At 34.0% G+C, this 57,671-nt stretch carries 47 protein-coding genes and 2 tRNA genes (1 of these 49 running past the window's edge); 34 read left to right on the top strand and 15 right to left on the bottom strand.

All coding sequences use genetic code 11. The features are described 5' to 3' along the window. Both ltaA and ACF3N8_RS10795 read right to left on the bottom strand, forming a co-directional pair. Positions 1–111: the beginning of a lipoteichoic acid biosynthesis MFS flippase LtaA gene (ltaA, locus tag ACF3N8_RS10800; protein WP_009383559.1), read on the bottom strand. Its footprint begins 1,098 nt before the window's first position; the window shows 111 of its 1,209 coding nt (coding positions 1–111); it begins with the start codon at positions 109–111; the stop codon falls past the left edge of the window. Then, positions 89–1,264, bottom strand: coding sequence for a diglucosyl diacylglycerol synthase (locus ACF3N8_RS10795; protein ID WP_009383561.1), 1,176 nt, complete (start codon positions 1,262–1,264; stop codon positions 89–91). Before ACF3N8_RS10795 ends, ltaA begins: the two co-directional genes overlap by 23 nt. Positions 1,265–1,616: 352 nt before the next feature. Between ACF3N8_RS10795 and ACF3N8_RS10790 the strand changes: the two genes are divergently transcribed. The 7 genes from ACF3N8_RS10790 to ACF3N8_RS10760 all read left to right on the top strand — a co-directional run bounded on the left by ACF3N8_RS10790 (position 1,617) and on the right by ACF3N8_RS10760 (position 11,273). Continuing rightward, positions 1,617–3,101, top strand: a complete 1,485-nt coding sequence (locus ACF3N8_RS10790) for a UDP-N-acetylmuramoyl-L-alanyl-D-glutamate--L-lysine ligase (RefSeq protein WP_009383564.1) — start codon at positions 1,617–1,619, stop codon at positions 3,099–3,101. Beyond that, positions 3,091–3,330: a YueH family protein gene (locus ACF3N8_RS10785; protein ID WP_009383566.1), complete on the top strand. Its 240-nt coding sequence runs from the start codon at positions 3,091–3,093 to the stop codon at positions 3,328–3,330. The genes ACF3N8_RS10790 and ACF3N8_RS10785 overlap by 11 nt, the downstream gene beginning before the upstream one ends. Positions 3,331–3,375: 45 nt before the next feature. After that, positions 3,376–4,938: a peptide chain release factor 3 gene (locus ACF3N8_RS10780; protein WP_009383568.1), complete on the top strand. Its 1,563-nt coding sequence runs from the start codon at positions 3,376–3,378 to the stop codon at positions 4,936–4,938. Between the two features lie 268 nt (positions 4,939–5,206). Continuing rightward, positions 5,207–6,019: a TerC family protein gene (locus ACF3N8_RS10775; RefSeq protein ID WP_009383570.1), complete on the top strand. Its 813-nt coding sequence runs from the start codon at positions 5,207–5,209 to the stop codon at positions 6,017–6,019. Between the two features lie 601 nt (positions 6,020–6,620). Then, positions 6,621–8,201 (top strand): S1C family serine protease, encoded by a 1,581-nt coding sequence (locus ACF3N8_RS10770; RefSeq protein ID WP_009383571.1) that lies wholly within the window; start codon positions 6,621–6,623, stop codon positions 8,199–8,201. Between the two features lie 45 nt (positions 8,202–8,246). Further along, a complete protein-coding gene (locus tag ACF3N8_RS10765; RefSeq protein ID WP_193765456.1) occupies positions 8,247–9,575 on the top strand; it encodes a TrkH family potassium uptake protein in 1,329 nt (442 codons plus the stop codon). A gap of 219 nt (positions 9,576–9,794) precedes the next feature. Continuing rightward, on the top strand, positions 9,795–11,273 hold the full coding sequence (locus ACF3N8_RS10760) for a bifunctional UDP-sugar hydrolase/5'-nucleotidase (RefSeq protein WP_017176617.1): 1,479 nt from the start codon (positions 9,795–9,797) through the stop codon (positions 11,271–11,273). A 364-nt stretch (positions 11,274–11,637) separates the two neighbouring features. On the opposite strand, the gene ACF3N8_RS10755 is transcribed toward ACF3N8_RS10760, so the two are convergent. Both ACF3N8_RS10755 and ACF3N8_RS10750 read right to left on the bottom strand, forming a co-directional pair. Beyond that, positions 11,638–12,243, bottom strand: a complete 606-nt coding sequence (locus ACF3N8_RS10755; protein ID WP_009383574.1) for a type II CAAX prenyl endopeptidase Rce1 family protein — start codon at positions 12,241–12,243, stop codon at positions 11,638–11,640. A gap of 4 nt (positions 12,244–12,247) precedes the next feature. Beyond that, positions 12,248–12,433 (bottom strand): YkvS family protein, encoded by a 186-nt coding sequence (locus tag ACF3N8_RS10750; protein ID WP_009383575.1) that lies wholly within the window; start codon positions 12,431–12,433, stop codon positions 12,248–12,250. Between the two features lie 191 nt (positions 12,434–12,624). Here ACF3N8_RS10750 and ACF3N8_RS10745 point away from each other — a divergent pair, with 191 nt between their 5' ends. After that, positions 12,625–13,611 carry a lipoate--protein ligase gene (locus ACF3N8_RS10745; RefSeq protein ID WP_009383576.1) on the top strand — a complete coding sequence of 329 codons (987 nt, stop codon included), beginning with the start codon at positions 12,625–12,627 and terminating at the stop codon, positions 13,609–13,611. A 70-nt stretch (positions 13,612–13,681) separates the two neighbouring features. On the opposite strand, the gene ACF3N8_RS10740 is transcribed toward ACF3N8_RS10745, so the two are convergent. Further along, positions 13,682–13,900 (bottom strand): IDEAL domain-containing protein, encoded by a 219-nt coding sequence (locus ACF3N8_RS10740; RefSeq protein WP_009383577.1) that lies wholly within the window; start codon positions 13,898–13,900, stop codon positions 13,682–13,684. Between the two features lie 218 nt (positions 13,901–14,118). On the opposite strand from ACF3N8_RS10740, the gene ACF3N8_RS10735 reads away from it, so the two are divergent. From ACF3N8_RS10735 to ACF3N8_RS10725, 3 genes are all read left to right on the top strand, one after another. After that, positions 14,119–14,673: a competence protein ComK gene (locus ACF3N8_RS10735; RefSeq protein ID WP_009383578.1), complete on the top strand. Its 555-nt coding sequence runs from the start codon at positions 14,119–14,121 to the stop codon at positions 14,671–14,673. Positions 14,674–14,820: 147 nt separating this feature from the next. Then, positions 14,821–14,895, top strand: a tRNA-Asn gene (locus tag ACF3N8_RS10730). Between the two features lies 1 nt (position 14,896). Then, positions 14,897–14,985, top strand: a tRNA-Ser gene (locus ACF3N8_RS10725). Positions 14,986–15,144: 159 nt separating this feature from the next. On the opposite strand, the gene ACF3N8_RS10720 is transcribed toward ACF3N8_RS10725, so the two are convergent. Continuing rightward, positions 15,145–16,479, bottom strand: a complete 1,335-nt coding sequence (locus tag ACF3N8_RS10720) for an IS1182 family transposase (protein WP_103370597.1) — start codon at positions 16,477–16,479, stop codon at positions 15,145–15,147. A gap of 168 nt (positions 16,480–16,647) precedes the next feature. On the opposite strand from ACF3N8_RS10720, the gene ACF3N8_RS10715 reads away from it, so the two are divergent. Further along, positions 16,648–18,633 carry an acyltransferase gene (locus tag ACF3N8_RS10715; RefSeq protein ID WP_327078782.1) on the top strand — a complete coding sequence of 662 codons (1,986 nt, stop codon included), beginning with the start codon at positions 16,648–16,650 and terminating at the stop codon, positions 18,631–18,633. A gap of 42 nt (positions 18,634–18,675) precedes the next feature. Here the strand turns inward: ACF3N8_RS10715 and ACF3N8_RS10710 are convergent, their stop codons facing one another. Next, positions 18,676–18,879, bottom strand: coding sequence for a TM2 domain-containing protein (locus tag ACF3N8_RS10710; protein ID WP_009383737.1), 204 nt, complete (start codon positions 18,877–18,879; stop codon positions 18,676–18,678). A gap of 220 nt (positions 18,880–19,099) precedes the next feature. Between ACF3N8_RS10710 and ACF3N8_RS10705 the strand changes: the two genes are divergently transcribed. After that, positions 19,100–19,750 carry an ATP-binding cassette domain-containing protein gene (locus ACF3N8_RS10705; protein ID WP_009383736.1) on the top strand — a complete coding sequence of 217 codons (651 nt, stop codon included), beginning with the start codon at positions 19,100–19,102 and terminating at the stop codon, positions 19,748–19,750. Beyond that, positions 19,747–20,508 (top strand): ABC transporter permease, encoded by a 762-nt coding sequence (locus ACF3N8_RS10700; RefSeq protein ID WP_009383735.1) that lies wholly within the window; start codon positions 19,747–19,749, stop codon positions 20,506–20,508. The genes ACF3N8_RS10705 and ACF3N8_RS10700 overlap by 4 nt, the downstream gene beginning before the upstream one ends. A gap of 82 nt (positions 20,509–20,590) precedes the next feature. On the opposite strand, the gene ACF3N8_RS10695 is transcribed toward ACF3N8_RS10700, so the two are convergent. Further along, positions 20,591–21,529, bottom strand: coding sequence for a 1,4-dihydroxy-2-naphthoate polyprenyltransferase (locus ACF3N8_RS10695; RefSeq protein ID WP_009383734.1), 939 nt, complete (start codon positions 21,527–21,529; stop codon positions 20,591–20,593). A gap of 172 nt (positions 21,530–21,701) precedes the next feature. On the opposite strand from ACF3N8_RS10695, the gene ACF3N8_RS10690 reads away from it, so the two are divergent. Genes ACF3N8_RS10690 through menB form a run of 4 tightly spaced genes read left to right on the top strand, consistent with a single transcriptional unit; the run spans position 21,702 to position 26,322 of the window. Beyond that, positions 21,702–23,054 (top strand): isochorismate synthase, encoded by a 1,353-nt coding sequence (locus ACF3N8_RS10690; RefSeq protein WP_037556757.1) that lies wholly within the window; start codon positions 21,702–21,704, stop codon positions 23,052–23,054. Beyond that, the gene (menD, locus tag ACF3N8_RS10685; protein WP_009383731.1) at positions 23,047–24,720 is read left to right on the top strand and encodes a 2-succinyl-5-enolpyruvyl-6-hydroxy-3-cyclohexene-1-carboxylic-acid synthase; all 1,674 of its coding nucleotides are present in this window, start codon (positions 23,047–23,049) and stop codon (positions 24,718–24,720) included. The genes ACF3N8_RS10690 and menD overlap by 8 nt, the downstream gene beginning before the upstream one ends. Further along, entirely contained in the window at positions 24,707–25,507 is an 801-nt protein-coding gene (gene menH / locus ACF3N8_RS10680) for a 2-succinyl-6-hydroxy-2,4-cyclohexadiene-1-carboxylate synthase (protein ID WP_009383728.1), read from the top strand. Before menD ends, menH begins: the two co-directional genes overlap by 14 nt. Then, the gene (gene menB, locus ACF3N8_RS10675) at positions 25,504–26,322 is read left to right on the top strand and encodes a 1,4-dihydroxy-2-naphthoyl-CoA synthase (RefSeq protein ID WP_009383726.1); all 819 of its coding nucleotides are present in this window, start codon (positions 25,504–25,506) and stop codon (positions 26,320–26,322) included. The genes menH and menB overlap by 4 nt, the downstream gene beginning before the upstream one ends. A 217-nt stretch (positions 26,323–26,539) precedes the next feature. Here menB and ACF3N8_RS10670 read toward each other — a convergent pair whose 3' ends face one another. Together ACF3N8_RS10670 and ACF3N8_RS10665 are read right to left on the bottom strand one after the other, a co-directional pair. After that, positions 26,540–27,700, bottom strand: a complete 1,161-nt coding sequence (locus ACF3N8_RS10670) for an aminotransferase class I/II-fold pyridoxal phosphate-dependent enzyme (protein WP_009383725.1) — start codon at positions 27,698–27,700, stop codon at positions 26,540–26,542. An 89-nt stretch (positions 27,701–27,789) separates the two neighbouring features. Continuing rightward, on the bottom strand, positions 27,790–28,797 hold the full coding sequence (locus tag ACF3N8_RS10665; RefSeq protein ID WP_009383724.1) for an acyltransferase family protein: 1,008 nt from the start codon (positions 28,795–28,797) through the stop codon (positions 27,790–27,792). Between the two features lie 152 nt (positions 28,798–28,949). Between ACF3N8_RS10665 and ACF3N8_RS10660 the strand changes: the two genes are divergently transcribed. Then, on the top strand, positions 28,950–29,360 hold the full coding sequence (locus tag ACF3N8_RS10660) for a MarR family transcriptional regulator (RefSeq protein ID WP_009383723.1): 411 nt from the start codon (positions 28,950–28,952) through the stop codon (positions 29,358–29,360). Positions 29,361–29,430: 70 nt separating this feature from the next. On the opposite strand, the gene ACF3N8_RS10655 is transcribed toward ACF3N8_RS10660, so the two are convergent. The 4 genes from ACF3N8_RS10655 to ACF3N8_RS10640 all read right to left on the bottom strand — a co-directional run bounded on the left by ACF3N8_RS10655 (position 29,431) and on the right by ACF3N8_RS10640 (position 37,439). Next, positions 29,431–34,947, bottom strand: a complete 5,517-nt coding sequence (locus tag ACF3N8_RS10655) for a glucosaminidase domain-containing protein (RefSeq protein WP_009383722.1) — start codon at positions 34,945–34,947, stop codon at positions 29,431–29,433. Positions 34,948–35,155: 208 nt separating this feature from the next. Next, complete coding sequence (locus ACF3N8_RS10650) at positions 35,156–35,575, bottom strand: GNAT family N-acetyltransferase (protein ID WP_009383721.1); 420 nt, start codon at positions 35,573–35,575, stop codon at positions 35,156–35,158. A 108-nt stretch (positions 35,576–35,683) separates the two neighbouring features. Beyond that, on the bottom strand, positions 35,684–36,154 hold the full coding sequence (locus ACF3N8_RS10645) for a DUF2538 family protein (protein ID WP_009383720.1): 471 nt from the start codon (positions 36,152–36,154) through the stop codon (positions 35,684–35,686). A 37-nt stretch (positions 36,155–36,191) separates the two neighbouring features. Next, positions 36,192–37,439 carry an LCP family protein gene (locus ACF3N8_RS10640; RefSeq protein ID WP_009383718.1) on the bottom strand — a complete coding sequence of 416 codons (1,248 nt, stop codon included), beginning with the start codon at positions 37,437–37,439 and terminating at the stop codon, positions 36,192–36,194. A gap of 349 nt (positions 37,440–37,788) precedes the next feature. On the opposite strand from ACF3N8_RS10640, the gene ACF3N8_RS10635 reads away from it, so the two are divergent. From ACF3N8_RS10635 to ACF3N8_RS10615, 5 genes are all read left to right on the top strand, one after another. Further along, positions 37,789–39,426 (top strand): phospho-sugar mutase, encoded by a 1,638-nt coding sequence (locus tag ACF3N8_RS10635; protein ID WP_392449939.1) that lies wholly within the window; start codon positions 37,789–37,791, stop codon positions 39,424–39,426. A 288-nt stretch (positions 39,427–39,714) separates the two neighbouring features. Next, positions 39,715–41,649 (top strand): hypothetical protein, encoded by a 1,935-nt coding sequence (locus ACF3N8_RS10630; RefSeq protein ID WP_392449937.1) that lies wholly within the window; start codon positions 39,715–39,717, stop codon positions 41,647–41,649. Between the two features lie 29 nt (positions 41,650–41,678). Next, on the top strand, positions 41,679–42,611 hold the full coding sequence (locus tag ACF3N8_RS10625; RefSeq protein ID WP_009383714.1) for a hypothetical protein: 933 nt from the start codon (positions 41,679–41,681) through the stop codon (positions 42,609–42,611). Next, the gene (locus tag ACF3N8_RS10620) at positions 42,611–45,211 is read left to right on the top strand and encodes a glycosyltransferase (RefSeq protein ID WP_009383713.1); all 2,601 of its coding nucleotides are present in this window, start codon (positions 42,611–42,613) and stop codon (positions 45,209–45,211) included. The genes ACF3N8_RS10625 and ACF3N8_RS10620 overlap by 1 nt, the downstream gene beginning before the upstream one ends. After that, positions 45,192–46,010, top strand: a complete 819-nt coding sequence (locus ACF3N8_RS10615) for a hypothetical protein (RefSeq protein WP_009383712.1) — start codon at positions 45,192–45,194, stop codon at positions 46,008–46,010. The genes ACF3N8_RS10620 and ACF3N8_RS10615 overlap by 20 nt, the downstream gene beginning before the upstream one ends. Before the next feature lie 41 nt (positions 46,011–46,051). On the opposite strand, the gene ACF3N8_RS10610 is transcribed toward ACF3N8_RS10615, so the two are convergent. Next, positions 46,052–47,002, bottom strand: a complete 951-nt coding sequence (locus ACF3N8_RS10610) for an accessory Sec system protein Asp2 (RefSeq protein WP_009383711.1) — start codon at positions 47,000–47,002, stop codon at positions 46,052–46,054. A gap of 322 nt (positions 47,003–47,324) precedes the next feature. On the opposite strand from ACF3N8_RS10610, the gene ACF3N8_RS10605 reads away from it, so the two are divergent. The 10 genes from ACF3N8_RS10605 to ACF3N8_RS10560 all read left to right on the top strand — a co-directional run bounded on the left by ACF3N8_RS10605 (position 47,325) and on the right by ACF3N8_RS10560 (position 57,652). After that, positions 47,325–48,479, top strand: a complete 1,155-nt coding sequence (locus ACF3N8_RS10605; protein ID WP_009383710.1) for a glycosyltransferase family 4 protein — start codon at positions 47,325–47,327, stop codon at positions 48,477–48,479. Continuing rightward, positions 48,469–48,855, top strand: coding sequence for a hypothetical protein (locus tag ACF3N8_RS10600; protein WP_009383709.1), 387 nt, complete (start codon positions 48,469–48,471; stop codon positions 48,853–48,855). The genes ACF3N8_RS10605 and ACF3N8_RS10600 overlap by 11 nt, the downstream gene beginning before the upstream one ends. Next, positions 48,855–50,525: a glycosyltransferase gene (locus tag ACF3N8_RS10595; RefSeq protein WP_009383708.1), complete on the top strand. Its 1,671-nt coding sequence runs from the start codon at positions 48,855–48,857 to the stop codon at positions 50,523–50,525. Before ACF3N8_RS10600 ends, ACF3N8_RS10595 begins: the two co-directional genes overlap by 1 nt. A gap of 212 nt (positions 50,526–50,737) precedes the next feature. Then, positions 50,738–51,997, top strand: a complete 1,260-nt coding sequence (locus ACF3N8_RS10590) for a nucleotide sugar dehydrogenase (RefSeq protein ID WP_017176613.1) — start codon at positions 50,738–50,740, stop codon at positions 51,995–51,997. Between the two features lie 26 nt (positions 51,998–52,023). Further along, complete coding sequence (locus ACF3N8_RS10585; RefSeq protein ID WP_009383704.1) at positions 52,024–52,836, top strand: ABC transporter permease; 813 nt, start codon at positions 52,024–52,026, stop codon at positions 52,834–52,836. Between the two features lie 10 nt (positions 52,837–52,846). After that, entirely contained in the window at positions 52,847–54,046 is a 1,200-nt protein-coding gene (locus ACF3N8_RS10580; RefSeq protein WP_009383701.1) for a glycosyltransferase family 4 protein, read from the top strand. 30 nt (positions 54,047–54,076) lie between these two features. Further along, positions 54,077–54,991, top strand: a complete 915-nt coding sequence (locus tag ACF3N8_RS10575) for an ABC transporter ATP-binding protein (protein ID WP_009383698.1) — start codon at positions 54,077–54,079, stop codon at positions 54,989–54,991. 12 nt (positions 54,992–55,003) lie between these two features. Beyond that, positions 55,004–56,335 carry a glycosyltransferase gene (locus ACF3N8_RS10570; protein WP_009383696.1) on the top strand — a complete coding sequence of 444 codons (1,332 nt, stop codon included), beginning with the start codon at positions 55,004–55,006 and terminating at the stop codon, positions 56,333–56,335. A gap of 100 nt (positions 56,336–56,435) precedes the next feature. Continuing rightward, entirely contained in the window at positions 56,436–57,017 is a 582-nt protein-coding gene (locus tag ACF3N8_RS10565; protein WP_009383695.1) for a PepSY domain-containing protein, read from the top strand. Between the two features lie 317 nt (positions 57,018–57,334). Next, positions 57,335–57,652, top strand: a complete 318-nt coding sequence (locus ACF3N8_RS10560) for a PTS lactose/cellobiose transporter subunit IIA (RefSeq protein WP_009383694.1) — start codon at positions 57,335–57,337, stop codon at positions 57,650–57,652. Positions 57,653–57,671: the final 19 nt, after the last annotated feature.

Here is a 57,671-nt window from a genome sequence, read left to right as displayed (position 1 = left end):
TAACACATACATACCGCGTGCTAATTCCATTAAGAACAAAATAATCAGAAGTATTACAAAATTACGATTTAAAATTTTGTTACCGGAATTACTTGAGTAAGATTTTGGCATAAAGCGGAACCTTTCCATACATTTCATCATGTTGTGATGATTTACTTAACAAAGATAATAAATCATTACATAAACGTTGCGTTGGGTAAGAGATACGATTTTCAGCCATTTTATCTGTCATTTGAGCTAATTGTTTAGGATGGTTCGTTAAGTATGTCACGATGTCAATAGCCTCTTTAGGCGTTTGAGCAATTTTGCCGTACCCTTTATCCGTGAAGTAGTACGCATTTTCAAGTTCTTGCCCTGGCGCTGGATTTAGGAAAATGAGTGGTAACTTACGTGTTAACGCTTCTGAAATCGTGATACCACCTGGTTTAGTAATCATCAGATTACTCGAAGCCATCCACTCATTCATATGCTTCGTGAAACCTAAGATTAAGACACGGTGGCAACCCGCAAATGAAGCGCGTAGAGAACGCTTAAGTTCTTTATTGTTACCGCAAATCATCACCACTTGAGAGTTTTCACTATCTCTTAGGATAGAAGTAATCATTTCATCGAAACCTTTTGATACGCCAAAAGCCCCGGCAGACATCAATACTGTCTCACGATCTGGGTCTAACTTATGGTCTTTTAACCATTGACGCGTATCAATATCTTGTTCGAACTTTTCAGAAATAGGAATACCTGTAACTTTAATGTTATCTTGCGGAATACCAACTTGATGGAATTCTTCTTTAAGTTCTTTAGTCGCTACATAATAGCGCTCAATATCTGGTGTCACCCAGTTCTTATGTAGACGATAGTCCGTAATAACCGTCGCGATAGGAATATTAATATTAAACTGTTCCATTAATACTGAAATAACTGGTGTTGGGAAAGTTAAAAGTATTAAGTCAGGCTTTTCTTTCATAAGAAGGTTTAAAAGTTTATTTAAGCCGTAGTATTTGTAGAAACAGCTATTTACCGCATCCGGACGACTATAATAAAACATTTTGTACATATTTCTGAAGTATTTAAAACTATTGATGTACCATTTTTTTAACATCGAAGTGAGTATCGGGTGAGCTTCTAAAAATAAGTCGTGTTCTATCACAGAAAGATGATCTAGATTTAATGTGTTTAATTGTTCGACAATGCTATTTGTAACTTGCAAATGTCCATTACCAAACGATCCAGTGATAATCAGAATTTTTTTGTTTTGAGTAACCATAAGAAGCCACCCTCCATGTATTTTTTATTTCAAGCTTAGTTTAACTTATTTGATATTATATTTTAAAGGGGAATTTAGAGTTATTACAAAATCATAACACAATATTAACTTTATATTAACTTTAAATTCATTAATTCTCAATACATCTTATGGCCTATGAGGAAAAGAACAAGAAGGCAAATTCGTTCCTACGTTAAGGCTTTACCCAATTTTATCGCTCATGAAAGCAATTTTAAAATATTTATGTGCCACTTTCGATAAATTGTTAAATTATTGAAGTCTCAATAGTCTTTTTTTAAAATTATAAGTAATCATGTATAATAGTTATATTGTATATAAAGGAGCGATTGAGATGAAAGCCGATACGTTATTTGAAACGATTAAAATCAAGCAAGTTGAAGGTCATTTAGATAGAGACATTACAGATATTACGACTGATTCAAGAACTGCTGAAGCGGGCAGTATTTTTGTTGCTTCTAAAGGTTATACAGTAGACAGTCACAAATTTTGCCAAGATGTGGTAGATAAAGGTTGCGAAGTTATCGTCGTAAATCGTAAACAAGAATTAAATGGAGACGTGACGCAAGTTATTGTACCGAACACGTTAAATGTAGCAAGTCATCTCATACATAAATTATACGACTACCCAAGTCATAAACTCACAACAATTGGTGTAACAGGTACAAATGGAAAAACATCAATTGCTACAATGATTCATCATATCTATAGAAAGCTTGGTCATGGCAGTGCATATTTAGGAACAAACGGCTTTCAAATTAATGAAACAAAGACGAAAGGTGAGAATACAACGCCTGAAACCGTCGTTCTAACGAAGAAGATGCAAGAAGCAGTTGATAAAGGTGCAAAAGCAATGACGTTAGAAGTTTCGAGTCACGGATTAAGCTTAGGACGTTTAAGTGGTGTCGAATTTGATGTTGCGATATTTTCAAACTTAACGCAAGATCATCTTGATTTCCATGGCACGATGGCGAACTATGGTCACGCGAAATCATTATTATTTAGCCAGCTTGGACAAGACTTATCTAAGGATAAATACGCTATATTAAATAATGATGACCCATTTTCAAAAGAACTCGCAACAGTCACTCCATTCGAGGTGTTAACATACGCGGTTGATAACGAGGCATCATTTAAAGCAACGAACATCAACGAATCACTACAAGGTGTAACGTTTGATTTCGAAACACCATTTGGTACGTACCAAGTTCAATCACCATACGTTGGACGTTTCAATATCTCAAACATTATGGCAGCTATGCTTGGTGTATGGTGTAAAGGTGCGACAATGGAAGAAATCGTTGAGGTCGTATCACAGTTAGAACCTGTTGAAGGGCGACTTGAAGTCCTAGATCCAGAATTACCAATCGACCTTATCATCGACTACGCCCACACAGCTGACGGTATGAAGAAACTCATTGAAGCTGTTAAACCATTTGTTAAAGGTAAGATGATCTTCTTAATCGGTATGGCAGGCGAGCGCGACATGACGAAGACGCCTGAAATGGGACGCGTCGCTTGTGAAGCGGATTACGTTATTTATACGCCTGATAACCCAGCTAATGACGATCCTAAGAAATTAACGTCAGAACTTGCGAAGGGTGCGACACACGATAATTATGTCGAATTTACAGACCGTGCAGAGGGTATCCGTCACGCAATTGAAGTTTCAGAACCAGGCGATACTGTGGTCCTTGCTTCAAAAGGCCGTGAACCTTATCAAATCATGCCAGGTCATGTTAAAGTGCCACATCGTGACGACTTAATCGGCTTAGAAGCTGCTTATCAGAAATATGGAGGTGGCCCTGTTGAAGATTAGACAAAGTACAAGCGAGAACTATTCAGCGCGCGTGTTCATTTATGAAAATAAAAAAGAAGGATTCTTTGTTGTATCCATTCCTGACTTATACTGGTCACTTCAAATCAATGAAGACTTATACGGTGAAGCATTAACCGAACACTTAGTGATGCATCTTTTCAATGTGGTGGATGAAGAAGAAGCTGAAGTCTTAGCATTACGAATTACGCATTGGTTACAAGAAGTATAAGTGGTATATTTATAGGATGTAGAACGAATAGATAGGAGCAATTTAATGAACTTAAAGGAAGAAGTACAATCTCGTAAAACATTTGCGATTATTTCCCACCCCGATGCCGGTAAGACGACGCTTACTGAGAAGTTACTCTTTTTCAGTGGTGCCATCCGAGAAGCAGGTACTGTAAAGGGTAAAAAAACTGGGAAATTCGCGACAAGTGATTGGATGAAAGTTGAACAAGAACGTGGTATCTCTGTAACGAGTTCCGTGATGCAATTTGATTATGACGACTATAAAATCAATATCTTAGATACACCAGGACACGAAGACTTCTCTGAAGATACGTACCGTACGCTTATGGCTGTCGATAGTGCCGTGATGGTTATCGACTGTGCGAAAGGTATCGAGCCTCAAACGTTAAAACTATTCAAAGTTTGTAAGATGCGAGGCATTCCAATCTTCACGTTTATCAACAAATTGGACCGTGTCGGTAAGGAACCGTTCGAATTACTTGATGAAATTGAAGAAACATTAAATATCGATACGTATCCAATGAACTGGCCAATCGGTATGGGTCAAAACTTCTTTGGTATCATTGACCGTAATGAAAAGACCATTGAGCCATTCCGCGATGAAGACAATATTCTACATTTAAATGAGGATTATGAATTAGAAGAAGATCATGACATTAAAGACGACACGGCTTTTGCTCAAGCGATAGAAGAACTGATGCTTGTATCTGAAGCGGGTGAAGACTTTGATGAAGAAGCGCTTCTAAAAGGTGAGCTCACGCCAGTATTCTTTGGTTCTGCGCTCGCAAACTTTGGTGTTCAAAACTTCTTAAATGCGTATGTCGATCACGCACCAATGCCGCACCCTAGACAAACGAAAGAAGAAGTTGAAGTGAGTCCTTTCGATACAGACTTCTCAGGCTTTATCTTTAAAATTCAAGCTAACATGGACCCGAAACACCGCGATAGAATCGCATTTATGCGTGTTGTCAGTGGTGCCTTTGAACGCGGTATGAACGTGACGTTACAACGTACGAAGAAGAAGCAAAAGATAACACGCTCTACATCATTTATGGCTGATGATAAAGAAACGGTTAACCAAGCCGTATCAGGCGATATCATCGGATTATACGATACAGGTAACTATCAAATCGGCGATACGTTAGTGGGATCTAATCAGAAATTTGAATTCTTAGATTTACCTCAGTTTACGCCAGAGCTTTTCATGAAGGTGTCGGCGAAGAACGTTATGAAGCAAAAGCACTTCCATAAAGGTATTGAACAGCTCGTTCAAGAAGGTGCGATTCAGTATTATAAAACACTACACACGAACCAAGTTATTCTAGGTGCAGTGGGGCAATTACAATTTGAAGTCTTCGAACATCGTATGAACAACGAATATAACGTTGATGTTGTGATGGAACCGGTTGGTAAGAAGATTGCGCGTTGGATTGAGAACGAGGAAGATGTAACGGATAAGATGAGTTCAAGTCGTTCAATTCTCGTTAAAGACCGCTATGATAACTTAGTCTTCTTATTTGAAAATGATTTTGCGACAAGATGGTTTGAAGAAAAATTCCCAGACATCAAATTATATAGTCTTCTGTAACGATCAAAATTATGTTGTGAAATCGAAATTTTTTGTTTAAATCTCGATATATGGGTATAATATAATCAACATAATTGAATACCTATGACGCGAACGTCAAGGGGGAGTAACTTGTATAGTGTACATAACCATACACTATAACGCTTTATCGTCATTACGAAGTCAAACTTCCGGTAAAGCGGACATATATTCATGTTAAGTGAGACCTTTGCTATGATTTAGCATGGGTCTCTTTAATTATGTCATCTACTTTTAAGGAGTTGGAATTATGGATCCGAGTTTACTGTTATCCTATGGTTGGGTAATACTCGTGTTAGTATTTTTAGAAGGTTTACTTGCAGCTGATAACGCTGTAGTTATGGCTGTAATGGTTAAACATTTACCGCCAACACAACGTAAGAAAGCACTGTTCTATGGTTTGATTGGTGCATTTATATTTAGATTCTTATCACTATTCGCAATCAGTATCTTAGTTAAATTCTGGTGGATTCAAGCACTTGGTGCTGCGTATCTTATCTTTATGTCTATTAAGAATCTCTATGATTTCTTTAAAGCTAAAGACCATGGTCACGACGAGCAACAAGTTGACGATGATGAATCAGAACATTACGACGCAGATGGTAACGAGAAGAAAGTCAGCAACAAAGAGTTCTGGCTTACAGTACTTAAAGTCGAATTTGCCGACATCGCATTCGCAATCGACTCTATCTTAGCTGCAATGGCTATCGCTAAAACATTACCAGAACTTGGTTTCAAACTAGGTGGTATGGACGCTGGTCAATTTGGTGTTATGTTCGTTGCAGGTATGATTGGTGTTATCTTAATGCGTTTCGCTGCATCATGGTTTGTTAATATCCTCAAGAAATATCCAGGACTTGAAGGTGCTGCCTTCGCAATCGTAGGTTGGGTCGGAATTAAGCTTGTATTACTTGTTCTCGCACACGAGCAAGTTGGCATTATTCCACACGAATTCCCACACTCTACATTATGGCAAATCATCTTCTGGGCAGTTATGCTTGGACTTGTTGCAATTGGTTGGTTCACATCAGTTGCTAAAAACAAGAAGAAATCCAATTCTTAAAGCGCTTAAAGAGGCAATGTTTAGCATTGTCTCTTTTTTTCTTTGTCAAAAGCCCTATCGTGATAGTTTCTTTAAAAGCCATTTATAATCTTCATTGAAAAGTATATGATTTACCTGAGTTCAGAAGTTCTTTTTATATGCAGTAGGTTTAGTTACATTTTAATTTCCTAAACAGCATGCTTTCCTGGGGCGTGGCTGGAGCCTGTAGTCTCTAAAGCCCAACTCAAACTTTCAGTTTGTTAGTTGGACTTACAAAGTAGCAATGCTACTTTGTACCACGCTTAAGCCCCGGCTTCCTTAGCTTGTTAATTTGCTAGCGCAAATTTCTTTGCCGGGGCCCCGCCCTCTGAGTCAGCTGTTTAAAAAAATTAAGTTATTTTAATACGATGAATTTTCTAAAGGGCTTTTCAAGAAGGGGATACTTAAATAAAAGTGCCTCTAAACAGGGCAAAAAATCATTCATAGATATCATTATAATCTTATAAAAGGGTACGCTAAAAAGAGGTGCCAATTTGTTGTGAACGATTTGTATATTAACAAGAAATTTTTATAATGATATGGCATAATAGACGTAAGGATTAATTGAATAGGAGGGTACGTGATGGATAAAAAGGATAAACAAACAATTCCTAAATCTCGATACCGCAGAAAACGTCGAGAGTTCTTTCATAATGAAGAACGTGAAGCGCGTATTAAAGAAGAGCAAGAACAACATCAAATTCAAAAACAAAAAGAACAAGCTCAAATACGAAATAATGAAGAGCGTGTGAAGGATAACTTACAAAAAGCACGCGTTGAAAAGCTTACACATGATGAACATAAAGATGGTAAACGAAAGCATAAACGTATTCACCATCGAAACGGGTTACGTAATCAAACAGCGAATTCATCTATCGTTGAAGAATATAATCGAGAGAAAGAACAACAAGTAGAAGAGACAAAAGCGCATAACAACCATCAACAAGGTTTAGACAATGAAGCACATGAAACTAAAGATCATCCAACATCTTATGATACAGATAAAAAACATCATCAAGATTTCATTGATAAAGTTTTAGACTTTATTAAGAAGCATTGGGGTAAATTATTAGTCATTGCCGCAGCATTATTAGTATTATTATTGATTTTCTCAATCTTTCAAAGCGTCAAAGATAAAGAAACGAAGCCGGATGTACAAACGTCCTTAAAAGATAACAAAAATCAAATCAGTACCAATAAACATGTCACAAAATCAATGGAAGTTGCGAATAAAGCCATTCACTCAGTCGTTACTGTAGAACAACTTGGTCAAGATAACGGAGCACCTACAGTAAGTCCTAACAATGAAATTGGTTCTGGAGTCGTCTACAAAGAAGTAGACGGCTTTTTTTATGTGCTGACAAATTCGCATGTAGTTGGTAAAGCGAAGGATGTTCAAGTACGCTATGGTAATGAGCAAGTTAAAGGTCGCGTTCTTGGGGTTGATGCGAATCAAGATTTAGCGGTTGTACGTATCGAACAAACGGATGCGTTAACGGTTATCGATGCGGATACGAAGAACCATCCTGTACTCGCTGAACCAATTCTTGTAATCGGAAATCCATTAGGTCAGGACTTCAATCGTTCTGTTTCAGAAGGTATCATTTCAGGGCTTAATCGTGACGTACCTCTTGATGTTGATAAAGATCAAACGTATGATGTCTTATTAAACGCCTTTCAAGTGGACGCGGCAGTAAACCCAGGTAACTCTGGTGGGGCAGTTGTCGACCAATCTGGTAAGCTTATCGGTATTTCCACCGTAAAGGTCACGATGCCAAATGTTGAAGGGATGTCATTCGCGATACCAATCGAGCACGCGTTAGAAGTTGCTAAGCACCTTGAGGAGGGTGAAGACGTAAAATATCCGAATACGGGTATACAATTACAGAACGTCGTAGAACTCGCACCTTCTGAAAAGGAAAAATTAAAACTGTCTAAAAATATGACACACGGCGTCATCATACGTGATGTCAAAGCAGGCGAACCCGGTGACGAAGCGGGCTTAAAAGTCAACGATGTTATTGTTAAGGTCGATGATCAACGCGTTCAAAATAGTTTGAAATATAAACAATTATTATTTGCACACAAAAATAAGAAAAAATCTGTTAAAGTATTAGTAATAAGGGAAGGTAATGAAAAAAATATTAACCTTAAATTTAAATAGGTTGAGGTGACACGCTTGCCAGTAATTAAACAATTCTTTCGAAAAATGACGCCTCAGCAAGGTATTGTATTATTCTATATATTCGCTATTATTATCGCATTTCTCATGCTGAATTTACCTTTCGTCCATAAACCTGGCGTCAAGGTAGATCCTATCGATACATTGTTTGTTGCGGTATCAGGTATTAGTGTGACCGGGCTCACCCCAGTTACGATATTAGATACATATTCAACTTTCGGCCATTTCATTATACTAATCATCTTAAACATTGGTGGTATCGGTGTTATGGCTATCGGTACGATTCTATGGGTGTTACTTGGTAAACATATCGGTATCAGAGAGCGACAACTAATCATGCTTGATAATAATCGAAATATCATGAGTGGTACAGTCAAGCTGATTATTGAAATTGTAAGAGCGATATTAATTATCGAGGCAGTAGGTGCGAGCTTATTAACATTTTATTTCTATATGGATAAGCCAGATCTTAAAGAAGCGATTATACAAGGCATCTTCGTATCTATCTCAGCGACAACAAACGGTGGTTTAGATATCACAGGAAATTCACTTGTACCATATTCGAATGATTACTTCGTTCAAACTATCGTGATGTTCTTAATCATACTCGGGTCTATTGGTTTCCCAGTACTTATGGAGATTAAAGCTTATATCAAGAACAAAGTGCCTAATTTTAGGTTCTCTCTTTTCGCAAAAGTCACGACGATAACGTATCTGATTCTGTTTGTATTAGGAACGCTCGTCATCTTGATCGTCGAACATAATCATGCCTTTAGTGGTATGTCATGGCATAAGTCATTATTCTATGCTTTATTCCAATCTACGACATCGCGTAGTGCTGGTTTACAAACGATTGATCAAAACCATTTCTCAGAAGCAACGAATATGTTTATGAGTGGTCTTATGTTTATCGGTTCTTCACCTAACTCAGTAGGTGGGGGTATTCGAACAACTACGTTCGCGATACTGATTTTATTCTTAATTAACTATCGTACGAATACAGATAACTTATCGATTAAAGTGTTTAATCGTGAAATTTACGGCACGGACGTATTACGTTCATTCGCAGTGGTAACTGTAGCGATTATCTTAACGTTCACAAGCGTATTTTTAATTATGGCAATGGAAGGTCAAGAACATGACTTAATCAAAGTATTCTTTGAAGTGATGTCGGCCTTCGGTACATGTGGTTTATCGATGGGTATCACACCTGATTTAGAGAACGGTTCTAAAGCCATTCTGATGATACTAATGCTTATCGGTCGTGTAGGCTTAATCGCATTTATTATTATGTTGAGTGGTCATAGAGAAGCAGATAAATTCCATTATCCGAAAGAACGCATTCAAATTGGTTAAGCTATTTGATGACGTTGAAGCGTCTCTTAAAGTTGATTTTAACTTTAAGAGCGCTTTTTTTTATGAGGTGAACGAGGATAAATTTTCGAAAGTCCTCGCTTGAATTAACATCTTGCCATCAACTGATCGTGCTTGGATAGGGCTTTTCAAAAAGTAAGATAGGTCTCGTGTACTTGAATCATGTGCCCATGTTAAAATGTTATGAAAGGGGGATTTGACGTGAATTTAAATGAGTATGTTAAAGTGAACGTTTTAGCGACATCGGATATACATAGTCACGTACTGAATGGGGAATTTGGTTCAAATATCTATAGAGCTGGCACTTACGTGAAAGAAGTGAGACACCACAATCGCAATGTGTTATTACTCGATAGCGGGGGTAGTTTAGCTGGTACGTTAACTGCATTCTACTATGCCATTGTGAAGCCTTATAAGAGACACCCGATGATTAAGTTGATGAACGCGCTTGAGTACGATGCAAGTGGCATTAGTGCTAAGGAATTTAAATTCGGGCTTACATATTTAAATCGTTCTGTTGCGTTATCACGCTTTCCTTGGTTGTCTGCGAATATTGAATATCGCGTAACGAAAGAACCATACTTCTCGACACCTTATACGATTAAAAATTTTGACGGCATTAAGGTCGCTATAGTTGGCTTAACGTCTGATGGTTTAATGGAGAAAGAATATGCCGAAATGGTGGAAGACGTTAAGATTGAGAAGACGATGTTTATCGCGAAGCAATGGTTACGCTATATTCATGAGAAAGAAGAACCGGATTACATGATTGTCTTGTATCACGGTGGCCTATATAAGATGCGTCGACACGACACGGAGCGCGAACGTAAGATTAACGAAGCTGAGAAGCTCATGCATCAAATAGGTGTTATCGACTTGATTATCACCGGCAATCAACACGAAACAACGATTGGTGAAGACCAAGGCACTGTTTATGTACAAGCGGGTCAGAATGCCGAACATCTTATTCACGTCGAAATCCTATTTAAGAAACGTACGAATTCAATTGAACTCGTTGAAGTAAAGCCGAAAATTGTCGATTTAAATGCGTATGAAGAGGACGAAACGTTGTTGGACCTAACGTACTTTGATCGTAAAGCGGTTCGCCACTGGTCTCAGGAATATGTCACGATGAATCATATTAACTTTAGTGTAGATGACTTTGATGCCCTGTTTAAATCGTCGCATGCATTCATTCAGCTGCTTCATAAGAGTATGCGTCGTCAATTCGACCGTAATATTACATGCGTTCACGTCGCAAACTCAAACGTGAAGGGCCTGTCAGGTAAGCTTACGAATGAGGATATTTATAATTCGTATCCACATCCTGATAAGCCGCTTGATATTACGATTAGCGGTCAGAGCATTCTAACAATGCTTGAGTATGCTGTGTCGCATATTGAAGAGAACGAGGCAGGCAAGGTTGTGCTGAATCATATGGATACGACGCTATTTCCGTTCTTCGAAGGCGTAACGTATGATGTCGACCTCGATAAACCGATGTTTAACCGCGTGACGCTGAAGAATATTAATCTGGATCATCACTACCGTATCAGTATGACGGATTATTGTTATCGTAATTACGCGCATTTATTCCAGGACCATGTGATTCATGAGCATGGCAAGAAGTCAATGCCTGAGTTAATTAAGGAAACGCTTAAGTCAGAATGCTTTATATAAGTTGAGTAGCGTCCCCCTTTTTGAAAAGCCCTATAAGATATTAACCAATTTCATTAAATAGCTTGCTTTCCTGTTTAGTCCAACTCAAACTTCAGTTTGTTAGTTGGACTTACAAAGTAGCAATGCTACTTTGTTTAATAAATGTCTAGGAGTCAGCTGTTTAGGAATTGTATTATCTATAATAATTACCTCACTGAATGAACTTTGTACCTTAATTAAAGCTTTAGATATAAAACGAAGCCCTTGCGTATGTATCATTTTAACGCAAGGACTTTTCATGAATAGAAGACATATTTGAATGCTTTAAGATTTGTTTATTTGAAATGGCTTTTCAAAAAAGAGAAAGTTTCGTGTGAATGACATACTATAATCCATGGATCATCAGGATAAGTATTACGGACACAACTTGAGCGATAACTGTTGTGATAATGCGACGTGTGTAATGATAGCTAAACGCTAACAGTAGTTGTGACACGAAGATAAATAGCACAAGCCACCATTTATCTAAATAGATGAATAATGAACTTGAAGCTATGGCTACAATGACCATAATGATCCATTTGTTTGGAATAATCTTGATAAGCTCCTTTTGAAGTACTGTGCGCATGTATAATTCATGACATGGAATCGCAAATAATAGCGTAATTAAAAGTTGCCATTTATAAATGACGCCAGTAGAAGCTAACGTTTTGATAAGTGAATTATAACTCAAATATTTCGTGATAAATGATAGTATAACTTGTAATAGAATTAACGCTATACTTGCTAGAAACCCGACGCCAATTGAAGGTAGTAGGCGTTTCGAGTTAATATCACGTTGATAGAAAATGTAACTAATACCAACGATTAACATGATGCCGGTATACAAGAACCAATATACTTTGTGTTCACCGTGCATCAACATTAATATAATATGAAAAATGATAAAACTTACGATAAACCAAATCAATGGTTTTGTGATGTGCTTCATGTAATTATCCTTCTTGTTCTACAATTTTATAACGCTTATGATTAATTACAGTTTTCTCTGGTAGCTCTAAATCATTGAAATTATCCATAATTGTTAAGTCTACTATAACTGAGTTATCATTGATCTTTTCAACACGACCTCTTAAACCATCATAAAATTCTACAATATTTCCAACTTCTGCAATCGTCATTTTGCGTCCTCCTAAAATTTATAACTAATCTATATTGTACTAAAAAAGTTCTGGTAAATAAACTATAATCCGTCTTTTTTACACCTTAAAATCAGATTTTTAAAGATTTGTCAAATGTGAATGTTTAAAATTGGCTTTTTTAAGGGATTTGAGTCATAAATAGAAGTAAGACTTATAAAGGAGTGGTCAAGATGAAATTCATCGATAACGAAAATATAACAGATCCAACGCTAAATTTAGCTATGGAAGAATACGTGCTTAAACATTTACCAAGTGACCATGACTATTTCTTGTTCTACATTAACCGACCATCAATTATAATTGGTAAGAACCAAAATACGATTGAAGAGGTTAATCAAGCATATATTAAAGAACATGGTATTGATGTTGTGCGTCGTATTTCAGGTGGCGGCGCTGTGTATCACGATTTCGGTAATCTAAATTTTAGTTTTATTACAGATGATGATGGTAACAGCTTCCATAACTTTAAGAAGTTTACAGAGCCTATTGTAACGGCATTGAATGAGCTTGGTGTAGAAGCGGAACTTACAGGTCGCAATGATATTCAAGTTGGCGATCAGAAGATATCTGGTAATGCGATGGTAAAGGTAAAGAAACGTATGTTTAGTCACGGGACTTTAATGTTAAACAGTAATCTTGATGAAGTTTCAAGAGCGTTAACTGTAAACCCAGCGAAGATTAAATCTAAGGGGATTAAGTCTGTTCGAAAACGTGTCGCGAATATTGTAGATTTTCTAGAAGAACCAATTACAATCGATGACTTCAAAGCAATCATTATCAAGACGATTTTCGGCGAGCGTGAAGTTGAGACGTATCAGCTTACGAAAGAAGATTGGGCTCAAATTGAAGCTTTAAGTAATGAAAAGTATCGTAATTGGGATTGGAATTATGGTAAGAATCCGAAATACAATTTCGAGCGTGCACATAAGTTTGAGAAGGGCTTTTTACAAGTGAAACTTGATGTACAGAAAGGTAAAATTAAACATGCGAAGATATTTGGTGACTTCTTTGGTGAACAAGATGTCAATGATCTTGAGGAAGCATTAATTGAAGTGCCACATTCATATCAAGATATTAAACAAGCATGGCAGTCTTATGATTTATACCATTACTTTGGGGATATCGATCGCGACGAGATTATTGAATTGATATCATAATAAATTAAGGTCTATTCACTTGTAAGTCGTCAGTGAATAGACCTTTTATAATTTGGAAATCGAGCATGAGTTATCCAATTTGAGTAGCCTCCAATTGCTTGTATTCATTTGTATAACGATTGAAATCTTGCTCGTTCTTTTCGACTAAAGCGTCATCGATAAGCTGACGTAATTGCTTCTTACGTACTTCCTTTAAAGATGCTTCGATGATAAGTTCAACCCCTAAATCGTTTATCGTTGTGACAAAGGTTTCTAGCGTATTATATTTAACATTGGTTTCGTGATTCATTAGCAAAAGCTCCTTTCTTTATTTATTGATATTATACAAGCGCTATATTCTAAAATCAATGAATATTCTGACATTTCGAATATTTAAGTTGTAATATAACACTAAAAGTTTCGCTTGACTTTATTTAATTTGATTATAAAATTAAATTAGAATATAAAAGGGTGTATGTGGCTGTACCTTTTTATATTCGAGTCTTTTCGAAAGGAGGGCGAATACCCATGGGCTATATTATTCGGCGTGGGGATATGGTTGTACGGCCAGTGTTTATCGGGCATATACCAAGTCATCAAACAGAAGTGATGCGCTACTCTAAGCACCATGAAATCGTTGATTCGAGAGTGAGACGTATTATTGAACGATCGTGCAAATTTTATGGTGACACATATCTAGGTCGTAAAATGCAGACGAAACGGCTCACTGAAATTTCGAACAAAACCCCAATCTTATTAACGCCATTATTTCCTACTTATTTCTTTCCTACACATTCAGACCGCTCATTTGAAAACACATGGATTAATATCCATTATCTCGAAGACATTAAGCCATTAAAAGGGGCTAAATGCAAAGTTTACTTCTCAAATTTAGAATCAATCAATGTTAATATTTCGTATCATAGCATGAGACATCAGTACATGAACTGTATCTATTACTACTATTTAATGGATAAACATGCGAGATTATTGAAGAACGATCCTGATAACTCGATTGATTACTCCAAATCACAACTCAATTTATTTGAAGCGTTGACGCATTATTCCATCTTACAATCTTAATAATATGAAGATTTAATTCAAGTTGTAAAGTTAACGGGAATTTTATCATGGAAGTGTAAATTTTCCGTTAATTTTTTTAAGAAAATCCTTGAAATATGCCATACTATTGTTATAATAATACTTGTGCTCGAAAAAATTAATAATTATTCCACAGTAGCTCAGTGGTAGAGCTATCGGCTGTTAACCGATCGGTCGTAGGTTCGAGTCCTACCTGTGGAGCCATGGAAACGTACTCAAGTTGGCTGAAGAGGCGCCCCTGCTAAGGGTGTAGGTCGCGAGAGCGGCGCGAGGGTTCGAATCCCTCCGTTTCCGTACTTCCTGATGAATCTTAATATCTTTAAAGATATTAAGATTTCAGACTGTAGACAAACTATCGTTATAGCATATAAAAAGTGTAACGGTAGTTTGTTTTTTTATGATTTTTTCGAAAATATGTATAAAATTCTTTAAAATAGAAGTCCTCACGGACTCTTATGTAAGCCACGTAGCTACTTTTTTCAAATTCATCGCAGCACAAGTAAACATCGTATCCATTGTCACCTTTCCTAAACCTCGAAAACGTGTCCATCTCATACCATGTTGCTCTTTAGCATCACCAAATCGTCTTTCTATTGTTTGGCTTCTCATTTTATATATTTTTTTAATTGAATCCATAAACCTTAAGTCTTCAACTATATCCAAATCATCTTGCCATACATGCCTTTGGATTTGTTTTTGAAACTGTTTATTTTCGGTACATTTACTCAATAATGGGCATTCACGACATGTGTCAGAACTTGACATATATAGTCTGTGTCCAGTGGGCATAGTTCTTTTGTAAGTTAAAAACTCATCATTAGGACAAATATAACTATCATAATATTCATCGTAGATGAAATCGCGATTTTTGAAGAAACCTTCTTTTCCTTTTGGCCGAGTATACGGCATCACGGGTATCATTAATTTTTCAATAAGATAGTGTGCGTTAGCTGGAGTCTTATAACCAGAATCAACTGCTACATATCTCGCCTTTAAACCTAATTTCTCCATTCTTTCTATCATAGGTTTCAATTGTGTACTATCATGGACATTTCCTGGAGTGACATGTGAATCTAAAATGAAGCCGTGTCTATCGACACATGCATGTAGCGAATAGGCAAATTGCTTTTCTCTCTCGCTCTTCACATAATAACCAGACTCTGGATCAGTTTTACTTTCTTTTATATATTTAGTTTTCACTTCCTTTTTCTTTTTTATAGGCTTTTTTCCATCGGCTTTTCTTAGAAGATTTACTTCATCATCCAATTCTTTTTGGTATGCTTTGGCTTCAATTTGAACAACTTTCTTAATATATTTATTTTTATTGGCATTGGCTTTAATATGAGTTGAATCGATAAAAATTTGCTCGGTATTAATAAGATCATTTTCAAAAGCAATTTCTAAGATGTGTTGGAAGATTTCTTCAAATACCTTATTATCATAAAATCGGCGGGTATAGTTTTTGCTAAAAGTACCGAAATGAGGGACTTTATCAAAGAATCCATAACCTAAGTACCATCGGTACGCTACATTAGTGTGAATTTCTTTTATAGTTTGTCTCATAGATTTAATACCGAATAATTTTTGAATTAGAAGGATTTTTACTAGAATTACAGGGTCTATAGAAGGTCTGCCATTATCTAAGCAGTATTTATCTTTCACTAAATCATAAACAAAGTTAAGATCTAAGACTTTTTCAACTTTACGTAACAAGTGATCATCAGGAACTAACTGAGATATTGAAATCATTTCAAATTGTTCTCTGTTATTGGAAGATTTATTTAGCATACTATCACCTCAATATCTTATTACTATTATTATACTAGAAATGGGCAAACAGGTTGTTATGTAAAATATTGAAAAATAAAAAATGCCGACAAGTCCGTAGGACTTTGTCGACAGTCTGGAATCTTAATATCTTTAAAGATATTAAGATTTTTTTATTTATGATACGATATTCTGGGAGGTATCAATATAACAGATAGAGACATACATATTGATGTTGAAAGAAAATTTAGACCAGAGATTGAAGGGGTACGAATTGTCGCAGCGATGTTGGTCGCCATTTATCACATCTGGCTCGGTCGTGTATCAGGCGGTGTAGACGTCTTCTTCGTCATATCAGGTTTCCTTATAACCACTTCTATTATTTCGAAGGTTAACAAACTAGGTTACATATCACCGTTTCAGTATTTCGGAAACCTCATGAAGCGACTACTTCCAAGCGTACTCACAATCTTATTTACAGTTACAGTAGCATCATTTTTTATTCTACCTAAATCCATCTTAGAGAAGACCACTAAAGAAATCATAGCTTCACTATTTTACTTCCAGAATTTACAACTTGCATTTTCCAACACAGATTATTTAAACAAGGAAGAAATGAAAACGCCCGTAGAACACTTTTGGGCAATGTCTATTCAAGGACAGTTTTACATAATTTGGTTTTTACTTTTCACGATAATAATCTTTATCGTTAAGAAATTAAGCATGAAGCGTGCGAGCACATTAATCAATATCGTATTACTTATTTTATTTATCGCTTCATTTAGTTTCTCAGTGTATCAAACAAGTGTGAACCAACCATTCGCATACTTTAACCCATTAGCTCGAATTTGGCAGTTCGCGCTAGGCGGCTTGTTATGTATGAACCTATCCAAGATTAAGCTACCTAAAATTATAGGTAATATTTTAGGATGGATCGGTTTAATTGGGCTCATCTTAACAGGTATCTTATTCGATGTATCAACCATGTTCCCAGGTTACATCGCACTATGGCCTATGGTATGCGCGTTATTTATCCTTATATCAGGTAACCATGCATCTAAGTTTGGCGTAGAGCGTTTATTAAGTTCAAAGCCCTTCGTTAAATTAGGTGGCATTTCGTTCGGTATCTATTTATGGCACTGGGTCATCTTAGCATTCTATAAATATAATATTGCTGAACAACCTTCAACATTGCATGGTATTTTAATTATCCTAGCGTCTATTGCGTTAAGTTTTCTTATGACTAAATTTATTGAAAAGCCACTTCGAAATAAAAACAAGTCATCTAAGAAAAAACTTATCCCAATGTTTGCGCTTAATTTATTAATCATTGGTGGCATGGTTTACTATGTGATGGTATCTATGGCAGGACCTGATGATAAATCCTTACCAAACGATACTTATACAGGAGCGTTAGCAGATGAAAAAGATTATACGGAAAAAGAACCAATTCCAAATATCGCTAACGTTAAAAAAGATAAGTCAGATGCATATGGCGACGGTGGTATGGACTTTAAAGGTAACGACGCCAAAGTAATCGAATACGGAGACACTGAAAGCCCTAAGTATAATATCTTATTAGTCGGTGGCTCTCACTCAAGTCATTGGTTAGGCGCTTTACAAGAGTTTGCGGATGATGAAGATATCAAAATCACCCACTTAGGTAAAGCAGGCGCGCAATTCTCAGCCGCACACCAATCTCCTTCAGTAAATGAATGGATGATTAATGTAAACCGATATATTAAAGCGCATAAAGATGAATTTGATTTATTATTTACAAATGCCAATGTTTCTATGGCAGGCAATGAGGGCAGTCAAGGTGTTCCTAAAGGATTTGAAAAGCAATTTAAAAAAATGCATGATTTAGATATTCTAATTTTTGCTGTACGTGACAATCCGAGATTGAAGCGTAATGCTGTAGAACAATATGAAAAGGATTCAGATTGGGAGAAAGATGTTACGCGTATTATGGGTGAAGAACAATGTAAACCGAAAGAAATTAAAGGTGTAAGTTATTATGATTACAATAAATACATCGCACCTGAAAATAAATTCCAAGCTGTACGAGGTAATATCTTCGTTTACTTTGATTCTAATCATATGACTGATTCATTTGCACGTTCACTTGGACCTGTTATAAAAGATGACGTTATAAAAGAACTCAAATCAAATTAAAAAAAGTGCGTCCACAGAAGTGGGCGCACTTTTTAGTATGCATTAAATGCGTACATTACCATATTGATCCGCAGGTGTTAACGCTACTAATACTGCACTAATTATAGCTAAGATATGAGGGATACCTGTCCATAAGAAAAGAATATAGAGGATACCTTGCATTGGGCGACCCGCATAGAACTTATGAACACCAAAGCTTCCTAAAAATAGAGCTAAAATAATATAGATGACTTTATTTACAACCATGACTGTCACCTCCTTAAGACATGTTCATATTTCTTGTATACCCTTACTGTAAAACGTTTAATTAATACTTAGGTCTTATTACTTATAAAAATGGTATAAAAAGGTATTTAACTTAAATTTTGAAGATATTCTTACAGTCTAAAGTTAATGCACGTTAATATGATAAGATTACTTGAAGTAGGGTAGTGTTATATTGAATAAATTTTGAGAGGCAGATGTTATGTTAGAACTCAAAAACGTGTCATATCAGACAGATCAACGTAAAATTCTAAAGAATATTAATTTAACCATTGAAAAAGGTAGCTCAATCGCAATCGTTGGACCTTCAGGTAGTGGTAAAAGTACATTATTACGTGCGATTTCAAATTTAATCTCAGTTACCTCAGGTGAGATTTACTTTAAAGGAAAGACATATGATCAATATCAACCTGAGAAACTAAGGCAGCACGTCAGTTATTTACCACAAGCCCCGTCCTTATTTGGAGAAACTATAAAAGATAACCTTATTTTCCCGTCGATCATTCGAAAAGAATCCTTTAATGAAGACCGCGCATATGGTTTGTTACAAAAGGTTGGTTTAGGTCGTTACGACTTATGTGACAAGGTAGCAAACTTATCAGGTGGGGAGAAACAACGTATTACAATAGCAAGACAGCTCATGTATACACCAGATGTGTTGCTTCTTGACGAATCAACAAGTGCTTTAGATGAACAGAATCAAATAAATATTGAAAAGCACATCTTCGAATTAAATCAAAAGGGCGTGGCACTCCTTTGGATTACACATGATACGAATCAAAGTCATCGTCAATTTGAAAAGCGTATCACAATCGATGCTGGCGAAATAACGCATGAGGAGGTATTAAAGTGAGTACTGCGTCATTAGCTTTAACTGCTTTACTTTTATTAATACCAATATTAGTTTCATATAAAGAAAAACTTAACATTTCTAAAGACTTAATTATTGCGAGTATTCGTGCTGTAGTACAACTACTTTTAATTGGATTAATTCTAGACTACGTTTTCAAAGTCGAAGAACCATGGTTAATCATAGTACTTACATTGGTCATCATGGTGAATGCTGCTTGGAATACGGTTAATCGAGCTTCAAGTCTTGTTAAACACGTCTTTTGGATTTCGTTAGTTTCCATGCTAGTAGGTGGTGTCTTGTCTTTAAGTTTCGTTTTAATAACAGGAGCCATTGATTTTAATGCTAATGAAGTTATTCCAGTAGCGGGTATGCTCGGAAGTAACGGCATGATCGCCATCAATTTAGCTTATCAAAATCTAGACCGTACTTTTAAAAAGGATAGAGAATTAATAGAGTCAAAATTAGCCCTCGGTGCTACGCCTTATTTATCATCTAAGCAAGTTATTCGAGAAAGCGTCAAAGTTGCGATAGTACCTACAATTGATTCAGTTAAAACATACGGATTAGTTTCAATTCCAGGAATGATGACAGGTCTGATTATCGCAGGTGTACCTCCACTTGAAGCGATTAAATTTCAGCTTATGGTAGTCTTTATTCATACTACAGCGACGATTATGTGTGCGCTATGTGCTACATATTTAAGTTATCGACAATTCTTTAATGAACGCCATCAAGTCAAGCAAGTTGAGGAAGCTTAATATTACGCTTAAAATTTCACTTCATATAAAAAAGCCAGTATCCAATCTAAACGATGGATACTGGCTTAATTCTTGTTATAAATTATGCGCCACCAAGTAGTGCACTAATATAAATACCTAGAGCATATAATAAACCAAAGAACGTATTTAACTTACCAGCTGCTGCCATAGCAGGCATCATAGTTTCTGGACGGTCGAATCTTTGGAAGCGTCTAATAACTTTGATTGGCCATGGGAAAGATAATAATACGAGTAAATAAAAGAATGAGCCACCAGGTTTAAAGATAACCGTGTAAATTACCCATAGATAAGCGACTAAATACATAAACGCCATGAGTAAAACTGATAACTTCTTACCTAGTAAAATTGGTAAAGTACGTCGTCCACTTCTTTTATCTTTTTTACGGTCTCTAATATTATTAGCCATATTGATTAGCCCAATTGTAATCACGATTGGAATACTTAACCAAATCGCATAAGTTTGTATGTTACCTGTTTGGATAAAGAAAGCAAGTAGGATAATGAACATACCCATAAATACACCTGCGAAAATTTCACCAAATGGTGTCCATGAAATAGGGAACGGTCCGCCTGTATATAAATAACCGACCGCCATACATAAGACGCCTACAGGAATAATCCAAAACGAGCTTTGACTAGCTAAATAGATACCAAGTATCGCAGCAATAATATAGAAGAGAATAGCAAGATTCATTACAAGTTTAGGTGACATGCCATCTCGCACAATAGCACCACCAATACCAACAGAGGTATGGTCATCTAACCCTTTTTTGTAATCAAAATACTCATTAAACATATTCGTAGCGGCTTGGATAAGGAGTGAAGCGATAAGCATTGCTAGGATTAGATCAAGTCTTAAATGATCTTCGCCACCAAGTAAATATAACTTGGCAATGGCAGTTCCTACCAATACAGGAACAATAGCTGCCGTAAGTGTATGTGGACGCATTAACATCCAATACTTACGTAGCTTTGAATGCTCTTTATGATAATTTGTCATATTATAATACCTCTTATTTATCGATTTACAAATTAAGTATAAGAAAATTCATATACATGGTCAATGTATATTGACTTCAGTTCAAGTAAATCAAGCAACGGCACACACAACAATGTTTAAAAATGATACAATAAATGAGTATGAGAAGATGTCTATGAAAGAAGTGAAATGTATGACTGTCGATGTCAGAGAAAGTGAAATCATCGATCAAATATATCATAATAATAAAAAGATCGTTTCTGTTGAATTGGCATTAAACAAAGCGATAGACCCAATTGCTTTATTCCAATTAACAGAGGAAGATAAGGGGAATCGATTTTATTTTCGTGAAAATGGTGGGCAATCTGCATTTTTCGGTTATCGTGTTGCTCAAACGTTTTCTAATCATATCGAAAACAAACAATCCATTTTTGAAGAGTGGTTAAAATATAAATCAAATATCAATTTAATACATTTTGAATCAGAATATCACCATTTAAAGATCTGCGGCGGATTTCAATTTTCTTCGCATCAAAAAGATGACCGTTGGCGCCGTTTTGGTTTAAACCACTTTGTATTACCAGAAGTATTAATTTCATTTGAAGAAGATCAAACTTATATCACATACACCGTTTCTAAAGAGGACTTTTCAATGGAGGATTTAAAAGCGGAAATTAAGCGTGTCTTAAATGCAGAAAAAGAGCCTCTTAAACCGATTTCAGATGTTAAACGTATTGAAGATATCTTTAAAGATGAATGGAAAGATATCGTGTCTGATGTAGTAAATGCTATGAATGAAGACGAAAAAGTAGTTCTTGCAAGACGTCGTATTGTGCGCTTTGAAGAAGATATTCCTGTTTACACTGTTATTAATCAAGCACTAGAGAATGAAAAGAATAGCTATCTATTTGTATTAGAATCAGGTGAAGATACCTTCTTATCTCAAACGCCAGAACAACTTATGCGCGTTAAAGATGGTGTGCTCAAGACTAAAGCCATCGCAGGTACAATTAAGCGTAGTTTTGATGAAGAAGAGGATCTAAAGCAAATTGAAGACTTTCTAAATGATCCTAAAAATTTACAAGAACATCAATTCGTCGTTGATAGCATACTTGAAGATACAGAGTCTTACATTGAATCTATCGATTATAATAAAGAACCGAAGTTGCTTAAAAACGATCATCTGTATCACTTATTGACTGAGTTTAAAGGACCTTTATCTACTAAAGGATACATTAGTTTAATTGATCGTTTACACCCAACACCTGCGTTAGGGGGCTTTCCTAAAGAAAAAGCGCTTGAATTTATTGAAAAACATGAATTCGGAACGAGAGGGCTCTATGGTGCACCGGTCGGTTTCATAGATGTGTATAACGATTGTGAATTTATCGTTGCAATACGTTCAATGTTAATTAAAGATGTTGGCGCATTACTATTTGCAGGTTGTGGGATTGTATACGATTCTATCCCTGAAAAGGAAATCGAAGAAACGGCATTGAAATTTATGCCTATGATGAAGGCATTAGGAGTAGAACAATATGTCTAATCACAAACAACATTTAACAGAACAAGTATTTAAATTTGTTTCTGAATTATATGCTTATGGAATGCGAGAAATCGTTGTTAGTCCTGGTTCAAGATCTACACCATTAGCGATTGCGTGTGAAATGCATCCTAATATTAAAACTTGGATTCATCCAGATGAACGTAGTGCTGCATTCTTTGCTCTAGGATTAATTAAAGGGAGTAATAGACCAGTTGCAGTGCTATGTACTTCTGGTACTGCTGCTGCGAATTATGTACCAGCAGTAGCAGAATGTGCGATTAGTCACTTACCATTGATCGTTTTAACAAGTGATCGACCGCATGAACTAAGAGGCGTTGGTGCTCCTCAAGCGATTGATCAAGTCGATATGTTTCAAAACTATGTACGCTATGCATTTGATTTCCCAATTGCCGATGGACAGCCTCAAATGATGGAAACAATTTCGTATCAACTTCAAAAAGCGAGCTGTCATTTAAAAGGTACACATATGGGGCCTATTCATTTTAATCTACCGTTTAGAGAGCCATTGACACCTGATCTCACTCAAGGTCACTTATTACTTTCTGAATCAAAAATGATTTCGAACGTTCACCAAACAGTTGATATTCGAAATATAGAGGCGTATCTGAGTCAGCCTAAAGGTCTGATTATTGTAGGTGACATTCAACATCAGGAAGCTAATGATTTATTAACATTCGCGACAATTCATGACTTACCTATATTAGCGGACCCATTATCTGAATTACGACATACTGAACATCAAAATCTCATTACTTCTTATGATTTATTGATGCGTTCAGGTTTAGACTTTGAAGCAAACTTTGTCATCAGAGTAGGGCGACCAGTCATCTCTAAAAAACTTAATCAATGGTTAAAGAAATCTCGCGCTTTTCAAATTTTAGTTCAAGAATCGGACTATCCAGACGCCTTTCCTAAAGCGCCAGATGTGACTTATGAGATAAGTATTAATGATTTCTTTAAATCTCTACATCATTTAAAAGCAACTAAACGTCCATCGTTTTTAAAACAATGGCAAGAATACAATCAACTTGCGCAAATAGAGCTTGAAGAATTTAAAGAAACTGGTAGTGATGAAGCAGCTTATGTAAGTCATTTAATCGATAAGTTGCCTGAAGGTTCCAATCTATTTGTAAGTAACAGTATGCCGATTCGAGACGTGGATACTCTGTTACTTAAGCAAAAAATAAACGTCTATGCTAACCGCGGTGCTAATGGCATCGATGGTGTTGTTTCGACTGCGTTAGGAATGGCTGTTCATAAAGACGTCACACTACTTATTGGAGATTTAGCATTTTATCATGATATGAATGGTCTACTTATGGCGAAATTGAACGACATCAATCTGAACATCGTTCTTCTTAACAACGATGGGGGCGGCATTTTTAATTATCTACCTCAACATAAAGAGGCGAATGACTACTTTGAGCGATTATTTGGCACGCCAACTGGTCTTGACTTTAAGCATACCGCTTACTTGTATGATTTTAATTATCAAGTTATGAATGAAATAGAAACTTTTAAACATTTAGACTTACCTAAGTTACATGCAAATATTATTGAAATCCAAACGAATCGAGACGAAAATCAACGTCAACACGAAGCGTTATATAAGAAAATGGGTGAGGTAATTAATGCTACATTATAATTTTTATGAATCTAAAGCTAAAACGAATCAATTACTCGTGTTACTCCACGGTTTTATAAGTGATGGTACAACTTATGAAGACGATGTAGAAAGCTTTAAAGAGAAAGTTAACGTGATGACCATAGATTTACCTGGTCACGGGGAAGATACCTCTGATTTAACTATGACTTGGGATTTCAAGATGATAACGCATGAGCTTGATCAAATATTAGAACAATATGATATGTATGACTTATATTTACACGGTTATTCGATGGGTGGACGCGTAGCAATGTACTATGCGTTACACGGCAAAGCGTTGCTCAAAGGGCTAGTTCTTGAGAGTACGTCTCCAGGCATTAAAGGGGAATCTGACCGTGAAGAACGCGTTAAGGTTGATGAAGCACGAGCGAAAGTTCTAGAAATTGCAGGACTTGAAGTTTTTGTGAATGATTGGGAGAAGTTACCGCTTTTCGCATCTCAACAAAGCTTAAATAAGGAGACGAGAGAGGCAATCCGACGTAATCGAATGAAACAAGATCCCGTTAAATTAGCAAAAGCACTGCGCGATTATGGGACAGGTTCAATGCCTAATCTGTGGAATGACATCAAAAATATCGAAGTACCTGTAAAGATTATTGTAGGTGAACTTGATGAAAAGTTTGTTTCTATAGCTGAAAAGATGGAGCAATTATTACCTCAAAGTGATGTTTCAGTAATTAAGGATGCAGGCCATACGGTTCACGTGGAAGATAAAGCCAATTTTGATACAATAGTATTAACATTTACATTAGGAGGACGACAATGACACGTCAATGGGAAACATTAAAAGAGTATGATGAAATAAAATATGAATTCTTCGAAGGTATTGCTAAAATCACGATTAATCGACCTGAGGTACGTAATGCTTTCACACCTAAAACTGTACAAGAAATGATCGATGCCTTTTCAAGAGCGCGTGATGATCAAAACGTCAGTACAATTATCTTGACTGGTGAAGGTGAAAAAGCATTCTGTTCAGGCGGAGACCAAAAAGTTCGTGGTCATGGCGGTTACGTAGGAGATGACCAAATTCCACGTCTTAACGTATTAGATCTTCAACGATTAATTCGCGTTATTCCAAAACCTGTAGTTGCGATGGTTAGTGGCTATGCAATAGGTGGCGGTCATGTATTACACATCGTTTGTGATTTAACAATTGCTGCTGATAACGCTAGATTTGGTCAAACTGGTCCTAAGGTAGGTTCATTTGATGCTGGTTACGGTTCAGGTTACTTAGCTCGTATCGTTGGTCATAAGAAAGCACGTGAAATTTGGTACTTATGCCGTCAATATGATGCACAACAAGCGCTTGATATGGGCTTAGTAAACACTGTAGTGCCTTATGAGCAATTAGAAGATGAGACAGTTCAATGGTGTAAAGAAATGATGGAACATTCACCAACTGCTTTAAGATTCTTAAAAGCTGCTATGAACGCTGATACAGACGGCTTAGCCGGTTTACAACAATTCGCTGGAGATGCGACATTATTATATTACACATCTGACGAAGCTAAAGAAGGACGCGATGCATTTAAAGAGAAACGTCGTCCAGATTTCGATCAGTTCCCAAAATTCCCTTAATACGATTTTGAAAGGTGCCACTCATTTGGATGTGGCGCTTTTTTATTTTTGATGAAAGTAGGGCTACTAGTTTGAATAAGAAGGAAATAATCACTTAAAGTTGCTAATAGCCGATAAAAAAATCATTTAAAGGACGCACTGGTAAGGTGTAAATCATATATTAATAAAGACGTCACGCATTTACCGTGACGTCTTTTCACAAACGAGCCTAGTTAGATTATTTAAAGGTATTTAAAAACGCTTCTAAGCGATTCATACCTTCTTCGAGTTGAGGCATTTCATACGCATAAGAAATACGAATATGTCCTTTACCAGCATCTGTGAAAGCAGATCCAGGAACTAGAGCTACGTGATGATTTTCTAAAGCTTGAACACAGAAATCAAAATCGTCTTCCATGAAATGTTTAATGCTAGGGAAGATATAGAATGCGCCTTCTGGCTCAGCATTTAGTTCAAGCCCCATTTCAACTAATCGTTTCTTAACGTAATCGCGTCTTTCTATATAAGCTTTATTCATCGCTTTAGGTGCTTCTATTGCCTCATTTAACGCAACGATACATGCATGTTGAGCAGGAACATTAGCGCATATACAGTTATAAGCATGCATGAACGTTAACTTTTCAATTAGGTAAGCCGGTCCGATTAAAAATCCGATACGGATACCTGTAGCTGAATGTGATTTACTTAAGCCATTAATGATTAATAATTGGTCGCGAATATCTTTAAACTGACCAAACGACGTATGTTGACCTTTAAAGGTATTCTCAGCGTAAATCTCATCGCTTATAATAAATATCTCTAAATGCTTAAGGACATCTACAAGGTTAGCGACTTCCTGTTCCGTTAAGATAACACCCGTAGGATTCGTAGGATAATTTAAAAGTATCGCTTTCGTTTTATCAGACACATGAGACTTTATTGCTTCTGGCGTTACCTTGTAATCCGTTTCTTTAGTATCAATATAAACAGCTACCCCGCCAAGCGTTTGAATGAGAGGGATATACCCAGCATATACAGGGCCAGGCACAATAATCTCATCGCCAGGTTCAATGATACATCGTAATGACGTATCTAAAGCTTCACTCGCGCCGTTAGTAATGATGATTTCTTCTTCAGCGTCATATTCGATGTTATATCGTCTTCTTAGAAAGTTAGCTACGGCTTCGCGAGCTTCAATTAAGCCTTTGTTATGTGAATAAGTTGTTTGATCGCGTTCAATCGCATTTATGTATGCCTCTTTAACGACTTCAGGCATTGGAAAGTCTGGTTGGCCAATCGTCAAATTTACACAATCATCAATATGTTTAATTCTATTAGAGAATTGTCTAATACTAGGTGCTTTTAAAAAGCGAGAATGTTGATTTAGTTCTAATTTCATATCCATTACCCCTTTGTAAAATAAAAACGCGCATGCGATAGTGTCTGTATTTTAACAAGTTACACGTCAACATGCACGTTATTCAGGTATTATGATTTTGGTTTAAAATTAGATGGTGACTTTAAGTTAATGATAGGGTTCGTCCATTTAGCTATAAAGTCAGTAGATAGTAGCCAGACGATAAAAGTAGAAATAGCTATGATATATAGTGTTTCGATAAGTAAGTTATCTGTAAATGGCTTAATTTCAAAGCCTCTTAAGACGCCAACGAAAATGCCGTGTAACAAGTATACATAAAGCGTTCTTGTACCGATATACGTATACCATTTTTTATTTTTAGACATTAAATTTAAGAAGGCGAACATTGAACTAAAGATGATACCGTAAAGAACCAAGCGTTTTAACGGACTCCATATAGCATTCACAACGCTCACATCTTTGTAAGGTGAACTACCAAGTAACCATGACGAGTTGATCGGATGAATCCAGTAAGCTATGAATAATATCGCTAGTACACCAATTGAAGCGGGAAGCCATTTTTTACTTTGTAAGTGTGTAGTTTGAGATTTAGACATTAAGTACCCTACATAAAAGATAGGGAAGAAAACTACAGTTCGCGATACACTTAAGAAGCCATTTATGTCTGTTGAAAACCCAGCAAAAACAGATAAGATAATTGATCCAACTAACACATAAATCGGTTTAAATTGTTTAACTACAATCAAAATGACATTAAAGAAGAATAGTGTAAGTAAAAACCATAGTGCGAATATAGGATCAAATGGATCTAATTCAATTTTGGCATTCTTTCCTGTGAAATAATAATAAATTGAAAAGAATGAAAAGAAAATTACATAAGGTGCTAAAAGTTTTTTACCAACCTTTTCTAAGTAACCTTCTTGGCCTGCCTTTTTAGCAAAATAGCCAGATATAAATAAGAATGTAGGCATGTGAAAACTATAAATAAATAGATAAAGTGTTGTAAGTATTTTGTCACTTTCTAAATGAGGTCTAACAACATGCCCAAAAACTACTAGAAAGATGAGCCATGCTCTGGCGTTATCGAAATAGTAGTCTCTTTTATGATTCTGTGTCATCGGAATACTCCTTGTTTTCTTTTGTATCATAGTTAATTTATTATAAAGCCCTTTAAAATGCAAAGGTTTCACTAATTTAAAGTTTAAGTTGTAAAATGTGTTGAATGATTTTATAATAAATAAAATTATATGTGATTATGGAGACGACAACTATGTATAAACAACTTAATGAAAATTTGATGCATTTCACTGACACCATGATGATTGTAGATAAACGCTTCGGACAACGACTTAATTTGACGCTAGAACAACTTGAATTACTCCGTACACTTTATAAATTCCAGAACCTATCACAGTATGATTTAACTATGCGAATCAATAAGGAACAATCTATTGTTTCAAGATGGATTAAGAAACTTGTTGCTTCAAAATGGATTACCAGCAAACAATCTGAATATGATAAAAGATGTAATATCTTAGCATTAAGTAAGAAAGGGCGCTTTATTGTAGAGCAATTACAAGCAGAAAGACTGATGTATCTTGAGAAGAAATGTGCGCAGCTTACTCAAGAAGATATTTTGAAATTATCGATACTAATTAAAAAAATTAATTATAATGAGTAAAAGGACGTGGGACTTATGAGGAGTCCTACGTCCTTTTACTTAATTAACAATGTTTACTTATTTTGTACGCTTATACGCGATAAAGGTCTACATCGAAATACTTTCCAGTACGACCAATTTGGTCATAGTATTCTTTCATACGTTTCGCATTATGTTCTGCCCATTTAACATCTGTCGCATATTGATGCATACCTGGTGCATGAGGGTTCCATCTCATACGATATAACGTATTTTGGTCTTGCTTCACATAATTATTTGATATGAATTCTGCACCACCGATAATTGCTTTTGAAACAGAATCCCATCCATTTTCTTCAGCAGTTTTTAATCCGAGACGGATTGGATCTTGGTCTTCTGCACCAATGCCATACATATTATAGAACTTCTTAGATTCATCGTTCGTAACGACCTGATTATTTTCATCCACATATCCGCCATTAGCTAGTTCAGATGTCCCTTTACCTGTTTCTAGAAGGGCGTGTGAAATTAAGTAGATTTCATTAATGTGGTGGTCAGTAGCCGCTTGTTTAAAAGCTTGGCCTTGACCCTCTAATACGCCTTGACCTTCAAGCAATTGATTTAACTCCTCAGCTGATAAAAATTGAGTTTTATTTAAGCGTAAAAACTGATATCTTTGGGCTTCATCTTGCTTAAGTTGTGTTGTATCCATCCTAGGAATGATGTCTTCCTCAGAAGCATCTTCCCAATCACGACCACTTTCGTGTAGTTGAGGTGGTGGATTTAATTGCGTTTGCGTATTGTATGCTTCATCTAATGAATAAGGTGAGTAATAAATATTTTCTAAGTCTAGTTTAAGATCCTTAGCTTTAATCCATACTTTAGTACCATCAGCTAAAGCACCGTGATACCATACTTCGCCGTTAAATGTTGCTTTTTCGAATACAGCGAATAGTGTTAAATGGTGGTCCTTTAAACTACCAGCAGGTGTTTTATCACCTAAGTTCTTAAAGAAATAACCCCATTGGTTTGTTATAACATAATCTTCTTCGTAAGGTGTTTTAGGATTTGAAGTAGAATCCGTACCTGTTACACCTTGAGAATTACTATTAGCTACACCGTACGCGTTAGTATCAGGCACTTCTGTTAAGTCTTTATCAGCCATCCAACCTAATTTTTGGTTAACATGTCCGTAATGATATTTATCATTATTAACGTTAACTGATTTTGAAGACTTGAACTGCGGTGAATCAACGTTTTGTAAACGATCAATTTGTTGTTTCTTAGAACCTGATGGTACAGAATATAAACCACTGTTATTTGGTTTAACGTGGTACGTTTTTTGTTGTCTTGTTTCAGGTGATACGTCTTTAAGTTCTAAATCTTCACCTTTACACCAACCAATAGGTGTTTTCTTTAAGTTATCTTGTAGTAAGAAATATTGTTCGCCATTTTTAACTTTTGTTTTACGCACAGTATATGTCTTATCTAAATGTTTATCTGCACTTGAACCACTTTTATGATGAACCGATGGCTTAACTCCAGAATTTAGTGCTTTGATTTGTCCTACTTTATTTACATTATAAGATTTATTCTCTTCCATCGTTTCTGGTTGTATAGTAGGTGCAGTGTTGTCTTGTGTTTCAGGCATAGTATTTAGTGAAGGTTGGCTGCCTTTATGATTAGTAGTTTTATCCGTTTTATAATCATTAAATGATGTAACAATACTTGGTTTAACTTCATTTTGGTGTTTAACCTTATAATCATCTTTTGTTGTCTTGTTATCGAAGTGAGAAGGTTTAATATCTGATTTAGAGATCACAGTGTCTTTATTAGATGACTTATTTACGTCGTGAGCTTTTTGTTTATCATCTTTTTTAGAGTCTTCATAAGCTTGTTTATGATTATCTTTGTCTAATTTCTTAGGTTGATCTAAATGTGTCGCACCAAGAGACGCTTGGTCAGAAAAGTCTTCTTTAAGATTACTTAATGATGCAACCTTAGGGGAACCTTCTTTTAGTACATGACCATTTACCCATCCTTTATGTTTGCCTACAGTACCATAATAATATGTCTCATCTTTAACATTTACCTTCTTAGAAGATTTGAATTGACTCGAAGAATCGCCACTAATTTTAGCTACTTTTTGACCTAATGAAGCCCATGGAACACTATATACTGTTGCATTTGATTTAAAGTTAAATGTTTTGTTAATGGATACAGGTTTACTCATGTCACGAGCATTCACATCATCTTGTAAAATCCAACCCTTAGCTGCATTCGTATTATAATCATTCATTAGGTAAAAATTACGTTTGTTATAGCTAGCTTTCTTAGATAATTTAAAACTTTTGCTCTTTAAAGAATCCTTTTTAGTACCAGTTTGGTCATAAATTGAATCATAAACACCTTTATAATCGCTATTAATTTTACCCATACCATTATAATCGGACATAGTTATGCCAGTGTCTGTAAGGTGGCTTTCATCAACCCAACCTGTTTCACCATCAACATTTCCGTATACGAATACTGAGTCATTAACTTGTTGTTGTTTAGATGCTTGGAAAGTATGATCTGGGTTAGCATAACCACGAATTTGTTTAGATGAACCCCAAGGTGTAGTATATAACTTTTCGCCAGGTCTTATTTTATAAACTTTGTTATTAGTAGTAGCTGCCTTAGTGTTAGAGTACTGCACATGTTCAGCTTTAGCCCAACCTAAAGTGTTCTTTTTATTATAATCAGACATTAAATAATAATCTTGACCGTTAAGATTAGCTTTCTTCTTAATGCTATAAGTGTTGTCTGTTTTACCTTGTCTTGAAGTATTTTTATCATATACAGAAGTATACAAGCCATTCGAATTTAAGCGACCTAATCCATTAACTTTATCTACGTGCAACCCCGTTTGTTGTCCTTCTGGAATAGCAGGGGAGGCTTGACCAGTTTTAACAGCATATTTTTCATTAATCAAATCATAAAGCTCATCATAACTATAGCCTCTTGAACGTAAGTAACCATGAGGGTCTGTGTGGTCTGTACCACCTAAGTATCTTGAAATGGCATCATGCGTCCAAACTGTACCTTGACCATCGTATTCGGCACTATCGGGTTTTAGACCATAATATTGTAGATTAGTAGCTGCATAATCAGCAAAGTTATTCATTTGTTTAGCAAAACGATCTTTACCATGTTCGTGAACAAGTTCAATAGAGATGTAACGTTGGTTTGCTGTAGGGCCAGCTCCCCATGATAAATAATCCGTATAAGAAGTTTCAACAATGCGCTCACCATCAATATAACCATGAACAAATGCTGAATTGTAATTATTCTTCATGTAATCAACTTCATTTTGTAATGTTGAATTATCATTAGCAGTATCATGAACAATAATGCCTTCAGGACGACCTACACCATTTCGATACGGATATTTAGGTAAGTATGGCGCAATGTCTTGTTCATAAGTCGGCGCTTTAAACTTATTTGTACGAATGTAGTTATTGATATCAGATTTAACCTGTGGTTTATAAGCAGGTAGCGTACTGTTATTTGCTGAGATACCACCAGTATTCTGATTTCGTTCATTATTATAAGTACTTATTGAACGAGTTGAACGCGTGCGTGATTCAGGACGTGCTTGTTGCTCAGAGACACGAGTCTCATTGTTAGCATTATTACCTTGGCGTGACGTTACTTGAGTATTGTCGTTTGCATAAGTATTTTGAACATTTTCTTGTTGATCATCGAAAGCTAATGAACGAGATCTAGGATTTAAATCTGAAGCTTGTTGATCTTTACTTGTTTCATGAGTTTCATTTGCATCTTGTTCAGATTGAGTTTGTTTATTAATGTTGTGGTATTTTTCACGTTCACTGTTGAATTGATTAGATTGGTCACTTGAATCATGGTTATCACTTAAGCTACGTGTTTCGTTTTGTTTCGTATTTTCTGAATTAGAGTGATTAAGCTTATCTTTTTGGTCATTTTTATCTAACTGATCATTGTAATTAGTTTGTTCCTCGTTAACTAAATCTTTATTCGACTTAGTTTCAGAAGCATTCAAGTTAGTATCATCTTTTAAATTATTATTAGCTTCATGATTATGTGTTGAAAGTTGCTCCACTTGATTATTATGAGATTGAACATTTTCTGGTTGCTCATCTAAAGGAGTAGAATTAGCTACTTTCTCATCACGTGTTTGAGAAACGTCTTCTTCTTTGCTCTCATCTATTTCATGCCCTGTGTTATCTAAATGAACGTCTTGTTCTTGGTTGTATAATGATTTTTCAGGTTGATTTTTATTAGACTCTTGGTTACTAAAATTATGATTCGTTTTTAGCTGTTCTTGTTTATATAATTCATTGTTTAGACCATTATTGTCATTTTGTTCTGATACCTCTTCGTCAACTTGGTGCATGTTGTTATTAGAAACATCATCAGTTGCCACACGATTTCCATCTAGAGCATCTTCGTCATTATTTTGAGTACGTTGATCAGACGTTGATTTAGAATCCTTATCCTCTTGTGAATTTGAATCAGATGTGATTACACCTTCTTGAAGAGATACATCCTCATTAATATCTTCTGAGAAATTAGAATTATGTTGTGAATGTGGGTTAGCTTCGTTTGATGCATTTTGGTTCTCTTCATTATAGTTCTGTGCTTGTTGGCGACTTTGTTGTAGGTCTTCCGTGCTAGATGTATTGTATGTTTCATCCTTCGAATCATTAGTAGGTTCACTATTATGACTAGAATCTTGTTGCCCGATTGACGTGTCCGTTAAGCTTTGAGCATTATCAGTATTATCTGAACTTTCGCCTTGCATAGATGGGTCTTTTTCTTCATTTAAATTAGTGTCTTGGTAATATGTTTCTGTTTTAGAATTCTGAGCGTCATTTTGAGTGAAAGCATTGTCATCATATGTTTCTTTAGACGCTTGGTTCGTTTGACCCTGAGCGTATTTATTTTCAGTTTGTAATGAGTATACGTCTGATTTTAAAGACGTGTCCCTATTAGTTTCTGTCTGTTGTACATCACTTTTCGCATCTTTTTGCTCGAAATTTTGGTTACTTGGTGATGCTGATTCATTTCCTTGATATGTATAATCATTAGATGTTGATGTTTGATCTTGAGTTTTAGCGTCCTGATCATCATTTTCTAATGAGTTTTGATTTGTTGATTCAGTTGTTTCTTGAGATTTGTCTGGTGTTTGTTGACTTGTTTGACTCGTTTCATTTAAAGTTTGCGTCGCTTGAGATGATGCTTGCGTAGTTTCATGTTGTTGTTTAGTAGTTTGATTAACATCATCTGAAACGTTACTAGGAGTTTCATTATTTAATTCGTCTAATTTTGCATCATATGTTTTTGGAGTCTCAGTTTCTTGAGAGATTTGGTTAGGGTCTTGATATGCTTGCGTACCTGAAATCTTCATAGACTCTTTGTTAGGAGACTCTTGTGTTGATTGACTTTGGTTGTTTAAAGATTGATCATCACTAACAGACTTGTTAGGTACGTCATTTGTATCTTTAACTTCATCCGCTTTAACAGTATTGTGCTGAGTTGTAAATGCAACACCTGCTAAAGATAGTGCCAAAATTGAAGGTGTTTTGTAATGTATTTTTTTAGACATAAACTTCTCCTTTTGAAACTTTATTTATTTTGTCCCAATTATAATACTTTGGAAATCAGAAGAAACTACTTTAATTATATTGTAATATAATTTTAATAATGGGTTTTAACAATCTTTACATATTTACGTTATTGCGAAAAGCTAATTATCAAATTGTTTATTTAATTGTAAATACTTTTTTTATAATAATATTTGTATGACTTTATTGTTATGCTTCCTTTACCATTGCATAGTGTGAAATCCCAGCGTCTTTAAATACGTCACCATATTTGTAATAGCCTAAACTTTCATAGAACGGGATTGCTTGAGTTTGCGCATTTAGATAGAATTTTGTTTTGTTATTAGACTTTGCTTGATATTCAATATAATCCAATACTTTTTTCCCCAAACCCAATTTACGGTGAGATTTAATCACAGCAACACGTTCTATCTTGATGCCATCTTTATATTCGCGAAATCTGCCTGTTGCGATTGGACAACCATATTCAGTTAAAAGCACATGCGTTGCTTCGTCTTCATATTGATCTATCTCTAAAGAAGGGGGCACACCTTGCTCATCTACAAAGACTTGTTTACGTATTTCGAAACAATGATTTAAAGCTTCTTTAGTATCTGCGATTTTAAGCATAAAACCACTTCCCTTTAATTTTATTGCCATGCATTATACCCGATAATCATATATAGATAAAGAAAAAACTCCACCCTTATAAATCAAGAGAGGAGTATTAAAAATATATTATTGAGCATCTTTACGTACTAAAGCAGTATATTGCCAAAAAATTTTCATTTGAGCAATATTCCAATTATTCATACCCATCGTAAATCCAGATGGCTTGAAGATTTGAACATCTGATGTTTCAAGTGCCGCAGCAACTAAATACTGTAAAGGCACACTTAAATTTTTCATAGTATCGGTCAAACCATTCTCATCATAAACCCATGAAAACGGTAGGGGTGACTTAAAAATATCGACACTATTGAATATTTCTGGGAGCGCAACAATATAACACGCTCCATCAAGAACAGGATTATGTTCACTATCTGTATAATATACTCGTAAGGCTTCATAATTTTCTCGATGCGCGTGGTTTACATAGAAGAAATCCTTTCTAAAATGAGCCATATCCTTACTATGAATAATTTGTTGTTCAAGAATGTTAAACATGCCATTCATCTTTTCAAGTTTATTATAAGTTGATTTAGACATTTAAGTAATTCCTTTCTTACCTAACTTTAGCAATATCTCATGATGACACACTTGATGACTGATTATTAGAATTGTCGGGCACCTGATTATATTCGCCTGATGGTTGGTCGCTTGTGGAGGATTGAGGTACTTCATGAGTTGATGACGTGTCTTCCGATGACTGGTTAGTTGGTTCTTCTGAAGACTTTGCATCTTGCGTTTTAACGTCTTTATTAGATTTATCTTCAGGTTTCTTCTTTTTTTGCTTCTCATTTAATAGTTCATCATCGATAGGTGTTTTTGCAACTATATTACCATAATGGTCCATGACACGTTTATTAAGGAATTCATCTTGATCCTTGATTTCTTTCATCTCTAGATCTTTACGTAACTTATTAGAATACTTTTCTAAACTTTCCATAGTAGGTTTGTAATAATAAACATCATTTAATGTTTCATCTTTGCCTTTAAGTTGTTCCGTTTTAATATCCATGCCACTTGTTAAATATTTAGAAGCAATACCTTGTATTTCAGCCGAGCTTAAATTATGTTTAGCATTGTCGCCAACAATTTGTATTACTTCATCTAATTTATTAATTGAATTAGTACTTTGAGCTTTTTCGAATAACTTCTTCAAGATGTCCATTTGGCGTTGACCACGTTTTAAGTCTGAATCATGACGTCTAGTACGTGCTACTGCTAATGCTTCCTCGCCGTCTAATTTTTGGTGACCTTTCTTTAATTTAATACGTCCTTTATCAAGCTTATTCGGTTCATTTAAATCATAAGGAACATCGTAGTATATACCACCTAATTCATCTACGGTGTCAACAAAAGCCTTCATGTTAATACGTACATAATAATCAACCGGAACATTAAGTGTCGCTTCGACAGAGTCCATAGAAGCTTCTGGACCGGCATATGCGTGAGCGTGTGTAATTTTGTCATATTCACCAATTTGAGGTATGTAACTTACAGTATCTCTCGGTATGTTTAGCATTCTAATCTGAGATTTTTTAGGATTAAGGGTCGATAAAATCATTGAATCCGTTCTCGCATGATCAGAGCTTTGTCCTGCTTCGCGTCTAGACTTACTATCATCAATTCCTAGAAATAATATAGAAATCGGTTCTTTAGCGGCATATACTTTTGATTCGCGCAAGTCAGATTGTCGAGAATTATCGCCACTAAATGAATTTTTAATAGCACCTGTGGAAGAGTTATAAATAATAAAACCAAATATCACAGGAACTACTAATAGTAATAATGCTAGTAAAATCAAAAAAGATTTAAATAACTTATTCATAAAGGAACTCCTCTTAAATTTATTTTTAAGAATGTGTAAGAAGGATGAAATACTATCATTATATAAAAAATTTTAACAAACCATGCAAAAAATTATAAACATTATGTATCTTATTTAACGTGCATGATAAATAAGGGTTTGTAGATTAAAAATTACCCTTATCTTTAAACTTTAAATCGTCAGTTAAGAAAGGTAATTATTAGATGTAGTTGGTAGAAACATATATAATTAACCTGTGAGAAAATCAAAGTTTGATTTCCTATAAGAATCATAATTAAATAATTTATACATAATAGTATATATCATGAATACCATAGTAATAAAGACATTAATTGAGAGGAGCTTTAAAGTGAAATCAAATTGGGAAGCACGAATTAATGAATGTTTAGTCCAATCATTTGTAGATAAGCAATCTGAAACAGAAATCGAACAGGGCTTTAATGAAACTCTTTCTTTCGGTACTGCTGGCATACGTAATACTTTTGGTATAGGTCCAGGTAGACTTAACAAGTTTACAGTACAAAAAGTTGCTTTAGGGTTAGCTAACTATTTAAATGATAAAAAAGCTAACAACAAGGTTGTTATTCACTTCGATACAAGACATTTATCTAAAACGTTTGGTATGGAGATTGCTAAAGTTTTAGCTACTGAAAACATTACAGTTAAAATTGATGCGGAATACAAAACAACGCCAGAGTTATCTTTTGCTGTTCGATATGAACAAGCTGATGCAGGGGTTATGATAACGGCAAGTCACAATCCGAGTAATTATAACGGTATTAAAGTATATGGTCCAGATGGCGGACAGTTGTTAGTAGAACCATCTAAAGAGCTAAGTCAATATATTGATGAAATTGATCCGTTATCGGTTAAAGTGAAAGACTTTGAAACCTTAAAAAATGAAGAGAAAATCATGTTCTTCGACAGTAAGGTAACACAGGCTTACAAAGAAAAAATCCAACACTTAGTAGGTAGCATTCCAGATACTGAAATGAAAACTGTATTAACGAGTTTACATGGAACAAGTTTGCCTCTGCTAGCTGAGATTTTAACTGATTTAAACTATACGAATTATATAATTGAACAAGATCAATCTATGCCAGATGGTGATTTTCCTACAGTAGAGATTGCTAACCCTGAAGATGAAAAAGTTTTTGATCTATCAAAAAAATGTGCTATTGAAAATGAAGCGGATTTACTTATAGCCACTGACCCTGACGCTGATAGGCTAGGAATAGTTGAACGTTATGAAAACGGTTCCTTTAGATATTTTAACGGTAATGAAATAGGATTGTTATTAATGAAGTTACGTTATGATACGTTACTTGAAATAAGCAACCCTTATATTATAAAATCCGTTGTTACAGGTACATTGAGTGGTCGTTTAGCCAAAGATTTGAATATTAAGGTCATTGATGTGCTAACAGGTTTCAAATACATTTCACAAATTCTTAAAAACAAAGAAAGTGATGACGATCATCTCGTTTTAGCTTATGAGGAAAGTCACGGATATTTAGCACAAGACTTCGCTCGAGATAAAGACGCAATTCAAATTGTCCCGTTATTAATCAAATATAAAGCACAATTAAAAGAAGAACATCTAACTTTAGGCGATGTAATGGATAATATATATAAAACCTATGGTTATGTGATGGATAAAACGGTTTCACCGAAATTTGAAGGTCTTAAAGGCAAAGATAAAATCAACCAAATCATGGATAAAATTAGAAAACACGTTCCTGACGAAATTTGCGGTTTAAAAGTACTGGCAATTGAAGATTATTTAACTCGCAAAATTAACTTTAAAGACGGTTCAGTAGAGAATATTTCTTTACCTGAAACGAATTTAATTCGATTAATATTTAATGAAGGATTTATTGCACTTAGACCATCGGGTACAGAGCCTAAAATTAAGATTTATTTCTCATTAGAAGTTGAAAATTTTAATGAAATAGTGGATGAGTTTTTAGTGAATTATATAAAGTAATTTAAGAGTTTACTTTTATTCTATTGAGTGAGTATTTTGTTACAAATAGCAAAATCTCACTCTTTTTTTATGATATTAATAAATTAGTAATTATATAATATAATCAAATCAGATAATCATATTAAGTAAATAAAAATGTATTTAAGAAATAATATAAATGTTGCTTAACAACTATATTTACAAATCAAATAATGGTATGTAATATTGAAATGTAAGATACCTAAAGTAATTGAAATATGAATGAAACAATTTTATTGATATATCAATAAATGTTTTAGGAGGAATTCAATGAAAAAAACACTGAGGTTATACCCTAATGGGTTTTTGCTTTTAAAAGACAATCAAGACTTAAAAAGTATACCGGATACTTTTAAACGTTTAGATTTACTTAATGATTATTATTTCTATTTTGAAGGAAAAGGCAGGGTTCAATACCTCGTCAGTGAAACAAGATTTATTATCATTAGCGGACATCACTCATATGTGGGGCAGAATGAGATAAATGATACTTCTGAACTTTTGAACAAATTACTCGATGCTTTTTATGTGGAACATGATACTTTTTTAAATATGATTGATTTTCTAGGCGGTCGATACGCTATTATCATTGGTGATAACGAAGAAGTGTACGTTTATCAGGATGCTTCAGGCGTTCGAACTGTGTATTTTACAGAAGAACACGACGCTATAGCATCACATTTACATTTATTAGTAGATCAATTCGATTTAAATAGAGAAAATGACAAACAACAATTAAGCAATCAAACCTTCACATTAAATAATTCCAAATATGCCAAATTGAAAAAATTGTTGCCAAATCATTATTTGAAATTTTCAAACAAATCAATTCATAGATTTTTCCCTCGTACGCAAAATAAATATAAAGAGTGGAGTGAAGATGCACGTTTTGATTTGGTGAAAACGTTATGGGAAGCTCAAACAGAAGATTATTTGAACCAATATAAGAAATTAATATTATCGCTAACAGGTGGAAATGATAGTCGAGTTTTACTAGCAATGTCAAAAAAATTTACTGATCAAATCGAGTATTTTACTTATACCATTAAACGAAATAAAAATAATTCATTTTTTGAAAAGACAGCTAAGTTAGATGAAAAACTAGTTAAGCAAATCACTTCTGATTTTAATATTAACCATCAATTTTTAGTTATAGATAGTGATCTTAAACTTAAGCAAGATGAACACAATGTATTGGATCGTAATAGTGCTAGATCACACGGTAGGAGATTAATTCCTTATTACAATCAATCATTCCCAGAGACAGATTTGTTACATGTGCGAGGGAATTTATTAGAGACTGGTAGAGCATATTATTATGACGATAAACCTCGAATGGAAACGCTCATTAACAAAGTAGTTTTTGATTTACGTAAACGAGATAAATCTATAACCCGTAGCTTTGCACAAGACCTAATTTTAAATCAGTTGAAAGATTTAGGCTATGATAAATCAATCAACGGCTATGATCAACGTGATTTATTATATTGGGAATGGAGAATGGGCAACTGGTTTAGCGAAGTCGTAAATGAAACAGATTCAGCATTTGAAACATTTTTACCTTATAATCTGCGTGCAATAATAGATATTTCGCTCTCGTTTCCATTAGAAAAACGCTATAGCAATTATTTCTTCAATGAACTAATTCAACGTAATTTTCCTACCCTAAACTTTTATGGGAAGAATGTGGATAAAAATTTATATGAACAATATATAAAAGATAATCCTAAAAAATTAGAAAATTCTATAATTAAAAACTTTAAAGTTTTTAATATGGATCACAAGCTTGTTTATAATAAAGCCTCTGTAAAAAACCAATTTTATTTACCTACTCAGTTTCTCGAAAAGGGGAATTATGCCGAGGCAACCATACGTCCATTAAAACAACACGGTTTAATGTACATAAAATTATTAAGTAAATATTTATCATCTAATGGGGTTAATTATTTAAAATATGAAATTTTGAAAAATGATAAGACTATGCTTTCAGAAGATATAGCTCATTGGGACAAACCAAATCATATAAATATTTATAATTTAACACAAAAAGATATCATAAAAATTCGGATAACGGCTCTGAGAAATTGCAAAAGAATATCTTGGCAAAAAGCCTCTATGATAACTATTTTAGAAAAGAAGGAAATCGAAGATAATAGACAATTTAACAAAGAAATAAGTTTTACAAGTCCATTTTCAAATTATTAAATGAGCGAAAAATAAAGGAGCGATTTTAAGTGTTACTTTTAGAAGATTTAAATTACCAATTTAAAATAGGAATGCAAGTAATTTTATATGATGAATTAGACGTGGATGTATATGAGTCTCTTGAATCGGCTGTTGAAGCTAAGGAAGAAGATAATAAATACACTGGAATATTCTCGATAGTAGATTATCAAAAGGTTGATAATTTAGATTACTATCTCATCTCTAATGAAAAAATGTTGTTAGGTTGGATTCAAACTAATAAGGCGCCTTTATTATTTCAAAAGGTCAATGAACCGGTAAAATTCATTAATGATGATTTCGAGTTTCCTCTTATTAACTCGAAGCTTAAAAAGAAGAGAAACACATTAAACCCTAATAAAGCATTTATTTCTAAGGGTTTTACTATATTAGATGATGAAGTATACGAAGCTTTATTTTTAAAAGAAAAGTTAATAGGATTTTTTAATCCAGATGATTTAGATCATGGAGTTAAAATCATGAAAGAGGTTGACATATCTCAACATAAAAATAACTTTTATTCAGACAGTAAATATGAGAACAGAGTTGATTTAACTACCAACGATGAATTACTCATGACCTATCATTTCCCTAAGCTAAAAGTATCGCAATTTAAACATGATGGAAAAAGAATTTGGCTTCCTAACCATAATTTTAATAATGTAATGGTTTCTTCAAAGGTTTTTGACATTAAAAAGTTCAATAAAGAAAATCTTATCGCGCTTCATTTAACTGGAACTTATAACCAAGAACGTAAAAAATCTAAAAAAGTTATCAAAGAACTTATTAAAGAGAATAAAGAACTCATTTCAGGTGAGCGAGGTAGTAAACGTAACTACAGTAAGGATTTTGAAAAGCTATATTATAATCTTAGAAATTCTAAATTAGGTAGACTTCAAGTAGCTTATTGGAATTTTAGAAAGAAGAAAGCGGGGCGTAAATAGTGACTAAGCAAGCTACGCATTCTCTTAATGTAAAAGACTTTAATCGTCAAACTAAAGCTGATAAATATGATTATATACTTAAGAATTTAGATAATCATTACAATCATTCTATTGAACTTTTAGATGTAGTAGCTAAAGAGGATGACATTGGTTACTACTACCAACGTGTTGAAGAAGAAAGCAAACTTGACTTTCTAAGCAAGCATGAACCATATTTAGATAAATTACCGTCAAGCAATGGTTCAGCCGTATTTAAAAAATCTTCTGTCAAAATTGGGATGGTTGCTGATACATTTTTATTCAATTCATTTAAGGATGTATGTGACTTAGAGTATATTAGCTATGATGATAAACTTAATAAAAACTTTGATTTAGTTATTATAGCTTCTACATGGAGAGGTATAGATAGATCTTGGACTGGTGTTGCTGGACCTCAAAGCGATAAAAGACAGGTATTATACGACAAAATAAATGAATTTCGTAATGCTAATATACCAGTTGTTTTCTATTCTAAGGAAGACCCAGTGAACTATAGTAAGTTTAAGGATATTGCTAAAGAATGTGATGTAATATTCACATCTTGTGAGGAAAAGATTGATGATTATAAATCATTCTGTAATAATGACAAAGTTTATGTATTACAATTTGGTGCAAATCCTCACTACCATAATCCTGTGGGCACAAGAAGCGATATTACAAAAAAATTCGATGATGAGGTATTATTTGCTGGTAGTTGGATGAAGAGATACCCGCACCGTAATAATGATCTTAAGCGTATTATAAATGGCGTTTTAGATGTAAATAAAGAACTGACCATAATTGATCGTAATCTAGAATTGAGAGATAGTAGGTATAATTATCCGCAAGATTTTATACCGTATTTAACGACACCTGTACCTCATGAGAAACTTATGAAATTACATAAGTTATATCGTTTCGCTATAAATGTTAATTCGGTTAAATATTCTTCATCGATGTTTGCTAATCGAGTTTTTGAATTACAAGCGTTTGGTAACTTATTACTTTCCAATTACTCAGTAGGGGTAAATAATCAATTCCCAAATGTATTTATCGTTAATGATAGAGAAGATGTAGTTAATATAATGTCTAACTATGATGAAGATTATCTCAATTCGCTTCGTGCTAAAAGTATAAGAAATGTAATGCGTAATAATACAACGTATCACAGAGTTGATCAAATCTTAGAAACTTTAAACATGGAAGCCGTTCAAAGGGAGCCTAAAATATTAGTCGTAGGTGAAAGCAATCATCCTTCTATAAGAGAGTCATTTGATAGGCAACTAAATGTAAAAGCAGATTTTTCATTAAAACAAAAAAATTATAATATTACCGATTATGATTTTGTAACCTACTTTGATGAAAGTAATTTCTATGAAGAATACTACTTAGAAGATTTGTTATCTGCTTTTAAATATACCAATGTAGACTACGTGACAAAAGACAATAACAAAGAGGCTCATAACTATACTCATAATTATGAAAATAAATTTAGAACTATGTTCAAATCTAATTTCGTCGAAAACAATCGTCCAAATAATATGAGTTCGACTCTAGGTTATGTACTTGATGAATCTGAGTTATTTCATCACGTGTACGAATCAAATTATCAACCTGAATTAAGTGTGATAGTCCCGATTTATAATAACGGTGAGTATTTAGAAGAGAAGTGTATGAAAAGTTTAAAACGTTCTTCAATATTTGATAAAATGGAAATCATTTTTGTAAACGATGGGAGTAGCGACCCTAGGACTAAACAAATTCTTAATAGATTAACAAGACACTATCCTAATATAATACGATTTGATTTTGAATCAGGTTCTGGTAGTGCATCTCGTCCGAGAAATAAAGGGGTAGAATTAGCAACTACTGAGTATGTAACGTATTTAGACCCTGATAATGAGGCGATTGGCGATGGTTATAAACATTTATTAGACGAAATTAAGGCGAAAGATGTTGATTTAGCAATAGGTAATATCATTAAAGAGGATAATAAAAATAGAAGATTATTTAAATTCTCGCAACATGTAAAAAAATATAATCGTGGAGAATTATATGTGAGTAATCCAAAATCGTTCCTAATCAATAGTGGTCTAAGAAGTCAAAGTATCCAAGCTTTAATAGTTAAGAAATCTATTATTATTGACAACAATATCGTTAATTTAGTCGGAGCAGCAGGCCAAGATACTGTCTTCTTCCAAGAACTAATGTTAAATATAAAAAATTTCGTAGCCATTAATAAAGTAATCCATATTTATTATGCTGCTGTAACTGGATCAGTAACTAACTCGATATCAAGTGTTCTGTTTGACAAGTACTTAAAACTTGAGAAAACGCGAATACCTTTTCTTAAAGAGAATGGATTAATGGAGACTTATATGAATGAAAGGTTTAATTTTTACTTCATGTATTGGTATATACCGAGATTAGTAAAAGTTAAACCTGAAGAAAAGAAAGAAGCTATTTCGCGCTTTCTTGAAATATACAGTATGTACGATAACTTCAAACGTCCTAAGGACGATGATTTAGACGAAATGATAGCTAAATTTAGGGAGGAGCTTCATGAAGAAGATAAAATTTGAGGAATTAAACAAGGGGACTATACTCGATAATAATGATGACCATGTTGTTGTCGAAAAGGATGGATTAGATATTCATCTAAAAATTCACCTCAAACCAAATGCTAAAGCGATTGTTGTGTTTTCTAATGGTGCAGTTAATACTAGTAAGAAGACACCACCTGTATTTATGCGATCATCATGGGTTAATGACATGCCTTATAGTGCTATTTATATAGATGACCGTACTTTACACAACAAAAACATTCGTATAGGATGGGGACTCGGCACTAAAGAAAGACATTATCTAATAGATTATAGTGAAATAATAAGAAAAATATGTAGTTCAATAAATTATGAAGGTCAAGATGTATATTATTTTGGATCCTCAGCTGGAGGTTTTATGTCTATGGCTTTAGCGACTATGCATAATGCTTCTTCAGCTATAGTAAACAATCCCCAAGCTTACGTTTTCAATTATAAGCAATTGGCTGTAAAAAAAGTAATGACTACGTGTTATGATATGGATTCTATTGATAAATTTAAAAAGACTTATCCAGATCGTTTATCTATAACAACAATGTTCAAGAAGTTTAAACGAACACCAGACGTTTATTATCTGCAAAACAGACTTTGTGAAAGTGATATGAAAAATCATGTTTATCCAATGATGAAAATGATGGACAAATACAAAATAAATAGTAAACCTATTAATTTTATGTTGTATAACGATATTGAAAGTGGACATGAACCCATGAGTAAAGAAAAAACTTTAAAAATTATAGGTAATATAATAGATAAAGACTTTCAAGTTATAAAATAAAGGAAGTTCGGCTAACTTTAATGAGTTAAGCCGAACTTTTTTTAATTACTTTCAATATTTTTTAAGACTTCATGAGCGTATGGTGGAAAGAAATGAATTACATCACTGTGATTAGAATAGTCACCTAAATCAAGTTCATAAGAAGCGAGATTCGTTTCGTCAATTAATTTTAGAAAGTGGACAGCGTGACGTGTGTATCTCGGTTCTTTCTCTCCAACGTGGTAATACAATTTAGGTTTGTGGACGCTATTTAACATTTCATCAGTTATTACATTATCAAGCCATTTGGTTCCTTCTTCCAAACTTTTACCAGTAATATAGGTGATAATATTTTGACCTCTTTCATTATCTTTATGCATTTTACCTAAATAAACTGTAGGGGAACCTAAAATAGCATTTCCGAATCGGTATTTAAAAACATAGTATAAAGCAGCAAATCCACCTTTACTTGAGCCAAATAAATATACATTATCCTTAGAAATAGCTAAGGATTCAAGAACGCGTTCAATAATTGAAATTGTTTGAGATTCAAATTTTCTATTACCATTACCAATATAATATGCACAAGTTGTATCTGATGACGAAGAATTATTATCAGTGATAAATAACTTGTTAATTTTGTAATCCTTCAGAGTGTTAAAATAGTTGAATTGGTTGTTGTGAGTAGAACTTGAAAATACTACTAGTAATTTGTCAGATTGGTTATGTTTTATAAGAGAATAATGAATTCCTGTATCCTCATCAATAAATTCTGGGAATACATGTTTAGGTTTAGAATATACTTGATATCCATCTTGTGTATTAATTTCAAAGAAATAACGATAATTAAAGTGAGTTTGAAGGTTATCTAAATTTATTTCAATATGTTTATCAGAAGAGTTAATATTTAATGTTTGAATTTCATCAGTTTCTAAATTTTCAAATCTAAATCTTAACTCCTCATCACAATTAGGTATTTCGATTGATTTTATATTAGTTTTTAATTTATCCATAGTATCTCCCTTGTTAATGGTTCTATTGTTAAAACATGATAACTAACTATAAACATAATAATAACATAATAAAAAGTAAATTAATTTAAAAAACAAAAGTAATTATTTTATTTATTAAGATTGATGAAAGCGAGGTACATTAGGTACTTAGGTAGTATAAAATTCTAAAAAATACTAAAACGAATCTTTTATTTTTAATTTAAAATTTTATGAGAATAGTTTTTGCTTTCAATTAGTCGCTCTCTAATTTAAAATGTTCATGTACTTAACACAATGTTAAAATTCTGTTTTTTGTGTAAATGTCATGGAGGTAATTAAATTAATGGAGAAATATCTAGTAGTATGTAATGCATACCCTTCAGAAAGTAATATATATCGTAATGGGTTTATACATCGACGTGTTAAAGCCTATATGGAAAAGGGGGCTGAAGTAGAGGTATTTTATCTTCATCCGCCAGCAACTAAAGAAGAAAAATATACATACGATGGCGTCGAGGTGACTTTAGGAAATACAGATAACTACGTAGATTTCATTCAAAAAGTAGGAAATGAATACAATGCATTTTTAATTCATTTTATTACGCCTCAAATGTATTATCCAATAGTGGAAAACGTAAAGGATCCTAAATTAGTAGTATGGATTCACGGTTTTGAAGCTGAAGCTTGGCACAGAAGATGGTTTAATTTCCTCACATCAGTTCATGAACTAAAAAAAGTAATTGAAATGGCTGAAGATCATTATGTAGATCAGTTAAACTTCATGCATGATCTTTATAAAGAAGATAAATATGACATAACATTTATACATGTATCGCAATGGTTCAAAGATCACATTGCTGATGTTGATGCGAAGTATGCTCCATCTAACTATGAAATTATACCTAATATTGTGGACGATAATGTGTTTACTTATGAACCGTCAGAACGCTCAGACAAACTTAGAGTACTGTCCATTCGTCCATTCGCTTCACATAAATACGCTAATGATCAAACAGCTAAAGCTATTAATATATTGTCTAAGAAACCGTTTTTTAATGACATCGAGTTTCATATTTATGGTAAGGGTAAATTATTTGCGAGTATAACTAAGTCAATCAAGAATCATCCCAATGTTCATCTTCATAACACATTTCTAGAACAACAAGAAATAGCTAAACTTCACAAAGAGTTTGATGTATTCTTATGCCCTACTAGGCTTGATTCTCAAGGTGTTTCCATGTGTGAAGCTATGAGTAGTGGTCTCGTACCTGTGGCTACAGACATTACGGCTATACCTGAATATGTAGAAAATAACGTTTCAGGACTACTTGCTAAGCCTGAATCACCAGAATCTATAGCTTATCAGATAGAAAGATTATACTTTAACCGTAATTTACTTGAAAAGTTATCTTATAATGCACAAAAATCTATTAGAGAAAAAGCGGGTACAGAAGTTGTAATTGAGAAAGAAATGAAGGTGATGCGAAATGAACGATAATATTAACTGGAAAGCACGTTATATAGACCTTGAAAATCAAATGCTAGATATGATGAAGATGACAACGGGACTCATTAAAAAAGAGGGTAAGAGTCAGAATACTAAAATCAATGGAATTAACTACAATCGTATCGACGATATTATCGAAATCGTGGTTAAATCGCAGTCTACTAATGCTAAATATTTATTTGAAGTTGTTAGCGAAGATGGTCGAGTTCTTCAACGAAAAGCAATGGATTACAAAAATTCTTGTAAATTCAATTTATCATTATTTGATTGTGCATTTAGAATTAGAGTTTCTATACGCAATGATAAAAGTGCCAATTATGAAGATAGTAATGTAACTAAAGTGTTTAATAAAGAAGGTGAGTTATAATGGAGCAAAGAGAAAGAAAACGCATCCTTGTTACTGGATTTATTAATGTCAATGTATTAGACGGTTCCTCAGTGTTCATGTCTAGTATCACCCAAGTTTTAGCTAGTGATTCAGATATTGAGGTAGACTTATTACTAGCCGTGCCTTTTAATCGAGATGTTGTTCTAAAAAAACTCGAAGCTTACCCTAACGTTAATATTATTGACCCTTTTGAGGATGTTAATAATAAAGATTTCGATTTCTTCAAACGTAACTATATGACGCGTGAAGAATATGCTTATTTAATAGATAGAGTCTTTGATCAAGGTAATTATGACCATATGTTCATCCGAGCTCTCGAAGTTGTAGAATATATGGTTGAACATAATAGTAATGCTATTAGCTCAATGTTTGCTTATATAACAGGTGTTACTTCAAGTAAACAAGAAATTGATTCTAATATAAAAGCATTATTATCTTACATCACGTCTAAAGGTGCTTATTTGCTATGTCAAACAGATGAGATGAAACAACACATTAATAAACAATGTGACTTATCTAAAGATCGTATTATCGACTTAAATCCTATGATTCCGGATCAAAATTTATCCTTCAATGACGTTTTTAAAAAGAAACCTCGCTATGATAAATTTTGTTACACAGGTAAATTTGCTCATGAGTGGAATATAATTCCTATGATTACTCAATTTAGAGAACTCAATGAAATGGATGACGACGTTAAGCTATATATAGCTGGGGATCAATTTAAAAAGTCTCCTGAGAATCCAAACTTCGTTTCACATGCAAGTTATCTTATTCAAAATAGTCCTAATGTGATGTGGCTGGGGGCATTAACTAGAGATCAAACGCTTGCGCTAGTTGAACAATGTGATGTAGGGCTAACTTATCGTAGTGAAGCGTTAAGTGATTCACTGGAACTTTCAACTAAATTACTTGAATATTGTAGCTTCGGCGTGCCACCAGTTTTAAATCGTACAAAAATGCATGAACGCATCTTTGGTGAAGATTATCCATACTTCGCCAATACGGACGAAGAATTTTATCTTACAATGAAAAAAGTTGTAGACGAACCGAAGTTACTCGAATCAACAGCTCAACACGTATTTGAAATAGCTAAAGGATATTCTTTTTCAGCTACTTATAGTAAAATGGCTAAGTATATATTTAATAATAATACTAGCGTCGAACATAAATTTAATATTATTTCTTCTGTTTACGAGTCAAATGAAGCGGTGTATGATTCTCTAAATCATGTTTATGCTTTTAACATATATCAAGATATCGCAGGAAATATAAGACATGCTCTAAAGAAAGGTAAAATAGAAAATTCTAGTATCATACAGAATGTTGTTATTTTAAATATTGATGACAAAACCCGAAATACTGAATCAGAAATATTAGATGTATCTAGCAAGTTGTATAAAGAAATTATTAGTAGAGCGACTAATAAACAAATCAATAAAGTTAATATTGATGAATTACAATCACCTATCCAACAACCTAATAAACCTAGTAGTAACGATAATCAAGTTCAAGTTTTACAACGTAAATATAATAAATTAGCAAGAGAGTTTAGAGGTTTAAAACGCAAATACAACAATTTATCAAACTCAAAGTTAGGCTCTCTACAAAAGCGATATTGGAATTTCAAAAAATCTAAAAACAAATAATATAATCGCGACCACATCTTGTTGGTCGCGATTTCTTTGTTAAAGGTTTATTACTAGAAATTTATACTATAATGTTATATTCTAAAGTATGATATAAAGATAATGAACTGCCATTTAAATATTTAGCAGTTTAACGCTTTATTTAAATTAATTGAATGATTAGAATAATATTATAAAAGAATATAAATAAATTTAAAGGTTAGGTGTTTTACTTGAAGTTAACTACAGTAGGATTAGGTTATATAGGTTTACCTACATCAATTATGTTTGCGAATTATGATGTAGATGTTTTAGGCGTTGATATTAATCAAGACGCAGTTGATTCTTTAAATAAAGGTCAAATTCATATTGAAGAGCCAGGTTTACAAGAGGCATATGAAGAAGCATTATCTAAAGGAAAGTTTAAAGCAGCTACTAAGCCTGAAAAAGCAGATGCTTTCATTATTTCAGTTCCTACTCCTAATAATGATGATGAGTATGAGTCTTGTGATATCTCGATAGTGATGTCAGCTGTAGAAAGTATTATCCCGGTCTTAGAAAAAGGGAATACAGTAATAGTTGAATCAACTATAGCGCCAAGAACAATGGACGATCATGTTAAACCATATCTAGAGGAACAAGGTTATACTATTGGTGAGGATTTATATCTTGTTCATTGCCCAGAACGCGTGTTGCCTGGTAAAATCTTAGAAGAACTCATATATAACAACCGTATTATCGGTGGTATAACTCAAAACTGTATTGAAGCGGGTAAACGTGTTTATAGTACGTTTGTTAAAGGTGAAATGATTGAAACTGATGCCCGTACAGCTGAAATGAGTAAGTTAATGGAGAATACTTACCGCGATTTAAATATTTCATTAGCTAATGAGCTTGCTAAAATTTGTAATAATTTAAATATTAATGTGCTTGATGTCATCGAAATGGCAAATAAACATCCTCGAGTTAATATCCATTTACCTGGACCAGGTGTTGGTGGTCACTGCTTAGCGGTTGATCCTTATTTTATTATTGCTAAAGATCCTGAAAATTCACCACTTATTCAATTAGGTCGAAAAATTAACCGCTCTATGCCAGAGTATGTTATCGAGAAATCCAGAGAAATGTTAACTGAATTAGGTGGGAATAAAATCGCTGTCTTTGGTCTAACATATAAAGGTGACGTAGATGACATACGTGAATCACCAGCATTTGATATTTATAATATGTTACGTAAAGAATCAGATTTAGATATTGTGGCTTACGATCCACATGTTAAGTTAGATTTTGTTGAAAAAGATATTAAGAAGGCTGTTGAAAACGCGTCATTAGTGCTTATTTTAAGTGACCACTCTGAATTTAAAACACTAACTGATGAAGACTTTAAAGCTATGAAACACAAAGTAATATTTGATACCAAAAATGTAGCTAAAACAAACTTTGATTCAACGGATTACTATAACTTTGGCAATTTATTTGAGTTCAAATCGTAAATTCTATAAGATTGTAGGGAATTATCGTGAATCCAATAATTACTATTTTAAAAGAGCAGGTTAAACACATCCCACAAATTGTTAAACTTGCCGTCTATAACATGAAAAGTCAATATGCGAATCATTACTTAGGGGTTTTCTGGAATATACTTCAACCTCTTCTTCAAGTACTCGTGTATTACTTAGTATTTGGTTTAGGTATTAGAGGGGATAAAGGTGCCATTGAGGGTATACCTTTTATCTTCTATCTAATATCGGGATTATTCCCATGGTTATTCATATCACAAAGTATTAATGCTGGAGCAGGGGCAATACAATCTAATCTCGGATTAGTTACTAAAATGAAGTTCCCTTCTTCAGTTCTATTATCTATTTCATTTACTAATACGTTGTTTAATTTACTTTTCATGTCTGCTTTATTTCTAATTTTATCTTTATTTAATCAATTTGTGCCTTTTTGGCATTACTTGATTTTCTTATATTTTATTATAGCAGCGTTTCCATTATTATTTGGTATATCACTGATGATGAGTTCGCTCGTTATAGTAGTTAAGGATACTAAAAATGTACTTCAGAATATTATTAGACTTGGTTTCTTTATGTCACCTATATTTTGGAGTTTAGGAGAACAATACGGTAAAATTCTCGGTAAAATTGCATCACTAAATCCTTTCGCGTATTTAATAGAGTTATATAGAATGACATTCGTTTCAGAAAAATCAGTATTATTAATGCACCCAAGTTCTCATTTATATTATTGGGCTTTTACATTAATGATGCTGTGTTTAGGAAGCTTAATTCATTATCGATTCAAAGATCGTTTGTTAGACTTTCAATAGGTAGGTATTTATGAATAAAAAAATTTTAATCATCACTCAAAACTTTTATCCAGAACTTGGTTCAGCGGCTAATCGAATGAAACATTTATACAAGCAGTTTAAATTGAATGGTTATGAAACATACGTTTTAACTACAGAACCTTCTTACCCAACTAAAGAATTATTTGATGATAACCGTTATTTTGATGATGAAACTCTTAATAAAGACGAAGGTAAGCATATCCTTCGTCTTAAAATGTCTTTAGAAAAGCAACACACAAGTATGATTGTTCGTTTATTATATTACTTAGAGCAAATGTACAGAGTTAGAAAGTATGTGAATAAACACAAACATCAGTTCAACTATATTTATGTAACAAGCCCAAATATTTTCTTACCTTGGGCTACTTTGTTTTTTAAAGGTAAGTCTAAGAGTACATACATATTAGAAATAAGAGATCTATGGCCTGATAGCGTAGCAGGTTTGAAGCAATTCAAATTTAGAAAACTAATGCCTATTCTCAAATGGCTAGAGAAGAAAATGTATCAAGCGGCTGACAAAATTGTTGTGAATAATGACTCATTTAAGCATGAAATTAAAAAATTAAGTCACAAATCGAAAGAGATATTTAATTTACCCAATGCATTAACTCAAGAAGAGCAATTGGATGAGCCAAAAAAATCTATGTTTAGTGTTATTTATACTGGTAATATTGGGTATGCCCAAAATGTGGACGAGCTAATTGATATTGCTAAAGGACTACATGAAAAAAATATCCCTATGACGGCTATAGTTTATGGCGTACAAGCACCGAAATTTAGAGAAGCAATCGATAAACATCAACTAAGTTCGATTAAAGTTATGTCACCGATGAAACGCGATAAATGTATGCAAGTTATAAGTCATCACCACATAGCATTGTCTATATTGCAAAACGAGGAAGTATTTCTTAATGTAATGCCTGGTAAAATAGTGGATGCTATAAGTGTAGGAACCCCTGTTGTTACAAACCTAGGTGGGTTTACTAAGGAACTAATAGATACCTATAAGGTTGGTACTGCTATTAAAAATGGTTCTGTAAATGATATAATTAAAGCTATAGAAGAATATAAAACTAATCATGATGCCTTAAATCAAGCTATTACTCAATCGAGAACGTTAAGACATGATTACTTTACTTGGGAACGTAATATGAGTAAGTTGATTAAATTTATAGAAGAAGACGTTTAGAAATTTTTAAACGAGTAAGTAGGTGTACTAATGAGTTACAAAGTTAAAGCTGAGAATGTCTCTAAAATATATGATTTAAACCGAAGCAAAGTTAGCAAAATTTTATCTCTCTTGTCATTCGGATATTTTTATAAACCTAAACCTTACTATGCGCTACATGATGTATCATTTGAGGTAGAAGAAGGCATGTCAGTGGGAATAATCGGGCTAAATGGTTCTGGTAAATCAACGCTTTCAAATATTTTAGCAGAGGTTGTTAAACCATCAACTGGAACTATAGATATTAATGGCGATACTTCACTCATTGCTATTTCAGCTGGTTTAAAAAATGACTTTACAGGTGTAGAGAATATTAGGTATAAATGTTTAATGCACGGAATGACTGATAAAGAAATTAATGCTGTATTTGATGAGATTGTTAAATTCTCAGAACTAGGAAACTTTATTCATCAACCTATAAAGTCTTATTCAAGCGGTATGAGAGCACGTTTAGGATTCTCAATTGCAATCCATACGAATCCTGATGTTTTAATAGTGGATGAAGCTTTATCTGTCGGTGACCAAACCTTCTCAAACAAATGCATAACTCAGATGAAGAAGTTGCAAGAACAAGGCAAAACGATCTTCTTTGTTTCTCATTCTGCTGGTCAAATACGAAAAATGTGCGACAAAGCCTTATGGATTCATTATGGTGAAGTATTAGAGTATGGAGACGTAAATCCGGTAGTTAATAAATATAATAAACTCATTAATGATTTTAAGAAATTAAGTAAAGATGAAAAAGCGTCTTATCGTGAAAAAATGATGGAAAAACAACGAGAAAAGAGTAAGCACATCGAAACTATTAATGAAGATAAAGTGCCATGGACCACTTTCATTCCACTGGTTAGTAGTATTGGCTTATTTGTCTTAGCTACTTTATATCAAATTGGTTTAATTGGATAGGAGCGACGTTTTATGAAGAAAGTAGGTATGTTTGTTTGGAATCATTTTACGAATGATGCACGTGTTAACCGAGAATGTACTGCATTGAGTGATAACGGATATAACGTTGATTTAATAGCGATTAACGATCCTAAGAATAAAATGATTCAAGCATATGAAAAAGTAAATGAACGTTTTCGTGTTCACCGTGTTAAACGTTACCCGTGGTTACTACAAACTTATCAAGACCAAGGTAAACGTTTTCTAATTGTAATTGGAGGGATAGCGACTGCGGTGGCTATAGGATTATTTTTCGTCAATTTTATGTTACTTAGTGCGTATTTAATGGTGCTAGTAGCTGGTGCAGCGAGTATTAAGGTACGTAAGTTTCGAAAAATGATTGTTAACAGTGCAATCATTATGCGTATGATTGTTAAAGGTTATCGTTTAAATGCAGATATTTATCATTCGAATGATTTAAACACGCTACCTCAAGGTATCGTATGTTCTAAATTAAGACTTAAACCAAGACCACTAATTTATGATAGTCATGAAGTTCAGAGTGATCGTACAGGTTATAACCCTGAAAAAATTAAAAAAATTGAACGCTTCTTATTACGCTTTGTCGACATCATGATGGTTGAAAATCATACGCGTGCTAAACATAATGAAAAACTGTATGGTTTTTGTCCCGACACTTTGTATAACTACTCTGAACTATACGATATTGAGAAACGACCTAAAGTCGATTTACATGAGCGGCTCGGTCTTGAAAAGGACACGAAGATCTTATTATATCAAGGTGGCTTACAAAAAGGGCGTGGCTTAGAATTACTTATTAAAGCTATGCCAAAAATTAAAGAAGGTGTTCTTGTATTTATAGGTGCTGGTAAGCTAACTGAGCCTCTTAAAGCTCAAGCTAAGACTTCAAGTGAGAGTAGTCGTATATTCTTTATCGATAAGGTCCCTTTTAAAGAATTGCCAAGCTATACTAGAGAAGCTTATTTAGGTTATCAAGTACTACAGAATGTATGCTTTAATCACTACTCAGCAAGCTCTAATAAGTTATTTGAGTATATCATGGCCCATGTACCTGTAGTCGGATGTTCGTTCCCAGAGGTTGAACATGTTATCAATGAGACTCAAGTAGGCCTTGCTATCGATTCACACTCCGTTGACGCTATAGCAGATGCTACGAATCGTTTAATTGAAGATCAAGCATTATACGAGTCATGTAAGTCAAATACGTATGATGCGAAGCACATTTATAATTGGAACAATGAAAAAGCTAAATTACTAGATGTTTATGATAGAGCGCAAGCTGTTCAAGGAAAGCATTTAGGAATGATGAACCAATACGTCTAAGACTTTCCCTTATAACTTATGTCAAAGCATCAAGTTATAAGGGACTTTTTTATGAAGAAAAAGATGCCAAAACATAAATAAGGGTGGGTGTTTGAGAGCAGTGAAGCGTTTTATATTACTACCAATGGTCCTGATAGGTTTTGTCTTATCTGGATGTAGTATACCGACTAAAACTGACAAGGAAACGAAAGTCGAGCAAATTGATGATAAATACTATCAAAATTCAACAATTAAAGTCAATCACTTAGTTGTAAAAACTGCGGATGCGATTGAAATTGCTCAAGATGAGTTTAAAGGGCATTTAAAAAAGGTTAGATTTGAACGCTCTGATAATAAATGGAAGTATATTATTGTCCAAGGTGATAAACAAGAAGAAGCGGTTACGATTGTGGATGCGAAAACAAGTGATGTCATTTCTCATTCTGTCAGAGATAGCAACGAGCCAATAGACCAGGCGAATTATTTCGAATTTGATGAGGCGCGTACGTTCGAAGCAATACAGAAAGGTGCGCGATCTATGATTGGTAATCATATTAGAGGATGGCAATTGACGAAAGAATATTCTACTGGGGCTGTTGTTTATCGCGTTGCTTATCGCAATGCTGGACGCAATTTAGAAGCGTATATTGATGCTGAATCAGGTATCGTATTGAATATTCAAAATGATGCTAAATCATTTTAATAAATGTTTAGAGGTGAAATGCCAAGCGGTGTTTCACCTCTTTTTTTGAATAAATAAACATTAATAAACTTTTAAAGAAATATATTTTAAAATCTCTAAAATTGTAACAAGTTGAGAACTGACAATGAATAGATGTATACAAAATTGTCAGAAATTTTGGATTGACTTATATTTAAGAAAAGAGTAAATTATTATTGAGCACAATAACAAACAATAACAAAAATAAACAAACAAAATTTAACAATGCCTTAAACCGATATCAAGTTATCTCATCTTGAGTAACTTTAATAAATTATTCTTTTCAAGAGGTGACAATTATGAGTAAAGAAGACAACATGTTAGTAGGTTTTGCAATTGTAGCAATCGCAGGTTACGCAAGAAGGGAAGTTATGCAAGCTTTAGAATGTGCTAAGAACAATCAAATTGATGAAGCTAAAGCGCACATTGAAAAGTGTAATGAATTTATTACCGAAGCGCATAAAGAGCAAACGCAAATCCTTGCTAAAGAAGCGAGCGGTGAAATTGCGGATATGAGCTTTATTATGGTTCATGGTCAAGACCATTTAATGACGACTATGGCTTTAAGAGATGTAGCGAATTATGTGATTGACTTATATCAAACAATCCATAACTAATTTTAGCGAGTAGGTGACA

Origin of the sequence: Staphylococcus massiliensis (assembly GCF_043186315.1) — a bacterium.
In the GTDB taxonomy this organism is placed as follows: domain Bacteria; phylum Bacillota; class Bacilli; order Staphylococcales; family Staphylococcaceae; genus Staphylococcus; species Staphylococcus massiliensis.
Note: the sequence above shows the minus strand (reverse complement) of the source record. Positions and strands in the feature narration are given on the sequence as shown.

What these genes read in the sequence shown, in the direction of transcription:
- ACF3N8_RS10745 (WP_009383576.1), top strand. Translation starts at nt 12,625, where the DNA reads ATGAAATTCATCGATAACGAAAATATAACAGATCCAACGCTAAATTTA.
- ACF3N8_RS10605 (WP_009383710.1), top strand. Translation starts at nt 47,325, where the DNA reads ATGGAGAAATATCTAGTAGTATGTAATGCATACCCTTCAGAAAGTAAT.
- ACF3N8_RS10645 (WP_009383720.1), bottom strand. Translation starts at nt 36,154, where the DNA reads ATGTCTAAATCAACTTATAATAAACTTGAAAAGATGAATGGCATGTTT.
- ACF3N8_RS10755 (WP_009383574.1), bottom strand. Translation starts at nt 12,243, where the DNA reads ATGAAGCACATCACAAAACCATTGATTTGGTTTATCGTAAGTTTTATC.
- ACF3N8_RS10710 (WP_009383737.1), bottom strand. Translation starts at nt 18,879, where the DNA reads ATGGTTGTAAATAAAGTCATCTATATTATTTTAGCTCTATTTTTAGGA.
- ACF3N8_RS10695 (WP_009383734.1), bottom strand. Translation starts at nt 21,529, where the DNA reads ATGACAAATTATCATAAAGAGCATTCAAAGCTACGTAAGTATTGGATG.
- ACF3N8_RS10570 (WP_009383696.1), top strand. Translation starts at nt 55,004, where the DNA reads ATGAAGAAAGTAGGTATGTTTGTTTGGAATCATTTTACGAATGATGCA.
- ACF3N8_RS10615 (WP_009383712.1), top strand. Translation starts at nt 45,192, where the DNA reads ATGAAGAAGATAAAATTTGAGGAATTAAACAAGGGGACTATACTCGAT.
- ACF3N8_RS10630 (WP_392449937.1), top strand. Translation starts at nt 39,715, where the DNA reads ATGAAAAAAACACTGAGGTTATACCCTAATGGGTTTTTGCTTTTAAAA.
- menD (WP_009383731.1), top strand. Translation starts at nt 23,047, where the DNA reads ATGTCTAATCACAAACAACATTTAACAGAACAAGTATTTAAATTTGTT.
- ACF3N8_RS10770 (WP_009383571.1), top strand. Translation starts at nt 6,621, where the DNA reads ATGGATAAAAAGGATAAACAAACAATTCCTAAATCTCGATACCGCAGA.
- ACF3N8_RS10640 (WP_009383718.1), bottom strand. Translation starts at nt 37,439, where the DNA reads ATGAATAAGTTATTTAAATCTTTTTTGATTTTACTAGCATTATTACTA.
- ACF3N8_RS10655 (WP_009383722.1), bottom strand. Translation starts at nt 34,947, where the DNA reads ATGTCTAAAAAAATACATTACAAAACACCTTCAATTTTGGCACTATCT.
- ACF3N8_RS10660 (WP_009383723.1), top strand. Translation starts at nt 28,950, where the DNA reads ATGTATAAACAACTTAATGAAAATTTGATGCATTTCACTGACACCATG.
- ACF3N8_RS10575 (WP_009383698.1), top strand. Translation starts at nt 54,077, where the DNA reads ATGAGTTACAAAGTTAAAGCTGAGAATGTCTCTAAAATATATGATTTA.
- ACF3N8_RS10775 (WP_009383570.1), top strand. Translation starts at nt 5,207, where the DNA reads ATGGATCCGAGTTTACTGTTATCCTATGGTTGGGTAATACTCGTGTTA.
- menB (WP_009383726.1), top strand. Translation starts at nt 25,504, where the DNA reads ATGACACGTCAATGGGAAACATTAAAAGAGTATGATGAAATAAAATAT.
- ACF3N8_RS10665 (WP_009383724.1), bottom strand. Translation starts at nt 28,797, where the DNA reads ATGACACAGAATCATAAAAGAGACTACTATTTCGATAACGCCAGAGCA.
- ACF3N8_RS10765 (WP_193765456.1), top strand. Translation starts at nt 8,247, where the DNA reads ATGACGCCTCAGCAAGGTATTGTATTATTCTATATATTCGCTATTATT.
- ACF3N8_RS10780 (WP_009383568.1), top strand. Translation starts at nt 3,376, where the DNA reads ATGAACTTAAAGGAAGAAGTACAATCTCGTAAAACATTTGCGATTATT.
- ACF3N8_RS10690 (WP_037556757.1), top strand. Translation starts at nt 21,702, where the DNA reads ATGACTGTCGATGTCAGAGAAAGTGAAATCATCGATCAAATATATCAT.
- ACF3N8_RS10740 (WP_009383577.1), bottom strand. Translation starts at nt 13,900, where the DNA reads ATGAATCACGAAACCAATGTTAAATATAATACGCTAGAAACCTTTGTC.
- ACF3N8_RS10795 (WP_009383561.1), bottom strand. Translation starts at nt 1,264, where the DNA reads ATGGTTACTCAAAACAAAAAAATTCTGATTATCACTGGATCGTTTGGT.
- ACF3N8_RS10610 (WP_009383711.1), bottom strand. Translation starts at nt 47,002, where the DNA reads ATGGATAAATTAAAAACTAATATAAAATCAATCGAAATACCTAATTGT.
- ACF3N8_RS10705 (WP_009383736.1), top strand. Translation starts at nt 19,100, where the DNA reads ATGTTAGAACTCAAAAACGTGTCATATCAGACAGATCAACGTAAAATT.
- ACF3N8_RS10580 (WP_009383701.1), top strand. Translation starts at nt 52,847, where the DNA reads ATGAATAAAAAAATTTTAATCATCACTCAAAACTTTTATCCAGAACTT.
- ACF3N8_RS10750 (WP_009383575.1), bottom strand. Translation starts at nt 12,433, where the DNA reads ATGACGATTGCAGAAGTTGGAAATATTGTAGAATTTTATGATGGTTTA.
- ACF3N8_RS10720 (WP_103370597.1), bottom strand. Translation starts at nt 16,479, where the DNA reads ATGCTAAATAAATCTTCCAATAACAGAGAACAATTTGAAATGATTTCA.
- ACF3N8_RS10650 (WP_009383721.1), bottom strand. Translation starts at nt 35,575, where the DNA reads ATGCTTAAAATCGCAGATACTAAAGAAGCTTTAAATCATTGTTTCGAA.
- ACF3N8_RS10560 (WP_009383694.1), top strand. Translation starts at nt 57,335, where the DNA reads ATGAGTAAAGAAGACAACATGTTAGTAGGTTTTGCAATTGTAGCAATC.
- ACF3N8_RS10595 (WP_009383708.1), top strand. Translation starts at nt 48,855, where the DNA reads ATGGAGCAAAGAGAAAGAAAACGCATCCTTGTTACTGGATTTATTAAT.
- ACF3N8_RS10790 (WP_009383564.1), top strand. Translation starts at nt 1,617, where the DNA reads ATGAAAGCCGATACGTTATTTGAAACGATTAAAATCAAGCAAGTTGAA.
- ACF3N8_RS10670 (WP_009383725.1), bottom strand. Translation starts at nt 27,700, where the DNA reads ATGAAATTAGAACTAAATCAACATTCTCGCTTTTTAAAAGCACCTAGT.
- ACF3N8_RS10735 (WP_009383578.1), top strand. Translation starts at nt 14,119, where the DNA reads ATGGGCTATATTATTCGGCGTGGGGATATGGTTGTACGGCCAGTGTTT.
- ACF3N8_RS10600 (WP_009383709.1), top strand. Translation starts at nt 48,469, where the DNA reads ATGAACGATAATATTAACTGGAAAGCACGTTATATAGACCTTGAAAAT.
- menH (WP_009383728.1), top strand. Translation starts at nt 24,707, where the DNA reads ATGCTACATTATAATTTTTATGAATCTAAAGCTAAAACGAATCAATTA.